At 58.5% G+C, this 55,607-nt stretch carries 58 protein-coding genes, 3 tRNA genes and 2 pseudogenes (1 of these 63 running past the window's edge); 31 read left to right on the top strand and 32 right to left on the bottom strand.

The window, feature by feature from the left end; genetic code table 11:
• From MHY22_RS09140 to erm, 4 genes are all read left to right on the top strand, one after another.
• The coding region (locus MHY22_RS09140; RefSeq protein ID WP_370658850.1) for a DDE-type integrase/transposase/recombinase at window positions 1-172 on the top strand (172 nt) is incomplete at its 5' end.
• 27 nt (window positions 173-199) lie between these two features.
• A complete protein-coding gene (locus tag MHY22_RS09145) occupies window positions 200-910 on the top strand; it encodes an IS6-like element IS1628 family transposase (protein ID WP_011069225.1) in 711 nt (236 codons plus the stop codon).
• A 593-nt stretch (window positions 911-1,503) separates the two neighbouring features.
• Window positions 1,504-1,737: a recombinase family protein gene (locus MHY22_RS09150; RefSeq protein WP_224784272.1), complete on the top strand. Its 234-nt coding sequence runs from the start codon at window positions 1,504-1,506 to the stop codon at window positions 1,735-1,737.
• Window positions 1,738-2,086: 349 nt separating this feature from the next.
• Entirely contained in the window at window positions 2,087-2,941 is an 855-nt protein-coding gene (erm, locus tag MHY22_RS09155; protein WP_049172293.1) for a 23S ribosomal RNA methyltransferase Erm, read from the top strand.
• A gap of 70 nt (window positions 2,942-3,011) precedes the next feature.
• Here erm and MHY22_RS11655 read toward each other — a convergent pair whose 3' ends face one another.
• The 5 genes from MHY22_RS11655 to MHY22_RS09175 all read right to left on the bottom strand — a co-directional run bounded on the left by MHY22_RS11655 (window position 3,012) and on the right by MHY22_RS09175 (window position 5,501).
• The gene (locus MHY22_RS11655; protein ID WP_347951470.1) at window positions 3,012-3,365 is read right to left on the bottom strand and encodes a type IIL restriction-modification enzyme MmeI; all 354 of its coding nucleotides are present in this window, start codon (window positions 3,363-3,365) and stop codon (window positions 3,012-3,014) included.
• Between the two features lie 494 nt (window positions 3,366-3,859).
• The gene (locus MHY22_RS09160) at window positions 3,860-4,174 is read right to left on the bottom strand and encodes an NIPSNAP family protein (RefSeq protein WP_174232238.1); all 315 of its coding nucleotides are present in this window, start codon (window positions 4,172-4,174) and stop codon (window positions 3,860-3,862) included.
• A gap of 99 nt (window positions 4,175-4,273) precedes the next feature.
• Window positions 4,274-4,603, bottom strand: coding sequence for a multidrug efflux SMR transporter (locus MHY22_RS09165; protein WP_003849969.1), 330 nt, complete (start codon window positions 4,601-4,603; stop codon window positions 4,274-4,276).
• The gene (locus MHY22_RS09170; protein ID WP_048733039.1) at window positions 4,600-4,959 is read right to left on the bottom strand and encodes a multidrug efflux SMR transporter; all 360 of its coding nucleotides are present in this window, start codon (window positions 4,957-4,959) and stop codon (window positions 4,600-4,602) included. Before MHY22_RS09170 ends, MHY22_RS09165 begins: the two co-directional genes overlap by 4 nt.
• Window positions 4,956-5,501 (bottom strand): TetR/AcrR family transcriptional regulator, encoded by a 546-nt coding sequence (locus tag MHY22_RS09175; protein ID WP_034666346.1) that lies wholly within the window; start codon window positions 5,499-5,501, stop codon window positions 4,956-4,958. The genes MHY22_RS09170 and MHY22_RS09175 overlap by 4 nt, the downstream gene beginning before the upstream one ends.
• A 256-nt stretch (window positions 5,502-5,757) precedes the next feature.
• On the opposite strand from MHY22_RS09175, the pseudogene MHY22_RS09180 reads away from it, so the two are divergent.
• A pseudogene (locus tag MHY22_RS09180) lies at window positions 5,758-6,997 on the top strand (IS3 family transposase).
• A gap of 28 nt (window positions 6,998-7,025) precedes the next feature.
• Here the strand turns inward: MHY22_RS09180 and MHY22_RS09185 are convergent.
• The 4 genes from MHY22_RS09185 to MHY22_RS09200 all read right to left on the bottom strand — a co-directional run bounded on the left by MHY22_RS09185 (window position 7,026) and on the right by MHY22_RS09200 (window position 11,633).
• Window positions 7,026-7,841: an ABC transporter ATP-binding protein gene (locus MHY22_RS09185; RefSeq protein WP_049156256.1), complete on the bottom strand. Its 816-nt coding sequence runs from the start codon at window positions 7,839-7,841 to the stop codon at window positions 7,026-7,028.
• On the bottom strand, window positions 7,841-8,965 hold the full coding sequence (locus MHY22_RS09190) for an iron ABC transporter permease (protein WP_080975109.1): 1,125 nt from the start codon (window positions 8,963-8,965) through the stop codon (window positions 7,841-7,843). The genes MHY22_RS09185 and MHY22_RS09190 overlap by 1 nt, the downstream gene beginning before the upstream one ends.
• On the bottom strand, window positions 8,962-10,179 hold the full coding sequence (locus MHY22_RS09195; RefSeq protein ID WP_239279034.1) for an ABC transporter substrate-binding protein: 1,218 nt from the start codon (window positions 10,177-10,179) through the stop codon (window positions 8,962-8,964). Before MHY22_RS09195 ends, MHY22_RS09190 begins: the two co-directional genes overlap by 4 nt.
• A 92-nt stretch (window positions 10,180-10,271) precedes the next feature.
• Complete coding sequence (locus MHY22_RS09200; RefSeq protein WP_231732355.1) at window positions 10,272-11,633, bottom strand: MATE family efflux transporter; 1,362 nt, start codon at window positions 11,631-11,633, stop codon at window positions 10,272-10,274.
• A gap of 484 nt (window positions 11,634-12,117) precedes the next feature.
• Here MHY22_RS09200 and MHY22_RS09205 point away from each other — a divergent pair, with 484 nt between their 5' ends.
• The 3 genes from MHY22_RS09205 to MHY22_RS11660 all read left to right on the top strand — a co-directional run bounded on the left by MHY22_RS09205 (window position 12,118) and on the right by MHY22_RS11660 (window position 14,007).
• Window positions 12,118-12,828 (top strand): IS6 family transposase, encoded by a 711-nt coding sequence (locus MHY22_RS09205; protein ID WP_239279035.1) that lies wholly within the window; start codon window positions 12,118-12,120, stop codon window positions 12,826-12,828.
• A gap of 276 nt (window positions 12,829-13,104) precedes the next feature.
• Window positions 13,105-13,659: a hypothetical protein gene (locus MHY22_RS09210; RefSeq protein ID WP_239274536.1), complete on the top strand. Its 555-nt coding sequence runs from the start codon at window positions 13,105-13,107 to the stop codon at window positions 13,657-13,659.
• Window positions 13,660-13,728: 69 nt separating this feature from the next.
• Complete coding sequence (locus MHY22_RS11660; RefSeq protein WP_158093103.1) at window positions 13,729-14,007, top strand: pentapeptide repeat-containing protein; 279 nt, start codon at window positions 13,729-13,731, stop codon at window positions 14,005-14,007.
• A 979-nt stretch (window positions 14,008-14,986) separates the two neighbouring features.
• On the opposite strand, the pseudogene MHY22_RS09215 reads toward MHY22_RS11660, so the two are convergent.
• Window positions 14,987-16,207: pseudogene (locus tag MHY22_RS09215) on the bottom strand (IS3 family transposase).
• A 170-nt stretch (window positions 16,208-16,377) separates the two neighbouring features.
• On the opposite strand from MHY22_RS09215, the gene pepN reads away from it, so the two are divergent.
• From pepN to MHY22_RS09240, 5 genes are all read left to right on the top strand, one after another.
• The gene (pepN, locus tag MHY22_RS09220; protein ID WP_239279036.1) at window positions 16,378-18,903 is read left to right on the top strand and encodes an aminopeptidase N; all 2,526 of its coding nucleotides are present in this window, start codon (window positions 16,378-16,380) and stop codon (window positions 18,901-18,903) included.
• Between the two features lie 82 nt (window positions 18,904-18,985).
• Window positions 18,986-19,534: an RNA polymerase sigma factor gene (locus tag MHY22_RS09225; RefSeq protein ID WP_005326023.1), complete on the top strand. Its 549-nt coding sequence runs from the start codon at window positions 18,986-18,988 to the stop codon at window positions 19,532-19,534.
• Between the two features lie 84 nt (window positions 19,535-19,618).
• Window positions 19,619-20,545 carry a thioredoxin-disulfide reductase gene (trxB, locus tag MHY22_RS09230; RefSeq protein WP_239279037.1) on the top strand — a complete coding sequence of 309 codons (927 nt, stop codon included), beginning with the start codon at window positions 19,619-19,621 and terminating at the stop codon, window positions 20,543-20,545.
• Between the two features lie 6 nt (window positions 20,546-20,551).
• Window positions 20,552-20,875 carry a thioredoxin gene (trxA, locus tag MHY22_RS09235; protein WP_049359078.1) on the top strand — a complete coding sequence of 108 codons (324 nt, stop codon included), beginning with the start codon at window positions 20,552-20,554 and terminating at the stop codon, window positions 20,873-20,875.
• Window positions 20,876-20,962: 87 nt separating this feature from the next.
• The gene (locus tag MHY22_RS09240; RefSeq protein WP_239279038.1) at window positions 20,963-22,144 is read left to right on the top strand and encodes an N-acetylmuramoyl-L-alanine amidase; all 1,182 of its coding nucleotides are present in this window, start codon (window positions 20,963-20,965) and stop codon (window positions 22,142-22,144) included.
• Window positions 22,145-22,153: 9 nt separating this feature from the next.
• Here the strand turns inward: MHY22_RS09240 and MHY22_RS09245 are convergent, their stop codons facing one another.
• The 8 genes from MHY22_RS09245 to rpmH are packed head-to-tail and all read right to left on the bottom strand — an operon-like array spanning window position 22,154 to window position 27,039.
• Window positions 22,154-22,732, bottom strand: coding sequence for a hypothetical protein (locus MHY22_RS09245; RefSeq protein ID WP_239279039.1), 579 nt, complete (start codon window positions 22,730-22,732; stop codon window positions 22,154-22,156).
• Between the two features lie 8 nt (window positions 22,733-22,740).
• The gene (locus MHY22_RS09250; RefSeq protein ID WP_239279040.1) at window positions 22,741-23,781 is read right to left on the bottom strand and encodes a ParB/RepB/Spo0J family partition protein; all 1,041 of its coding nucleotides are present in this window, start codon (window positions 23,779-23,781) and stop codon (window positions 22,741-22,743) included.
• Window positions 23,782-23,787: 6 nt separating this feature from the next.
• Window positions 23,788-24,636 carry a ParA family protein gene (locus MHY22_RS09255; RefSeq protein WP_049359071.1) on the bottom strand — a complete coding sequence of 283 codons (849 nt, stop codon included), beginning with the start codon at window positions 24,634-24,636 and terminating at the stop codon, window positions 23,788-23,790.
• A 10-nt stretch (window positions 24,637-24,646) separates the two neighbouring features.
• Window positions 24,647-25,246 (bottom strand): 16S rRNA (guanine(527)-N(7))-methyltransferase RsmG, encoded by a 600-nt coding sequence (gene rsmG, locus MHY22_RS09260; protein ID WP_040425466.1) that lies wholly within the window; start codon window positions 25,244-25,246, stop codon window positions 24,647-24,649.
• A 29-nt stretch (window positions 25,247-25,275) separates the two neighbouring features.
• Window positions 25,276-26,253: a membrane protein insertase YidC gene (gene yidC, locus MHY22_RS09265; protein WP_239279041.1), complete on the bottom strand. Its 978-nt coding sequence runs from the start codon at window positions 26,251-26,253 to the stop codon at window positions 25,276-25,278.
• 13 nt (window positions 26,254-26,266) lie between these two features.
• Window positions 26,267-26,482 (bottom strand): membrane protein insertion efficiency factor YidD, encoded by a 216-nt coding sequence (gene yidD / locus MHY22_RS09270; RefSeq protein ID WP_005326014.1) that lies wholly within the window; start codon window positions 26,480-26,482, stop codon window positions 26,267-26,269.
• 47 nt (window positions 26,483-26,529) lie between these two features.
• On the bottom strand, window positions 26,530-26,892 hold the full coding sequence (gene rnpA, locus MHY22_RS09275) for a ribonuclease P protein component (protein WP_239279042.1): 363 nt from the start codon (window positions 26,890-26,892) through the stop codon (window positions 26,530-26,532).
• Between the two features lie 3 nt (window positions 26,893-26,895).
• Complete coding sequence (rpmH, locus tag MHY22_RS09280; protein WP_003847033.1) at window positions 26,896-27,039, bottom strand: 50S ribosomal protein L34; 144 nt, start codon at window positions 27,037-27,039, stop codon at window positions 26,896-26,898.
• A gap of 670 nt (window positions 27,040-27,709) precedes the next feature.
• Here rpmH and dnaA point away from each other — a divergent pair.
• The 5 genes from dnaA to gyrB all read left to right on the top strand — a co-directional run bounded on the left by dnaA (window position 27,710) and on the right by gyrB (window position 35,209).
• Entirely contained in the window at window positions 27,710-29,332 is a 1,623-nt protein-coding gene (gene dnaA / locus MHY22_RS09285; protein ID WP_239279043.1) for a chromosomal replication initiator protein DnaA, read from the top strand.
• Between the two features lie 731 nt (window positions 29,333-30,063).
• Window positions 30,064-31,245, top strand: a complete 1,182-nt coding sequence (dnaN, locus tag MHY22_RS09290) for a DNA polymerase III subunit beta (RefSeq protein WP_005325994.1) — start codon at window positions 30,064-30,066, stop codon at window positions 31,243-31,245.
• Window positions 31,245-32,420, top strand: a complete 1,176-nt coding sequence (recF, locus tag MHY22_RS09295) for a DNA replication/repair protein RecF (protein WP_239279045.1) — start codon at window positions 31,245-31,247, stop codon at window positions 32,418-32,420. The genes dnaN and recF overlap by 1 nt, the downstream gene beginning before the upstream one ends.
• Window positions 32,413-32,982, top strand: coding sequence for a DciA family protein (locus MHY22_RS09300; protein ID WP_239279046.1), 570 nt, complete (start codon window positions 32,413-32,415; stop codon window positions 32,980-32,982). Before recF ends, MHY22_RS09300 begins: the two co-directional genes overlap by 8 nt.
• 157 nt (window positions 32,983-33,139) lie before the next feature.
• A complete protein-coding gene (gene gyrB / locus MHY22_RS09305; RefSeq protein WP_239279047.1) occupies window positions 33,140-35,209 on the top strand; it encodes a DNA topoisomerase (ATP-hydrolyzing) subunit B in 2,070 nt (689 codons plus the stop codon).
• A 70-nt stretch (window positions 35,210-35,279) separates the two neighbouring features.
• Here gyrB and MHY22_RS09310 read toward each other — a convergent pair whose 3' ends face one another.
• From MHY22_RS09310 to MHY22_RS09330, 5 genes are read right to left on the bottom strand one after another with little or no spacing between them, the layout of a single operon-like run.
• A complete protein-coding gene (locus tag MHY22_RS09310; RefSeq protein ID WP_239279048.1) occupies window positions 35,280-36,755 on the bottom strand; it encodes an MFS transporter in 1,476 nt (491 codons plus the stop codon).
• Between the two features lie 42 nt (window positions 36,756-36,797).
• Entirely contained in the window at window positions 36,798-37,235 is a 438-nt protein-coding gene (locus tag MHY22_RS09315; protein WP_239279049.1) for a hypothetical protein, read from the bottom strand.
• Window positions 37,236-37,255: 20 nt separating this feature from the next.
• Window positions 37,256-37,612 (bottom strand): hypothetical protein, encoded by a 357-nt coding sequence (locus MHY22_RS09320; protein ID WP_239279050.1) that lies wholly within the window; start codon window positions 37,610-37,612, stop codon window positions 37,256-37,258.
• Between the two features lie 38 nt (window positions 37,613-37,650).
• On the bottom strand, window positions 37,651-37,911 hold the full coding sequence (locus MHY22_RS09325; RefSeq protein ID WP_225746211.1) for a cell filamentation protein Fic: 261 nt from the start codon (window positions 37,909-37,911) through the stop codon (window positions 37,651-37,653).
• Between the two features lie 6 nt (window positions 37,912-37,917).
• On the bottom strand, window positions 37,918-38,139 hold the full coding sequence (locus MHY22_RS09330) for a CopG family transcriptional regulator (RefSeq protein ID WP_239279051.1): 222 nt from the start codon (window positions 38,137-38,139) through the stop codon (window positions 37,918-37,920).
• A gap of 79 nt (window positions 38,140-38,218) precedes the next feature.
• Here MHY22_RS09330 and gyrA point away from each other — a divergent pair, with 79 nt between their 5' ends.
• From gyrA to MHY22_RS09355, 5 genes are all read left to right on the top strand, one after another.
• Window positions 38,219-40,771 carry a DNA gyrase subunit A gene (gene gyrA, locus MHY22_RS09335; protein ID WP_150850210.1) on the top strand — a complete coding sequence of 851 codons (2,553 nt, stop codon included), beginning with the start codon at window positions 38,219-38,221 and terminating at the stop codon, window positions 40,769-40,771.
• A 3-nt stretch (window positions 40,772-40,774) separates the two neighbouring features.
• A complete protein-coding gene (locus MHY22_RS09340) occupies window positions 40,775-41,113 on the top strand; it encodes a DUF3566 domain-containing protein (protein ID WP_049378050.1) in 339 nt (112 codons plus the stop codon).
• Window positions 41,114-41,275: 162 nt separating this feature from the next.
• Window positions 41,276-41,352 (top strand) — tRNA-Ile (locus tag MHY22_RS09345).
• Window positions 41,353-41,361: 9 nt separating this feature from the next.
• A tRNA-Ala gene (locus MHY22_RS09350) sits at window positions 41,362-41,434 on the top strand.
• Between the two features lie 213 nt (window positions 41,435-41,647).
• Window positions 41,648-42,007: an MmcQ/YjbR family DNA-binding protein gene (locus tag MHY22_RS09355; protein WP_239279052.1), complete on the top strand. Its 360-nt coding sequence runs from the start codon at window positions 41,648-41,650 to the stop codon at window positions 42,005-42,007.
• Between the two features lie 146 nt (window positions 42,008-42,153).
• Here MHY22_RS09355 and MHY22_RS09360 read toward each other — a convergent pair whose 3' ends face one another.
• Entirely contained in the window at window positions 42,154-42,894 is a 741-nt protein-coding gene (locus MHY22_RS09360) for a DUF4352 domain-containing protein (RefSeq protein ID WP_239279053.1), read from the bottom strand.
• A gap of 185 nt (window positions 42,895-43,079) precedes the next feature.
• On the opposite strand from MHY22_RS09360, the gene MHY22_RS09365 reads away from it, so the two are divergent.
• On the top strand, window positions 43,080-43,565 hold the full coding sequence (locus MHY22_RS09365; RefSeq protein WP_239279054.1) for a MarR family winged helix-turn-helix transcriptional regulator: 486 nt from the start codon (window positions 43,080-43,082) through the stop codon (window positions 43,563-43,565).
• Window positions 43,566-43,583: 18 nt separating this feature from the next.
• On the opposite strand, the gene MHY22_RS09370 is transcribed toward MHY22_RS09365, so the two are convergent.
• Both MHY22_RS09370 and MHY22_RS09375 read right to left on the bottom strand, forming a co-directional pair.
• Window positions 43,584-44,132 (bottom strand): DNA-3-methyladenine glycosylase, encoded by a 549-nt coding sequence (locus MHY22_RS09370; RefSeq protein WP_239279056.1) that lies wholly within the window; start codon window positions 44,130-44,132, stop codon window positions 43,584-43,586.
• On the bottom strand, window positions 44,132-44,995 hold the full coding sequence (locus MHY22_RS09375) for a polysaccharide deacetylase family protein (RefSeq protein ID WP_239279057.1): 864 nt from the start codon (window positions 44,993-44,995) through the stop codon (window positions 44,132-44,134). The genes MHY22_RS09370 and MHY22_RS09375 overlap by 1 nt, the downstream gene beginning before the upstream one ends.
• A 157-nt stretch (window positions 44,996-45,152) precedes the next feature.
• Here MHY22_RS09375 and MHY22_RS09380 point away from each other — a divergent pair.
• Both MHY22_RS09380 and MHY22_RS09385 read left to right on the top strand, forming a co-directional pair.
• A tRNA-Ala gene (locus MHY22_RS09380) sits at window positions 45,153-45,225 on the top strand.
• 248 nt (window positions 45,226-45,473) lie between these two features.
• Window positions 45,474-45,716, top strand: coding sequence for a hypothetical protein (locus tag MHY22_RS09385; protein WP_239279058.1), 243 nt, complete (start codon window positions 45,474-45,476; stop codon window positions 45,714-45,716).
• 2 nt (window positions 45,717-45,718) lie between these two features.
• Here the strand turns inward: MHY22_RS09385 and MHY22_RS09390 are convergent, their stop codons facing one another.
• The 3 genes from MHY22_RS09390 to MHY22_RS09400 all read right to left on the bottom strand — a co-directional run bounded on the left by MHY22_RS09390 (window position 45,719) and on the right by MHY22_RS09400 (window position 47,367).
• Window positions 45,719-46,189 (bottom strand): GNAT family N-acetyltransferase, encoded by a 471-nt coding sequence (locus MHY22_RS09390; protein ID WP_238801888.1) that lies wholly within the window; start codon window positions 46,187-46,189, stop codon window positions 45,719-45,721.
• 100 nt (window positions 46,190-46,289) lie between these two features.
• Window positions 46,290-46,493 (bottom strand): hypothetical protein, encoded by a 204-nt coding sequence (locus MHY22_RS09395; protein WP_005326240.1) that lies wholly within the window; start codon window positions 46,491-46,493, stop codon window positions 46,290-46,292.
• Window positions 46,494-46,626: 133 nt separating this feature from the next.
• Entirely contained in the window at window positions 46,627-47,367 is a 741-nt protein-coding gene (locus MHY22_RS09400; RefSeq protein ID WP_239279059.1) for a hypothetical protein, read from the bottom strand.
• A gap of 282 nt (window positions 47,368-47,649) precedes the next feature.
• Between MHY22_RS09400 and MHY22_RS09405 the strand changes: the two genes are divergently transcribed.
• Window positions 47,650-48,582, top strand: a complete 933-nt coding sequence (locus MHY22_RS09405; protein WP_239279060.1) for a methylenetetrahydrofolate reductase — start codon at window positions 47,650-47,652, stop codon at window positions 48,580-48,582.
• Entirely contained in the window at window positions 48,569-50,839 is a 2,271-nt protein-coding gene (gene metE, locus MHY22_RS09410) for a 5-methyltetrahydropteroyltriglutamate--homocysteine S-methyltransferase (RefSeq protein WP_239279061.1), read from the top strand. The genes MHY22_RS09405 and metE overlap by 14 nt, the downstream gene beginning before the upstream one ends.
• A 49-nt stretch (window positions 50,840-50,888) precedes the next feature.
• Here the strand turns inward: metE and MHY22_RS09415 are convergent, their stop codons facing one another.
• Together MHY22_RS09415 and MHY22_RS09420 are read right to left on the bottom strand one after the other, a co-directional pair.
• Window positions 50,889-51,527, bottom strand: a complete 639-nt coding sequence (locus MHY22_RS09415; protein WP_239279062.1) for a DedA family protein — start codon at window positions 51,525-51,527, stop codon at window positions 50,889-50,891.
• Window positions 51,528-51,707: 180 nt separating this feature from the next.
• Window positions 51,708-52,367: an HAD family hydrolase gene (locus MHY22_RS09420; protein ID WP_239279063.1), complete on the bottom strand. Its 660-nt coding sequence runs from the start codon at window positions 52,365-52,367 to the stop codon at window positions 51,708-51,710.
• A 69-nt stretch (window positions 52,368-52,436) separates the two neighbouring features.
• Here MHY22_RS09420 and MHY22_RS09425 point away from each other — a divergent pair, with 69 nt between their 5' ends.
• The 3 genes from MHY22_RS09425 to MHY22_RS09435 all read left to right on the top strand — a co-directional run bounded on the left by MHY22_RS09425 (window position 52,437) and on the right by MHY22_RS09435 (window position 55,473).
• Window positions 52,437-52,967, top strand: coding sequence for a peptidylprolyl isomerase (locus MHY22_RS09425; protein ID WP_005326254.1), 531 nt, complete (start codon window positions 52,437-52,439; stop codon window positions 52,965-52,967).
• Window positions 52,968-53,076: 109 nt separating this feature from the next.
• Window positions 53,077-53,730: a rhomboid family intramembrane serine protease gene (locus tag MHY22_RS09430; RefSeq protein WP_200436175.1), complete on the top strand. Its 654-nt coding sequence runs from the start codon at window positions 53,077-53,079 to the stop codon at window positions 53,728-53,730.
• A 306-nt stretch (window positions 53,731-54,036) separates the two neighbouring features.
• Entirely contained in the window at window positions 54,037-55,473 is a 1,437-nt protein-coding gene (locus MHY22_RS09435; protein ID WP_239279064.1) for an NAD(P)/FAD-dependent oxidoreductase, read from the top strand.
• Here MHY22_RS09435 and MHY22_RS09440 read toward each other — a convergent pair.
• On the bottom strand, window positions 55,442-55,607 hold the end of the coding sequence (locus tag MHY22_RS09440) for a hypothetical protein (protein WP_239279066.1). 401 nt of this gene lie beyond the right edge of the window; the window shows 166 of its 567 coding nt (coding positions 402-567); its start codon lies beyond the right edge, outside the window; the stop codon is at window positions 55,442-55,444. The genes MHY22_RS09435 and MHY22_RS09440 overlap by 32 nt on opposite strands.

Here is a 55,607-nt window from a genome sequence, read left to right on the forward strand (position 1 = left end):
GAATACGACAGCCGGGTCCCCGCGGGTCATCAACACCGACAAGGCACCAGCTCTGGCCAAGGCAATATCCGAGCTGAAGGCGGAGGGAATCTGCCCTCAGACGGTGGAGCACCGGCAGGTGAAATACCTGAACAACGTTCTCGAGGGTGCTGTTGCAAAGTTGGGGCAGTAGGAAGACCGGCGTGGAATAATCAGGTCCATGGGCATCTTCTCCGGTCGGCAGTTCCCTCGTGAAATCATCCTGTGGGCGGTGCGGTGGTACTGCCGCTACGGCGTGAGCTATCGCGACCTCGAAGAGATGATGACCGAGCGGGGAGTGCCGGTCGATCACACCACGATCTACCGCTGGGTCCAGAAATATGCTCCTGAGCTGGATAAGAAGACCCGGTGGTATCGGCAAGTTCCTGACTGGCAGGCCAGGTCCTGGCGGGTGGATGAGACCTATATCCGGGTCGGGGGAAAGTGGTGCTACCTCTATCGGGCAATCACCGCAGGTGGCCAGACCCTGGACTTCTACCTCTCACCAAAACGCAACGTCGCGGCAGCGAAGCGTTTCCTGGCCAAGACGCTGCGGTCGAATAAATCGGCAGGCTATCCGCGGGTGATCAGCACCGACAAGGCCCCCTCACTCGCCAGGGCAATCTCTGAGCTGAAGGCGGAAGGCGTCTGTCCATCGACGGTCGAGCATCGTCGGGTGAAATACCTCAACAACGTCATTGAAGGCGATCATGGCCGGTTAAAGCGGATCCTGGGGCCGAAAGGAGCATTCAAAAACCAAACGTCTGCCTACCGGACGTTGAAAGGGATGGAAGCGATGCACTCATTGCGGAAGGGGCAGGGCACGATGTTTGCCTATGGTCACCCGAATCCGGATGCAGTGATTGTTAGCCGGGTATTCGAGACGGCCTGACAACACAGGCACATAGCGTTGATCACACAATAAAAACGGAGCTTTCTTGGCTCCCGCCCCAAGTTGCAACAGCACCATAATTTGACCAGTAGGTCCGTATACGGCGACTACTGCTTGGATTGGGTCCTCTGGATAACTAGCAGCATGGTTGGCTAAAGCCGAGATCTCCCCGCAAGGACCACCGAGGAAATGGTGCGCGTTCAAACCGAGTACGTGTTTTCCTGATTTGGTAAGGAGCGCTGCGGCTACAGTGTGGTCTTCTCCGTCCTGAAAACGCTGTGCATGGGTGGTTGCTTTGGCCAGTAAATTTCGAAGTTCGTTGGTAATCACTCTTTAAGGGTAATAATTGCCAACGCGCTTTATCTATGTGAAGACAGAGATCGTGAACACCGGGGTTTCTGAGATGTACCAATCGCTTACAAAGCAAGACAGGACCATACGAGGACGTTGAGTGGATAGAGCGTCGAGTTTTAAGTTCAATGTTAGCTAAGGGCCTTATTAAAAGCGTTTGGCAACACGCGCTCCTATTTACCTTCGTATCTCGCGAGACGCTGACGTGGATGGCCTCACCATCGACCGGCAGCGTCAGGACTGTGAAGCCATTGCAAAGCAGCGTGGCTTGGACGTTGGACATAGGACATAACTACGTCGATCAGTCCATTTCCGCGTCAAAGAAGAATGTGGCTCGCCCCGACTACGACGCCATGGTGGCATCCTTTGAACGCGGCGAAATCGACGCGATCATCTGCTGGGACCTCGAACTACCCGCCCCACGTCGGTGGGTAGTCCGATCAGTCGGACAAAACTACTCCCGCACCACAGCGTAATAAGGGGTGCACCTTAAAAACATCCGGAGGTGGGGGTAACTCCCCCTCGTTGCCCAGAGACAAAATACGCCAGTGGCGTCTGTACGACGAGCCGAAGGTAGGACAAATTCCAATCCAGAGAGGTCTTGCACTGTTGCGGTGCGGTTGTCTTCTTTCTCACCGTATTGGACCCTGCGAAATTAATTGGATACGATAGGCCCATGTTGATTTCAGGTTCCGTTTTCATGCGGCCGCTCACCAGCCGCTAAGGCGGTTTTCTCCCTCCCGCAGGTTAGAAACCGCTCCGGTCCTTTAGCCGGGCGGCCATTTGCCATGCCCGGCTCCGTTTCAACTCCACGGAGCACACCTGATGTCTACATACGGATACGGCCGTCACGAACATGGCCAAAATTTTCTCACAGACCACAAGATCATCAACTCCATCGTCGATCTTGTAAAACAAACCTCCGGCCCCATCATTGAGATCGGGCCAGGAAGCGGTGCCCTCACTCACCCGATATCCCACTTGGGGAGGGCAATAACGGCAGTTGAGGTAGACGCAAAACTAGCTGCCAAACTCACAAAAAAGACCGCCTCGGCGTCGGTCGAAGTGGTCCATGATGATTTCCTCAACTTCCCGTTACCCGCCACTCCCTGCGTCATTGTGGGAAACATTCCCTTTCACCTCACCACTGCCATTCTTCGAAAGCTGTTGCATGCGCCGGCATGGACTGACGCTGTACTCCTCATGCAGTGGGAAGTCGCTCGCCGCCGGGCCGGGGTAGGTGCAAGCACGATGATGACAGCTCAGTGGTCCCCATGGTTCACGTTTCACCTTGGTTCCCGAGTACCAAGGTTTGCTTTCCGGCCACAGCCAAACGTTGACGGGGGGATCTTAGTGATCCGCCGGGTGGGTGACCCGAAGATCCCGATAGAGCAACGCAAAGCCTTTCAGGCGATGGTGCACACCGTTTTCACCGCCCGGGGACGCGGGATAGGGGAAATTCTCCGAAGGGCAGGGTTGTTTTCATCACGTTCAGAGACACAATCATGGTTGCGCTCGCGAGGAATCGACCCCGCAACCCTACCTCCCAGATTGCACACCAGCGACTGGATCGATCTCTTCCAGGTGACTGGTTCCTCTTCACCGCGCCATCGGCCCATTTCACAATCGGGAAGTAGTCAACGCCCTCCTCAACGGAAAAATCGAGGCCGGCGGCGGTAATCCCCCCACCACCAAAACCGAAATCCACCAGTAGTAGTGAACGACCCATGTTCGTCTACCGTGAGCCGCGTTATGGCAGTGACGTGTTCTCGTCGGGCACAGTCATAGTTCCCGGCGTTGCCAGCGACAGGGTTCTACACCCAGCAGCGGGACCGATCAAAATCACCCGCACGGGGAACGACCCTGCTGGTGGTTTAGATTTTGATGAAAGCGAGGAGACATAGCCCCTCGCCAACTCCCCGTAGCTGGCGAACAGTAGCTCCTGGCGCTGGCGCTCGTTGGTGAGTTTGCGTGCCACATCGAAAGCCTTATCGACTTCCCGGTCCAAGTTGTTGTGAGCCTTGAGCAGAATTGGGTCCATCGATAACGGGTTGTAGTACTCCGCGAGTGACCGCTGGGGGTGCCGCTCGCGTGCCCGCAGCACCAACTGTCCAGCGTCGATGATTCGCTGCTGCGCCTTCTCATCTAGTTCACACAGAGCTGGTCCGCAGTTGTAGCTCCCGATGTACTCCGAAAAACGGAAAAAATAAATAGTGGGGATACATCAACCTTCCACTTTCCATTCTTCCGGCTCAGAGTATTGAGGGGTCTGGGACCGGGTCCGTAAACCCTTTATGTTTTTCGCGCACAGCGGTTTTTAGCGACGCACCCTATAGGTTTTCCGCAGAACTTATATGTGTTTCTGTGCACCCCATATGTTGTCTGTTTTAGCGGTATTTCGTTGTTAATTCCGCACGCGCGCATCAAATGGTTATTTATCGACGACACTCCGTGCCGCACCCCTATATTTAAGGATGTGGAATCGCCTACCCCTCCGGGTTAGAGCCCGCTAGATCCACTTCGCAATCGGGTACACCCATCTGTACGCGCTGACCTGCGGCGTTGTGGGTTGTGCCGAGCGTGCTGCCGGAGTCCCTTTCAGTGTCCCTGGGGTAGGAGCGGCCGCATGAAGGTGCGCTCGTACCGCAGGACGCACTCGGACTCGTCTCGAATCCGGTCAGCGGCGATGAAGTCCGAGTGGGTGCCGAACAAGGTGCGGTACTGCTCGTAGGCAGCCAGGCTGGGGAAGCTGAACAGGGATTCCGCACGGTCACTCACACCTTCCGCGGGTAGGTAGTACCCGTGGTGGGTGCCGCCGTGTTCGTCGACATGCCGCATCCAAGCGCGGGCGAACTGTTCAAAGGCTGCGATCTGGTCGGGGTCGATGGTGTAGTGGACGACACAGGTGATCACATCCACAACGCTAGGCCCACAGGCGCTCATTGGGGAGCCTTTGTCTGTGCGCCTCGTGGTGCAGCACACCAATCTGCCTGGTTTACCTGCGGAAATGCGTCAGTTCGCCAAGTTGGCGCCGAGTTCAACGGTGAGAACTCCGACGGCGATGAGGAGGATGCCGAGGGCCATGGTTCGGGTGAGGGGTTCGTGGAAGATGACCCGGGCGAGGATCGCGGTGAGAGCTACGCCGGATGCTGCCCAGATGCCGTAGGCGACGCCAAGGGCCATGCCGTCGGCCAAGGCGAGACTTAAGGCGACGAACGCCACGAGATACCCCGCGATGACGCCGATGAACCATTTCTTCACCCGGCCACCGTCGGAGGCTCGTAGCGACATGGTCGCGACGACTTCGGACAAGATGGCGCCTGCGAGGAAGATCCATCTCATGAGTTGACTCCTGCTTCCTGGGCTGCGGTTTGCTGAGCTTTCTGGGAGCCGAGTTCGACGGTGAGGACACCGCTGATGATCGCAACCATTCCAAGACCCATCACAGCGGTCAGAGGTTCACCGAAAATCGCGGCGGATAGCACGGCGGCGAGCACGACCCCGCTGGCTCCCCAGATGCCATAGGCGACGCCGATCTGCATTCCTTCGCGCAGGCAGAAGGTGAGGAAGACGAAAGTGCCGATGTATCCGGCAGCAACCACGATGTACCAGGATGGGTGATTGAGCGCCGCCTTGAGAGACAGCGTCGCCGCCACTTCGGTAGTGATGGCGCCAGCGAGCAGGAACCACTGCTTCATGGGGTTGTTCCTTCGATCAGGGAGCGAATGCTGGAGACGACGGCTTCGAGATCCGCGCCGTGGAGGGTGGACACACCTGTGGCCTGGGCGCCCCAGAGTCCGTCGGCGGCGAGTCGGGCGGTGGTCAGCCTGGCTCGGGTGGCGGCGTCGAGATCGTCCGGGAGTTCGAGCCAGCGGCCCATCCGCGTAGTCCACGGTTCGGTGAGTTCGGGCCGATACGTCGCTTGGCCCCAGATGATGAACTCGGCGCGCTTGGCGGCCCCGTGGGCGGCGACGTGAACGTAGCTCAGGAGCCGCTCGGTGGCGTTGGCGTTCTCGAGGGGCTTGCCAAGGGTGGCAGTCATGTCGTTCTCGACGTTGGCCGCAGCGTGGTCGACGATCGCGGCGAGCAGTACGTCGCGGTTGCGGAAGTGATATAGCAATCCCGGTTTGGTGAGCCCGGCCTCGTGGGCCACTGCGTCAAGGGTAATGTCGCCACCCTCCGCTGCGTTCATGACGCGGAGGGCAGCTTCCAGGATCTCGGAGCGCTGACTGGTTCGCATATAGCTAACTTTACCATTTGGTAGGTGAAGCCTTCAACTGCGGCCGCTGGTAGGGGCACCTGGGGTACACCCTATTGTTACGCTGGTTTGACGCGGAATGTTTCCTGTAAAATAGGGTGAATTCTGCCATTTCTTTACACCTGTATAATGGGGTTTAGACCTTACCTATACAGAAAGTGGTGATTGTAGTGTTGTCGTCGGATGGTTGAAGTGTCCCAGGTTTTGTTCCGTTTGAGTAGATGGGAAAATCTGGAACATGCCAAGAAAATTTGACCAGGATGCAAAGGACCGTGTGGTCCGTCTCGTGGAGGACCGCATCTTGGCGGAAAGCATGTCGATGCATCCCGCGTGCTAGGCAGTAGCTTCAAAGTTGGGGGTTTCATGGCACACGGCTCGTCTATGGACTTAAGCCTGCTCGTCGTGCGGGAAACATCCCAGAACCTGTTCCTGAAGATTTGGCTACCGAAAATGCCAGGCTACGCCGCGAAAATCAAGAGCTTCGAGATACCAACGAGTTGCTGAAGGCTGCGTCAGCTTTTTCGCCTCACGACCAGGCCCCAAACGTTAAGAAATGATCCGGTTCATCGATAAATACCGGAATCATTTCTCTGTCGAGTTCATCTGCACCGGAGTTGAAGATTAACCGGGCTGGTGGGTTTATCACCTCGCGTGGTTATCGCCAGTCCAAAGCCCGTGGGCTTAAGTGCTCGTCGCCTTCGTGACGCTGTGCTGATTGAACGCATTGGTGCCATTCATCGGGATAATTACGGTGTCTACGGCGTGCGGACAATGTGGCATGCGCTTGACCGTGACGGAATCGACATCGGTCGTGAGCAAACCGCCCGGCTGATGCGCCTAGCTGGTGTTTCTGGCACAGGCACAGGCGGATCACCAATCACAACCCGTACACCTCAACAGGCCGGATCTGCGCCCGGATTTGGTCGAGCGTGAGTTCAAATCCCAAGGCCTTAAACAAGCTGTGGGTGGCCGACATTACCTACGTGCGTACGAAGAAGGGTTTTGTGTACACCGCGTTTGTCACTGACGTTTACTCCCGGCGGATCGTCGGATGGGCATTATCGGACTCGATGCGCACCGAGGTATTACCGCTGCAAGCACTCAACCAAGCGATTGTGAGCGCGAAGGAAACAACAGGCCTTATTCACCATTCGGATCACGGCTTATAGTACGTCAGCGTTGTCTACAACCAGCGTCTCGCCCAGCACGGGATTGCCGCTTCCACTGGGACCGTCGGTGACTGAAATGACAATGCTCTAGCTGAAAACGTTAACGGCTCTTACAAGAATGAGCTCATCCATACTCGCAGGTGGAATGATGTTGTCGAGGTAGAAATCGCGACGTTCGAGTGGGTGTCATGGTGGAACGAGGTAAGGCTCCACCAAAGCCTGGGATATCGAACCCCAGCCGAGGTGGAAACCGAATTGTGGAAGAAGAACCCGCAACAGGGAATAATAGAAATCAAGGAACATGCCTAGGAACAAAACTCGGGGCACTTCAAGCCCCTTATATGGCTCTGGATGTGGTGATTGCTGCAGAACCGTCATCAGTAAGGGTGACTTTTCCATCTACGCGGTAGACTTCACGCAACATTTTTGCGGTTAACACGTCCTTAGCTGCTCCGTGTGCGTATACAGTGCCCGCGTGGAGTACCGCAATGCGGTGAGCGAAGCGCGCTGCTTGTGAAAGATCGTGCATCGAAACCACGACCGCCGCGGGTGCTTCAGCTGCATAGGCGCGAATATGCTCCATGAGGATGAGCTGATTTCTTAGGTCAAGAGCGCTGGTTGGCTCGTCCAGTAGTAATGCCTGCGGCCGGCATACGATGGCCTGGGCGAAGCTTACTAATTGACGCTGGCCGCCGGAGAGCTGGGACATTGTTCGGGATTCTAGGTCTTCTAGCCCCAGCCGCGTGAGGACCGAGCTGACTCGGTCCTGTGTGGATGTGGCTACCCGTAGTCCGCTGAATCCCGTCCGGGAATGCTGGAGTGCCAGAAGTACCGATTCGAATACGGTAAGGGTGCTTTCCGGCGGGGGATCCTGTGGCAAATATACTGCCTCGGGCCCAGTGACGTCGCCGCTGAATCGGCATAGGTTAGCCATGCAGCGCAGCAAAGTCGACTTACCAGCGCCATTAGGGCCGACGAGGGCGGTGACGGTTCCAGCTTCGATCTTTGGGAGACATACGTCATTCAGTATCTGTTCGTCTCCATGGGAAAAGCACAGGTTATCTACCCGGAGTGTGGGTTCTGGCGGAACCGTGGGCGGTTGTTCCACGAGGGGGTCCTTTCTGGGGCAGGAAGTACTGGGAGAGGCGATCATTAGGTTGAGGAGACAGTTCGGGGGCGGCGTCGCAAAACAATGAGGACGACGAACACGGGAACGCCCACAATCGCGGTGATGATGCCGACAGGCAGAATCGCCCCAGGCTGGATCAGCTTGGATACCACTGAGGCTGAGGTCAGCAAAAGCGCACCTGAGATGATGGACGTGGTGAGGAAGAAGCGTTGGTCCTCACCAACGAGCATCCTGGCGATATGTGGGCCGACGAGTCCGATGAAACCAATTGTCCCGGCCATCGAAACGGCAGTTGCCGCCATAAGGGAGACTCCCACCAGCGTGTACGTGCGCAGCTTTGGGATATTGATACCCATGGACCTAGCGCGGTCGTCGCCCATTCGAAACGCGGTCAGCGTCCACGCATTGCGGTAGAAGTAAGCAATTCCGATTAGTGAGATGACCGCGAGAAGGCCGATCTGAGGCCACGTAGCGCGCGTAAGGCTGCCCAAGGTCCAGAAAACCACCTGCTCTAATTGGGTCTGCGAGGCGAGGTACTGCATTAGCGCTAGTAGAGCATCGAAGAGGAACACGATGGCTATGCCCAGCAGAATCATTCCCTCGGTACCAGAGCTCTTTGACCGAGAGAATAGGACGATCACCGCACAGGCCGCGAGGGCGAAGACCCAAGCACTGCCCGCCATTCCCAGCGCTGCCCCGATTCCCGCCGCGGTGAATCCTGAGACGGTGGCAAAGGCTGCGCCAAAGCTCGCAGCGGCGGAAATGCCCAGCGTATAGGGCTCTGCCAAGGGGTTATCCAAGATGGTTTGCATCTCTGCGCCGGCAGCAGCGAGGGTGCCACCGATGAGCACCGCTGTGACGGTCATAGGCAGACGTATATCAAAGATGATCTGCCAGTCAATTGGGCGGGAATCGCTGGGGTGAAAGAGCACGTAGAGCGCCTCATTTGCGTTCAAACTGCTGCCGATGAGGAAATCTATGGCAATGGTGACGCATAGCAGGGCCGTAAGCCCTGCGATGATCGCTACCTTTCGCCTGCTAGCTGTTCGGTACCAGTTTGACCGGGGGCGTTGCCGTTGCGGGGTAGAGTTTTGGTCGTCCACCTCGCTTCCGGTGGCAATTGATTGCGCTCGTGCTCCGTGGCTCATGGCAAACCAGTCCAGAAGGTGCCGCTAGCCTCCACAGGGAGGAATTTTTCATGTAGTTCTTCCAAATCGGCCTGCGGGTCGACATCGGAAAACAGGTCGGGGTGCATGGCTTTGGCAAACCACTCGATGGCTAGGTAGTTGTATGGGGAGTCGTAGAAGTGATGCCACGCAGCGTAGGCCCGCTTGTTCTTGACCGTCCGCATTTCCTTAAGGACAGGTTGCCCGTCAACAACGCGTTGGAAGTCTTTGGCTGCCTGTTCGGTGGACTCGTCGTAGCCCAGGGGTACAAAGCCATTCTTCTTTGGCTGCTGCTTGGCGCCGGTCCAGTCTGCGCCGGTGGCGATGATGACGTCTGGGTCTTTTTCAGCTAGCGCCTCGGGAGAGACTTGCCCCTGCTTGGCGTCGATCATATCGTCGCCCACGTTTTCGCCACCCGCTGCGTTAACAATTTGGGCTAGGTTGGACTTAGCGAAGGTAGAGCAGCAGTCGAAGTAGCCGGGAGCTCGCCAGAGGAAGGTCGGTGTGGGGGTGGCCTTGGCTTTTTCTAGGCGCTCCTGAACCATGTTCACCTTGGACTCATAGAACTCGGCATACTCTTCCGCTTCCTTCTCGTGGCCGAGTACCTTGCCGAGCAAGCGCACGCTCGGTGCGGTGTTCTTCACCGGGTCGGTAAAGTAATCGACGGTAACCGTGGGGATTCCGGCCTTTTCTAGACCGTCTACGATGCCAGCATCCTGGGCGGCTTCGAAGCTGCTTGCGGAGACAATGAAGACATCTGGACGGGAATTCAAAGCTTGCTCAACGGACATCGAGCCGTCGTAAACTTCACCAGTTTGCTCAATATCTTCGATCTCTGAGAATTTCTGTTCGTACTTCTTGTACGTGCCAGGGTCGTTCTGCTCCAGGTCATCTGGCCAGGCAACGATGCCCTGGAGCGGGTTTTCTTTGTTGAGGATGGATGTCGTGTAAAGCATCCGTTGCCCGCCCATGAGGACCCGATCGACGTTCTTCGGGACCTCGACTTCGCGCCCGAGAATGTCGGTGATCTGTTGCTTTTCTCCGTCATCTGCGGTCTGTTGTTCATCGTTAGTGCTGCAGGCAGCGGTCATAAGGAGGGCAGTGGCGGTGACGGCTGAGGCGACTACGCGGGCCATTCGGTGGTGAGGGGCGCGTGGGGTTTTAAAACCGCGAGCCCTAGTTGTCGTGAGGGACAAGGCAATCCTTTCTTCCAAGTGGATCTATTAGGTTAGCCATACCTTTGTTTATCTACAATGGGTGATGAAACTTTTACCCCCCAACATTCCCGTTAAGTCAGTTCATTCAGTCGGCGGGAATATGTGCGTAGCAGCAGTACCGCCGTGGTTGCGAAACCCATGATGAGTCCTAACCAGACGCCATATCCTTCCCATCCGAGGAGCTTTCCAAATATCAGAATCCCGGGGACGCCAACCAGCCAGTACCCGACGAGGGTGCAGCGTAGCCCTGAGGTGGTGTCTTTCAGGCCTCTCAGTAGGCCCACTGCCACGTTTTGGATTCCTTTGGCGAACTGTTGCAGTACCGCGAGACATAGGAGCAGGACGGCAATGTGAAAGGTGGTGGGATCTGCCTCTTTTAAGAAAGGATGCAGTACCCACCTGCCCAACAGAAGCCACAGCGCGCCCATTATTCCCAGATACGTGACCACGACGAACAATATGCGTCGGGTAATCTCGCGCACTGAGTCGGCACTCTCGGCCCGAGCCCTTGTGATCAGCACCGAGCCGCCGTGAGAAAAGCCGATGCACACTTGGTAAACGATGTACGCCAGTTGGTTCACAATATTGTGCGCCGCTAGCATCTGTGGGCTAAAGGTCCCCATCACTAAACCGGCGATGGTTGTTATTGCAGCCTCCGAGCCATAGGTCAGACTGACTGGTACCCCGAGGCGGACGAGGCGGCAGATAGTCTCCCCATCTCCTTTACACGGAAGGATGTGGAAATAGGGCTGTAGCTCGGGAATGCGCAGTACCACAATCCGGAAGGCCAGGAAGGTAAGCAGTTGGATGACAGTTGTAGAAAGCCCGATGCCCGCTACCTTCCAGTGATCCGAGGCTGCCCATGTCATAAATAACCAGTTCAATGCGATATTTATAAATATCGATATCAGCGTGATGGTTAACAGGGAGCCGGGTTTTCGCATGCCCACGGCGAATTGGCGCAGGACGTTGAGCCACATCATCGGGACTAACCCGGGTGCGAGCGCAAGGGTCATGGCGAAGGTGAGTTGGGCAACGTGCTTGTCGATGGGCAGAACAAGGACCAATCCGCCTAGGGCGATGACCAGTAACGCGCCGAGAATTGCAGTGCCAGTGGCCACCGCGAAGGAGGAGCGCACAGCCCGCCGGATCTGTTCTGCTCCCGCCTCGCAATTTTGACAAGAGGTTTTCTCTTTTTCCATTTTTGCTGCTGCTTCAGCCACAAGATTTGCCCCGGCCGTCACCATGCCCACGCACATCGTGCGGATCTGGTTGTAAAGCTGCATCGCTAGGCCGCCGCCGGCTATCGCCAGTACGCCCACGGACTGCAGCATCAATACGTCCGTGGTGGTCAATGCAACTCCGGCGAGTTGTACTCCAGCGATGGGAAGGGAAATTCCCAGAACTTCGCGATATTTCCGGATGGATTTCAACCTCGCAGCCACCTTCAACTTCGGACTAACATTCGTCTCGGCCCTCGCTTCTCATCTTCTAAACCTCGCCCATTTTGGCGGCTGGTCTCCAATGTGCTGCGGTTTCTAGCGGTAGATACGCAGCACATCCGATTCATTTGCGGCCTCCAGGCCGTTGAAGCGAATGGCGCTGCGATACATCTGCACCAAAGTTGCAATCGGACGCTGCCGTCTGCACCATGGAAATTAGTGGTTCGCCCCTGCGGATTCAGCTGGTGCTGGCCGATGCCCCAGCGGTACCACCGTTGGTTGAGACCGAATCCCGTTCAGGGCTGGTGTTTGCAGCGGCAGAGACTCCCTTCGGAAAGTATAAAGATTATACCTAGTTTAGGTAAGGCTACCATAATTGAAGATTTCCACTTCAAACACTTCAGGTGGAAGGAGTGTGAAGGGTGCTGTTGCAAAGTTGGGGCAGTAGAAAGACCGGCGTGAAATAATCAGAGCCATGGGCATCTTCTCCGGTCGGCATTTCCCCCGTGACATCATCCTGTGGGCGGTGCGGTGGTACTGCCGCTACGGCGTGAGCTACCGCGACCTCGAAGAAATGATGACCGAGCGGGGTGCGCCAGTCGATCACACCACGATCTACCGCTGGGTGCAGAAATACGCCCCTGAGCTGGATAAGCACACTCGCTGGTACCGGCAGGTACCCGACTGGCAGGCCCAGTCCTGGCGGGTGGATGAGACCTATATCCGGGTCGGCGGCACGTGGTGCTATCTCTACCGGGCTATTACCGCCGGTGGGCAGACCTTAGACTTCTACCTCTCACCAAAACGGAATGTGGCTGCGGCCAAGCGTTTCCTGGCCAAGACGCTGCGATCGAATACGACAGCCGGGTCCCCGCGGGTCATCAACACCGACAAGGCACCAGCTCTGGCCAAGGCAATATCCGAGCTGAAGGCGGAGGGAATCTGCCCTCAGACGGTGGAGCACCGGCAGGTGAAATACCTGAACAACGTTCTCGAGGGAGATCATGGCCGACTTAAAAGAATCCTGGGACCGAAGGGGGCGTTCAAAAACCGAATTTCCGCCTACCGGACGTTGAAAGGGATGGAAGCGATGCATTCATTACGGAAAGGTCAGGGCACGATGTTTGCTTATGGGCACCCCAATCCGGACGCGGTGATCGTCAACCGGGTCTTCGAGACGGCCTGAGAACGCCGGCACGCAGCGGCCATCAGGAAATGAGAAACTGGGTCGTCTCGGCTCTCCGCCCAACTTTGCAACAGCACCTTCTCCTGTTATGAAACCCTCGCAATACAGATCGGCCACTCATCCAGTTTGTATTTCATATCATGCATATGAGCATTCCCTTCGTTAATTAGAGAAGGTACTTTTAGGATAAGTACTTTTCTACAAGTGGGAGACTCTATCGTGCGGAAATACTGGACCAAAAACGCACTAGGCAAGACAATGGCTGCTCTACTTCTAATGGCTAATTTGTCTCAACCAGCTGCCAATGCATCTACCTCTGCCCCTACAGAAGATTTCGGGGTAATCCCAGGAACAGTGGAAAGCTATGACTCTACAGCGGAGGAAATCTTGACAGAAGCTGCCGCTTCGAAGAACCTCGACACTTCTGTCGACTCGGAATTATCTTTCTTTGGAAATAAAGGCCCTTACACTATCGTGTCGCAGTGGACGGATAAAAATGGAAAGCTGGTTTACCTTCGGGAAAAGGCTCGGGCGAAAAACCAGAACAAACACGGTCTATCCATTCGTGCTTCACAAGCTTCAACAAAATATGCGCCAAAAATTAAGCGCTCCGGCGACCGCTATGAATATCGCCTGCCCATGGATCATATTTCCTGCTCAGGTTGGGGACCTTTTAAGAAGTGCCGGAAAGTTGAAACCACAGACATATTAACGGTGGTTGGCTTCAACAAGATAAGGGACGGCAAACCTTACGGAGTTGTAACCACCCACTGTCTTGGCTACCAAGGCCGTTGCCCGCAATGGATTATCAATTCACCGCAGATTAAATAGCAAATGTACAAAACGATGCCTCAATCGTGGGCCACGGAGCTCGCTGGGAAAGACATTTCCGGGAAAGATATGTCCAACTATGACCTGACGGATATCAATCTCGAAGGAAGCATATGCAAAGGATGCTCGTTTCGCGGCTCCATGGTGGCATGGGCTAACTTGAAATCGGCAGATTTCACCGACGCAGATTTTACGAACGCAATTCTTAGCGAGTCAGACCTTCGTGGAGCGACATTAACGCGCGCGAATTTTACGAACGCATATCTGGTACCTGTTACCGCCAGTCCAAGGCAATTCTCTGAATGTACAGGTTTGGATGCAAGTAATGCGATACTTTATAGCCCCTGATTGCGCCTACATGAATTCCGTTCAAGCCCTACGGTGTATCGGGCGTTGAAAAACGCATAGCTACCGCGATGGGGCGGGTGAATATACGCCCCACAGTACATGCCGTATGTTTAGGCACATGGCACGGCATACGCTTTAGCATATGTCCACCCATATGTAGTCCTACCTGCGGGTTCGTATGCTTATTCTCAACCCGTAGGCGAGGAAATCAGCAGACTTGAGGGCGGCTACGAGTGTCTCTGTGCATGTTTTCCCTCGTGCATAACTTTATAAAGGCGGAGGTGGAATCATGCTTCTAGGTCTCGTCAGGGGTGGCTGCTAGCGTTAGTGCTGGTTCACAATCACACCCCGCTACTTGTGGTGGGGTGTGGGCGTGACTTCCTCGTCGGTGCGCGGTAAGGCCCGCGCGTGACGTGGGCTGTCTCGCGCGCCGTTTTTCAGGCGAGCGGACAACCCTACGACGTAAAAGGGAGGTAGACAATGGGTAAGCACTCATTGGATACACCCGGTCGCAAAAGAAAAGACCTTGACGCCACGAAGCTTAGCCGGCTCGATGTGGCAATCAAGGTGATAACACTTGCGACCGTAACAGTGAAGCTCATTGCAGTGACGCTTCACGTGGGTCTTTAGGCCCGAGGGTCTCAACGAGTGGCCGCTCGTTGGGGCCCTTTTTATTGTGCAGCCGCAATTCAGGGATGAACTGTGCTGTCACTTTTAGGCTAATGCGCGCGCGAAGGTTTCGCAATACTCCCACACCGAGGCCGTAGCTACCTTTTCTCTACTGCGGGTAGAAATCTGCGTAGTCGTTCGCCCCACCTCTGTACGCCCGCGAGGCCCACCTTATGGCAGAACATATGTTATAGCGTATGTTCCGCCATATGCTAAAGCATATGTGTGCTAATTAATGGATCTACCTGCCCATTCGTTCAGATAGCTGGGCGGAAAACATTGAAACGTCCTGGGTTTGGTTCCGCTTCTTTTACGGCCCTGTGTTGATGGGCTCGGTGAGATAGTACTCGGTTTCTACTTCTTGTGGGGTGGCGTAGTCCAACGCCTCGTGAAGACGTTTGGTGTTCCACCAGTGCACCCACCGCAGGGTGGCTAGCTCGACTTCTCCTACTGATGTCCACGGGCCTTGAGGATGGATAAGTTCAGCCTTGTAGAGACCGTTAACTGTCTCGGCCAGCGCGTTGTCATAGGAATCTCCGACTGTGCCGACACTCGGCCGGATCTCGGCTTCGGCCAGTGCGGTGGAGTATTTCAGTGACACGTACTGACTTCCCCGGTCACTGTGGTGTATCAGCTGGTCGCCGTGGATTCGCCCTGCAGTCGTTAACGCATGTTCCAGTGCCTCCATCGGCAGCGCATCAGTGCGCATCGTAAATCGGGTGGCAACACCGACTATTTTGCGGCTGTAGACGTCAATGACAAACGCGGTGTAGGCGAATCCTGACAGGGTGCGAACATAGGTAATGTCGGCGACCCAAAGTCGCCCAGGTGCTGTGGCCCGGAAGTTTCGCTGCACAAGATCCGGACGATGATCCGGCACCTTAGGGCTGATCGTGGTCACCGGGGTGCGTCCACGTCGTCGACCAGACACACCTGCAAGTTTCATCAGACGTGCGGTCTTGTCGCGGCCGATATGAAAGCCCTCACGGTTCATGGCGTGCCACATCTTGCGGATGCCGTAGACCGAGAAGTTTTCCGCATGGACGCGCTGAATCTCTGGGATAAGCAGTCTATCGCTTAAGGCCCTCGCACTCGGGGCGCGGGTGGTGGCTTTACGGTAGCCGCGGGAGGTGATGAATCCACGGTCTGCTTGTTTCAGAACACGGCAGATGGCCTCGACCCCAAATTGTTCCTTGTACTCGTCGATGTAGGAGATCATCTGGTCGTGGGTCGGTCGAGTTCCGCCGCGAAAAAGCCGAGGCAGTCTTGAGGATTCCGTTGGCTCGTTTCAGCTCGCGGTTTTCCCGGCGTAGCCGTTTGAGCTCTTCTTCCATGGTTTCGCTACCTGTTGGTGCCGTCTGCTCATGGGCGACGCTGTCACGGTACCAGGCGCGTAACGTGTGGTGGGACACGCCAAGGAGCTCTCCGACTTCCTCGTACGCGCGTTGCCGTGAGCAGGACTCCGACGGACCATCTCTAGGACTTGATGGATCGCCTTCTCCTTGAATTCGGCGGAATACTTTCTGGGCATAGTGCCAATCCTTCCTTAGCAGAGGTAGGAACTAACCCCAGGACGCTTCAAATCCAACTGGTCCACAGCGAGGTCCCAATACCCGCTGGGTAGTTTGCCTCTAAAGGGCAGCGGAGCTTAGGACCCCAACCCCGCACCCTACGTGACGGCGGTAACTATAGTTCGTAGACATGACCGCACCACAAAATAAGACGCAGCACGAGTTGCTCCAAGAACGCGCGGCGGCGGTGGACCTGCGCGCCTATCACCTCCACCTCGATCTTTCGGAGGTACTCGATAGCCCCACCTACCGCGTGACTACCCGCCTCGAACTCAGCAGCAGCGAATCCGAGCTTTTTCTGGATTACCTGGGCGAATCCGTCGCGGAGGTCAAGGTCAATGGCACCCCGCAGGAGGTGGACTTTGATGGCAGCATCATCCGGCTGCACGGCCTGCCGGTAGGCGAGGAGCTCGCCATCGAAGTCACCGGCCACTCGCGCTATTCGCGCACCGGCCAGGGTCTGCATCGGATGCACGATCAGGCCGATGACGCGACCTACCTGTATTCACACCTCGAGCCTTCCGACGCCCGCCGCATCTTCCCCTGCCTGGAGCAGCCGGATCTCAAGGCCGTCTTCCACGTGCGCATGACCGCACCGAAGCAGTGGCAGATCCTTTCCAACCAACCGGAAGTCGAACGCAGCGAGGAGGGGGAGCTAGCCACCGTTACTTTTGCGCCGACCCCGCCGCTGTCGACGTACCTGACTTCTTTCGCCGCCGGCCCCTACCAGTACCAAGAGCGCACCTGGACCGCCCCGGATGGCAGCCACTCGGCACAGCTGCGCGCCTTTGCGCGTGCGTCCATGTTTGAGCACCTGGACGAGGAAATCCTAGAACTTACCGCCCAAGGCATGGACTTTTTCCACCAGAACTTTGGCTATCCCTATCCGTGGGGCAAGTACGATTCCATCTTTGTACCCGAATACAACCTGGGTGCCATGGAAAACCCCGGCCTGGTGACGTTTACGGAGAACTACATTTTCCGCTCCCGCGCTACCCGCGCGCAGCATGCCGGCCGTGCAAATACCATCCTGCACGAGATGTCTCATATGTGGTTCGGTGATCTGGTCACTCCGCAGTGGTGGGATGACCTGTGGCTCAAGGAGTCCTTCGCGGAATTTATGGGCGCGGATTCTTCCGTCCACGGCACCGACTACACCGAGGCCTGGGCAAACTTTGCCGGCGCCCGTAAAAATTGGGCCTACCTGCAGGATCAGCTGCCCACCACGCACCCCATCAAGGCGGAGATCCCGGACGTGGATGCCGCGCGCCAAAATTTCGACGGCATCACCTATGCCAAGGGCGCGGCGGTACTCAAACAGCTGGTGCACTACGTCGGTCGCGATAATTTCTACGCCGGTGCGCGCGACTACTTCCAGGAACACGCCTTTGCCGCCGCCACCTTTGATGACCTCCTGCAGGCGCTCAAGAAGCACACGGACCGCGATCTTGATGCCTGGTCCCAAGCCTGGTTGCGCACCTGGGGCCCGGATACCCTCACCCCGGAGTTGCACACCGAAGGCGAGAAGATTGCGGAGCTGGCCATCCTCGCAGAAGCCGAGGACGTCACCCGACCGCACCGCCTGACCGCTTCGCTTTTTGATGCGTCCCTGCACAAGTACCGCGAGTTCGACATCGATCTCCCGGCCGGTGATGACACCACCCGCACCATCATCGATGAGGCTGCCGGCCTTCCGGCCCCGGCATTGCTGCTGCTTAACGACGCCGACCATACCTACGCCAAGATCCGCTTCGACGAGACCTCCCTAGACACAGCGAGCGAGCGCTTGACCGAGATCGAGGATGAACTGACCCGCGCGGTAATCTGGACCGCCCTGTGGAACCTCACCCGCGATGGGGAAATGTCGGCGATTGACTATGTGGGGGTCGTCGTCAAGCACGAGGCCTACGAGACCAATACCACGCTGCTGGCTGCTGCCTGCGTCAATGCCAACTTTGCCATTGCGCATTATGTTGCAGACGCCGACCGCGAGCAGGTCCGCACCGACTATGCCGAGGCAATCTGGGGCCACCTAGATGAGGCCGAACCAGCCTCGGATGCGCAGCTTGTGCTCGCTCGCGCCGCCATCCGCGCCCTCGCCGCAACGCCGGAGGAATCCGGCACCGAGCGCCTTAAGGCCCTGCTTTCCGGTGACATTGCCGGCCTTCGCTTGGACCCCGAAATCCGCTGGTCGATCTTGCGCGCCCTCGCTGCCCGCGACGCCGTAACCGCGTCCGAGCTCGAAGAGGAAAAGCAGCGCGATAATACGCTGACCGGCGCTACCGAATTCCTCGGTGCCAGCCACGCCTTCCCCACGCCGGAGACCAAGCGCTCCGCGTTCGATAAGGCCCTCACGCCCGGCGCATATTCCAATGCCGAGGTCGACGCACTGGTCGCCGGTTTCAACGCCCCGCGCTCAGCTAGCCTGCAGGAGGCCTTTGCGGAGGAGTTCTTCTCCCGCGTGGAAGACATCTGGGCCGCGCACCCGATTGAGATTGCTAACCGCCTCATCCGCGGCTTCTACCCAGAGTTGCCGATGGCCGATGCCGCCACCACGCGCCTGCTGCACCGAGAGCTGCCAGGAGCGCTGCGCCGCGTACTGCTGGAATGCCGCGATAACCTGCGGCGCACCCTGCGCGTGCGGGCTGGTCAATAGACTGTACCGCCTAGCGCTCGCGCCCTAATTCCCCTCGGGTCACACTGTGTATAACAGTTGTTGATCCGGGGGGAATCTACATATGACGCTCAGTCATGACCGCAGTGACGAAGAACTAGTTGATGCATTTATTGAGGGGGACAATAAGGCCTTTTCCACCATCGTGGAACGCCACCGCACGCGGCTGACCACGGTGGCGCGGCGCTACACCAGAAACGATCACGACGCTCAAGATGTGGTCCAGGAAGCCTTCCTGCGCGCCAGCTGCAACCTGCACTCCTATCGCCGCGAGTCCGCGCTTTCGACCTGGCTGCACCGGCTGGTGAAAAATTCTGGCTATGACTACCTCAACCACCGCTCTAACAGGGAAAATGCTTCTTTAGATGCGGAGGACTTCGACGACGATCGCAACCCGCTGCTCGCGCATAACCCTTCCGAAAACCTAGCGGAGCAGCTAGTGGTACGAGAAGCCATGCAGCTGCTGCGGGAGGATCAGCGCGAGGCGCTGGTGCTTACCGACGTCGCCGGGTTCCGCGTCGGCGAAGTTGCCACCGCCCAAGGGGTAAAGCCCGGCACCATCAAATCCCGCCGCGCCCGAGCGAGGGAAGTCCTACGCGCCGCCATGGGGTGAGTTTGCTAATACCGACGTTTGTCAGCGCGGCGGGTAGACTCAGGGCGTTACGCGAAACCACACTCTGATTTAAGGGAGTTAGCAATGACCGTCCACGATGTTGCCATCGTAGGTTCCGGCCCTGCCGGTTACACCGCCGCGCTGTACGCGGCACGCGCCGAGCTCAACCCGATCGTCTTCGAGGGCTTCGAGTACGGCGGCGAGCTTATGAATACCACCGAGGTAGAAAACTACCCCGGCTTCCAAAAGGGCATCATGGGCCCAGAGCTCATGGAAGAAATGCGCGCCCAGGCCATCCGCTTTGGTGCGGATCTCCGCATGGAGGTCGTTGACTCCGTTGAACTGGAAGACGATATTAAAAAGCTGCACGTGGGTGACGAGCTCTTTGAGGCCCGCGCCGTCATCCTCGCCACCGGTGCCGCCCCGCGCCACCTCGGCGTACCAGGTGAGGAAGAACTTACCGGCCGCGGCGTTTCTACCTGCGCTACGTGCGATGGCTTCTTCTTCAAGGACCACAATATCGCTGTTATCGGCGGCGGCGACTCTGCCATGGAGGAGGCTACCTTCCTCACCAAGTTCGCGGACTCTGTCACCATTGTGAACCGCTCCGAGAACTTCCGCGCCTCCAAGATCATGCTGGAGCGCGCCCAGGCCAACGAAAAGATCAAGTGGGAGACCAATAAGGTCGTCGAAGAAGTTATTGAAGCCGATGGCAAGGTCGGCGGACTCAAGCTCAAGGACGTCACCAACGGCGAGACTTCCACCTTGGACGTCACTGCCATGTTCGTAGCAATTGGTCATGATCCGCGCTCTTCCTTCCTCAATGATCAGGTCAAGCTCAATGACAACGGCTATGTTGTAGTTGAACAACCCACCACCAAGACCTCCCTGCCAGGCGTTTTCGCCTGCGGTGACTTGGTGGATGACCACTACCAGCAAGCAATTACCGCGGCCGGCTCCGGTTGCCGTGCGGCAATTGATGCGGAACATTTCCTCGCAGAAAGCCGTTAATTCAGTATGAGCAACGTCAAGAAAGTAACCACCGATACGTTCCGTAAGGACGTCATCGAGTCCGATAAGCCCGTCGTCGTCGACTTCTGGGCCGAGTGGTGTGGCCCCTGCAAGAAGCTTTCCCCCATCCTGGAAGAGGTAGCGGAGGAGCTGGACGGCCAGGTCACCATCGCCAAGGTCAACGTCGATGAAGAGCGCAACCTAGGCGCCATGTTCCAGATCATGTCCATCCCAAATGTGCTGATTTTCAACCACGGCGAGAAGGTAGACGAATTTGTAGGTCTGCGTTCTAAAGATGACATCGTGGCGCAAGTGAAAAAGCAGCTTTAACTGTTAATCTAATTCCTATTAGATTAAGCGTGTAGAAATTCTGGAATGCGGCCCTAACTAAAGCGGGCTGTGAAAGGGGTATAAGGCGTGAATCGCGTTCTTCGAGTCGGCGATACAAGCGTGCGTGTAGCTGAGGCTCGCGCTACCTTGGCCCGTCTCGGCCTCTTGTCAGATTTCAAAGGGGAACTTTCTGCTTGGAAGAAGCAGAAGTACTCCGAGAGCGACAAGAGCTTTGATGCCAATTTGTCTGAGGTCCTCAAGGCCTTCCAGCAATCCCGCGGTATCGTGCCGACGGGCGAGATCGACGATCTCACCCTGCGCGAACTGCGCCAAGCCTCGTACACGCTCGGCAGCCGCGTCCTTAGCTACGAGCCTGCGAATGAGCTGGTAGGTGACGATATCTCGCAGCTCCAGCAACAACTGCAGGAGCTCGGCTTCTACCAGCAGCGGGTAGACGGCCACTTCGGTACTAATACCCACGCGGCGCTGAAGGAATATCAACACAACTGCGGCCTGCAAGAAGATGGTGTGTGCGGCCCCGCCACTATCCGCGCCCTTGGACTGCTCGGCCGCCGCATCACCGGCGGTTCCGCGCACAATATCCAAGAGCGTGAGCGCGTCCGCAACGCCGGCCCAAAGCTGGCGGGCAAGCGCGTTGTCATCGATCCCGCCTTGAGCGGCGGCGACGCCGGCCAGCTGGTCAAGGGTCGCTTCGGTGATATTTCCGAGCAGGAAATCCTGTGGGACCTCACCCAGCGCATCGAGGGACGCATGATTGCCGCGGGCATGGAGACCATCATCTCCCGTCCTCGGACCTCCGATGCGGACGTGAAATCCCGCGCCGAGCTGGCTAACGCCTTCGATGCGGACATGGTCATTTCCCTAGCCTGCGATTCTTACCCCAATGAGAAGGCCAATGGTGTTGCCACCTTCTACTTTGGTTCTGAGTTGGGCAATTCCTCGCTCATTGGTGAGACCCTTTCCGGTTTCATCCAGCGCGAGATTGTCGCGCGCACCGAGCTGCTGGACTGCGGCAACCACGGCCGCACTTGGGACCTGCTGCGCCTGACCCAGATGCCGGTCATCCAGATCGTACTGGGCTACCTGACCAACCCAGAGGACATAAAGATCCTCACCAATCCGTCCTGCCGCGATGACATTGCTGAGGCGATTGTGATTGCCGTAAAGCGCATGTACCTCATGGAGCAGGACACCGCCGTAACCGGCGCCTATAAGTTCTCCGAGCTGCTCCAGGCCGAACAGTCCTAGGCCTAGAATCTAGGCCAAAGCGCGGGCCAGGAGATCTTCGGCAGCTGCCGCACTGAGCATATCGTGCTCGGGCGGCAGCTCGAGCCGCAAGCGGGGGAGTACTGGGTGATCTGCGGCTACCTCAAAGCCGGCGGAGCGCAAAGTGTCATAAGACATCAGCCCAATATAGGCCGGTTTGTGGCCCAAGAAATCCGCCGCTGCCGCAGGATCGCCGTAATAGCCAAAGGCCTCCACGGCGGCGCTGCCGCGGTTGGTGAGGTGCATAATGGCGGCGTCGACAAGCACTGCTTCAATGCCACGCCCCATTAAATGTGCTTTGACGAAGAGCGAGGTAATGATCTCCGCATCGTCTGAAATGGGGGCGGTGGGAAGCTTGGCGGCGCCGGCCGCATCCTCGCGGGAGCAAAAGAGAATCGTGGCGTCCTCGCCCACGGTAAAGCCGCACTGACCAAAGGAGAGCAGGGTAGTAGCCAGCCACGCTTCCTTTTCAAAGGCGGGATCGACCACGGAGGCCTCCAGCTCACAAAAGGTGCTGCGCGCGGCCTGGCGGTGAATGCGCGCGCCCTCGCGTACCGGCTCGAGGATCATCGCCCCAGTTAGTGCTGGCCCTCAATGAGCGTCATGATGCGCTCGAAATCTTCTTGGTCACCAAACTCCACGACCATCTTGCCCTTGCGCTTGCCCATGGTCACGGTGACCTTGGTATCGAAGCGATCAGACAGGCGCTCAGCGGAATCGGTAAAGTACTGCGGCTGCGGTGCCGGCTGCTTCTTCTTGGATTCGGCCGGCTTACCATCGCGCTTGTAGAGGGTGACTGCCTCCTCGGTGGCGCGTACGGACAGGCCCTCCGCGATGATGCGGTTGGCAATGTATTCCATGGCCTCGGTGTCATCCAAGGACAATAGGGCACGCGCGTGGCCGGCAGATAAGGTACCAGCAGCTACGCGCTTTTGTACCTCTACCGGCAGCTTGAGCAGGCGCAGCATATTGGTCACCTGTGGGCGCGAACGGCCAATGCGGTCCGCCAGCTCGTTCTGGGTAACGCCGAACTCTTCCAGCAGCTGCTGGTAGGCATGTGCTTCTTCCAAGGGGTTGAGCTGTACGCGGTGGATGTTCTCCAGAAGGGCATCGCGCAGCAGGTTGTCATCCTTGGTATCGCGCACGATGGCCGGAATCGTGGCCAAGCCCGCCTTGGAGGAAGCGCGCCAGCGCCGCTCACCCATGATGAGCTCAAAGCCACCTTCCTCGGAAGGACGGACGACCACAGGCTGCAACAGGCCGAACTCGCGGATCGAGTGGACGAGCTCGCCCAGTTCATCCTCGTCGAAGACGGTGCGCGGCTGCTTTGGGTTAGGGATGATATCCCCAATAGAAATCTCGCGGTAGGTCGCACCGATAGCAGCCGGGGTGGCCTGGCGCTTCTTGGAGGACTTAGAGCCAGAACCCTGCTGAATGGTGGGAGCACCCTTTACGCGCTTGCCTTCACCACCCTTCCGGCCCGGCTGCGGGGTGGAATTACCCAAAATAATATCCGCGGCGGAATCGCCCAAGCGCGGCTTGCGGGTAGGAGCATCAGGACCAGACGGGATGAGTGCGGCTAGGCCCTTGCCAAGGCCACCTTGCTTCTGTTCTGCCATGAGTTCCTATCCTTCCAATTCCGCGTAAATCTCTGGGCTCACACCAATCGCCCCGGTGGTCGGGTGCGGGCGATAATCGCCACGCCGGTCAAGCTCGCGCGCGGCCGCAAGGTAGGCGCGGGCACCGGTGGACGAGGGAGCGTAATCAATAACCGTAGTACCGTACCCCGGTGCCTCGGAAACGCGCACGGAGCGCGGGATAACATTGGCCAGCACCACGGCGCCAAACTGTTCGCGGACGTTATCTGCCACATCCTCGGCCAAGCGCGTGCGGGCGTCATACATGGTCAGCAACACGGCGGAAATATGCAGATCCTCGTTGAGATGCTCGCGAATCATGGAGATATTGCCCAGCAGCTGGCCCACGCCCTCCAGGGCGTAATACTCGCATTGAATCGGGATGATGACCTCCTCAGCGCAGGTCATCGCGTTAATGGTGAGCAAACCCAGCGATGGCGGGCAATCAATGAAGACATATTCGAAGCCATGCTCTTCAAGGAAGCCATTATGCAGGGCGTCATAGAGCCGAAATTCGCGACGCACCAAGGAGACCATTTCAATCTCTGCGCCAGCCAGATCAATGGTGGCGGGGATGCAGAAGAGGTTCTCGTTGTGCGAGGAAGCCTGCATGGCCTTCTCGGCGGTGCAGTCCCCAAGGAGCACCTCATAGCTGGAATCGGTGCCGGAATTATGTTCCGCGCCCATGGCCGTGGAGGCGTTTCCCTGCGGGTCAAGATCGATCACCAGCACTTTTTTGCCCTCTGTGGCTAGCGCTGCGGCCAAGTTGGCGGCGGAGGTGGTTTTGCCTACGCCGCCTTTCTGGTTAGCAATGGTGATAAGGCGCGGATTAGTCATGCCGTCTACTTTAGTTCACGCGCGGGACACGAATGATCGTGGTTCCCTCGATGGTGCTGACCTCGGCCTTTCCACCGCCGGCCTTCTTAATGTCGGCGGCATCGCGTTCCAGTTCCTCGTGTACCGAAGAACCCTTCAGCGCGATCATCTCGCCACCCTTGCGCACGAGCGGCAGCGACCATTTCGCCAGCTTGCCCAGCGGTGCGACGGCGCGGGAGGTGACCACGTCTGCTCCCGCCACGGCCTTTTTAATCGGGCCTTCCTCGGCACGGCCGCGCAGCACCGTCACGTTGTCTAGGCCCAGCTCTTCTACGACCTCGTTGAGGTAGTTATAGCGCTTGAGCAGCGGCTCGATCAGGGTGATCTGCAGGTCCGGGCGCGCGATGGCCAGCGGAATGCCGGGCAGCCCGGCACCCGAGCCGACGTCGATAACCGTGGCGCCCTCCGGGATTGCCTGCTTGACGACGGCGCAGTTAATAATGTGCCTGTCCCACAGGCGTGGCACCTCGCGGGGGCCTATAAAACCACGAGTGGACCCGTCTGTAGCGAGCGAATCATGGTAAGCCTGCGCGAGGGGCAAGCGGGAGCCGAATACTACTGACGGGTCCATCTCGGACACGATGGGGTTCTCCTCCGTGTTTATTTGTTTTTGCGCTGTTTCTTGGTGCGGTTGTCCTTCTTGCGGGCACCCGGCTTAGGCGCGGAAGTGCGCTTGGCCTCTACCTTAGCGGCTTCCTCTTCTTCTTCCTCGCGGTCCATCTTGGCATAGACGATGCGGGTTTGGAAGAAGGTCCAGACCGTATTGGCCATCATGTAGAACAGCAAGCCAATCGGCCAGATGAAGCCGGAGAAGACCAGCATGGCCGGCATGACCCACAGCATCATCTTGGACATCATGGCCATTTGCTGCTGCATCATTTCCGCATTTTGCCCCTGCGGCGCTTGGGTCTTGCCAGCAGCACGGCGCTTTTCCTGGCGGTTTAGGCTCATGCGGGCGTTGAAGTGCGTCATAACCGCAATGACGGCGATCATCGGAACGATGATGACGGCTGCCTGGGTAGTGGTTACGCCCTCCACAATCGGCGAGTTCAAGCGCAGGTTGGTCACCAGCGGAACATCAAAGATCTTGGCATCCAAGAACTGCTGGACCAGGTCCGGCTTAAAGATGTAGTTCGCGGTGTTGGCGTTATCCTCAACGGACATAGGGTCACCACTGGGATGTCCAATGCCACCGGCTACCGCAACGGTGCGGTCGAAGGAGCGCAGCACGTGGAACAAACCAACGAACATTGGAATCTGCACGAAGACCGGCAGGCAGCCGGCCATCGGGCGAACGCCGGACTCCTTGTAGACCTTCTGCATTTCCTGCGCGGCCTTGGTTTGGTCATTGCCGTACTTCGCGCGGATTTCCTGCACCTTAGGCTGGATTTCCTGCATCTTGCGCGAGGAACGAATCTGGCTGATGGTCGGCTTGACCATTAGTGCCTTTAGCGTCCAGGTCAGCAGCACAATGGCCAGAATCCAGGTAATGCCCCAGGTAGGGTCCATTACGAGGGACAGCAGCCAGTGCCAGAACCACAAAACGGCCGAAATTGGCCAGTAAATGATATTAAGCACGAGTGTTTAATCCTCAATTGTTGTTGGTACCCGGGACCGGATCGAATCCGCCCGGATGCCAGGGGCCGCATTTGCAGACCCTGGCTATTGCCATCGCCGTACCCTTGATTGCGCCGTGTTGAGAAAGCGCCTCTAGGGCGTAAGCACTGCATGTCGGCTCGAACCGACAGGTCGATACCATCTTAAGGCCAGAGACATGTTTTTGGTAGAAACGAACCACTTTGACCATTGGTTTGGCCAATCCTCTGGCTGGGGGAATTTCCTCCCCGCGGGAATTTAGATATCCCATTGCTTGCGCAGTGCTTTGGCAAGATCTTTTTCTAATTGCTCACTGCTAACAGTGGCGCTGGCGGGCAAGGCACGGATAACAACGTCCACGCTGGCGGGCAGCTTGGGAATGAATGTCATACACACATGGCGAAGCCGCCGGGAGGTGCGGTGGCGAACCACTGCATTCCCGACGGCTTTAGAAACAATCAGCCCAAATCGCGGCCCGGTGGCGACGATATCGGCTGCCTTGTCCGTACCTGCGTTGTCGCGCGCATGCACGACGACCGTACGAGTGCCCGCCCGGCGACTGCCCTTCATCGTGCGCCGAAATTGCGTCGGCGACGTGAGCTTGTGCTGGGCTGGAAGCATAACTTATGCAGTCAGCTTTGCGCGGCCCTTCTTGCGACGAGCTGCAACAATGGCGCGACCTGCACGGGTGCTCATGCGGGTGCGGAAGCCGTGCTTACGAGCACGACGACGGTTGTTCGGCTGGAACGTGCGCTTACCCTTTGCCACGTTAATTCTCCTTGAAGTTGTGCGTAGGCACACCACCGCAGTGCAGCGGCACGCCCACTGATGAATAGATTCCATGAACCTGACGCATCACAGTCTCTCCGGTGCACGGCTAGCCGACGGGCCCAGCCGGTGCGAGGTGACGCTGTCACTTTCACGCGCAACTCTTTGTTGCAATAGACCATGCCAGATTACGTGATTTCTGTCGCTGGGAACAAATCGACACCCGGGTACACCCGAAATTACATAAATGTTTTTTCCTGCAGCTAGAGGGCCAGATTCTGCGCTCTTACTGCACCTAATCCATCACGCAGTAAGACCCACCCCAACCCACACCCGGGTGGTGAATTTTTCTCGCTAGACACACCCGCCGTTTCGGCGGTAGAACAGAAGAATCAAATTCCACAGCCCAACCGGTCATGTGGATAACTCTAAATCAACGCTTGAGACTTTTGCAGTTTCCGCAGCGTACGGCCATAAACTGGCCAATGAAGAGTTATCCACAGTCATGAACTAAGCTGTGAATAACTATTTCATCCACACCTGTGGATAACTCTGTGGAGATCGAGGTGACTCGATAAAAACCGATGTGAAAACCACGGTGGAATCCACAGTGAAAATTGTTATTCAATGTCCACCCGTCCCCGACTAAATTCCACAAAGGTAGCCTGTTGTGACTGACCCACAAGCGAACCTGCATGCCGTTTGGCGCGCGGTCGTTGATGACCTGCTCGCACAATCCGAGCAACCCAATTCCGAGGTCCCTAGTTTTTCGCACTCACAGCGCCTTTACCTCCAACTGGTTCGCCCCATCATGATGGTTGAGGGCTACACCCTCGTTGCCGCTGAGAACCTGGATGCCAAAAATGTGGTCGAAAATGAGTTGGGCGAGCACATTGCCAAGGCATTAACCCGCCATCTAGGCCGGCCGTGTTCCTTTGCGGTTACCCTTGCCACCCCGCAAGAGCCACAGCCGCCGGCCGCGGACCCTGCACCACAGCCAGCACCCCCTCAACAACAGCAACCGCCGCAGAACACGGAATCTACCCAGAACTACATTCCGCGCCCGCAGCAAACGGATGCCGCTGCACAGCAGGCCCCTTCCCAGAACAATTGGCAGTCGAGTCACGCCCCTGCAAGCCTAGATGAGCTGGCCCAGCACTATAACCAACAGCAGGCAGAATCCGCGGGAAATTTCTCCGGTGCTGCCACCAATTCTGCCCGCATCCCGCGCGAGGCCCCGGCGCACGATCCCAACCGTGAAACTTCCCTCAATCCAAAGCACACCTTCGATAGCTTCGTGATCGGTTCTTCGAATCGTTTTGCCAATGGTGCCGCCGTGGCTGTGGCCGAGAATCCCGCCCGTGCATACAACCCACTATTTATCTGGGGTGGCTCTGGTCTGGGTAAAACGCACCTTTTGCATGCCGCCGGCAATTACGCCCAGGTACTACATCCGGGTCTGCGCGTGAAGTATGTGTCTTCGGAAGAATTCACGAATGACTATATTAATTCCCTGCGCGATGACCGTCAGGAATCATTCAAGCGGCGCTACCGCAATCTCGACATTTTGATGGTCGATGACATCCAGTTCTTGGAAGGCAAAGAATCCACCCAGGAAGAGTTCTTCCATACTTTCAATGCGCTGCACCAAGCCAATAAGCAGATCATTTTGTCCTCGGACCGCCCACCGAAGCAACTAACCACGCTGGAAGATCGCCTCCGCACCCGCTTTGAAGGCGGTCTTATCACCGATATTCAGCCGCCAGATCTAGAAACGCGTATCGCGATTTTGATGAAGAAGGCGGCCAATGACGGCACCGAAGTGGATCGCTCCGTGCTTGAGCTCATTGCCTCTCGTTTTGAGTCATCTATTCGTGAGCTCGAGGGCGCACTGATTCGCGTTTCGGCCTATTCCTCCTTGGTGAATGAGCCAATCAACGTGGAGATGGCAGAAATCGCGCTGCGCGATTTGGCCCCAGATTCCGCCGATAGGCAAATCACCGCTACCTCGATCATGGAGGTCACGGCAGAATTCTTCGATATTGATGTAGAAACTCTGCGCGGCGCTGGCAAAAAGCGTGCGGTGGCGCATGCACGCCAGTTGGCTATGTATCTGTGCCGCGAACTTACCGAACTATCCCTTCCCAAGATCGGTGAACAGTTCGGCGGCAAGGACCACACCACCGTCATTTACGCGGATCGCAAGATCCGCAAAGAGATGACTGAAAAGCGCAATACCTACGACGAGATCCAGGCGCTTACCCAGCGCATCAAGAACCGCGGTCGCGCCTAGATCTCTCTACCACTGCCGCAGCGCCTTCCTTATATAAAGGAGGGCGCTTTTGTTTTTCCTCTGGCACTTCGCGGATTCTGCTCGCTCTACGTGAAGGTGGAACGAAACTACAAGATCCGAGATCCTTAGCCGAGTCACCGAAACCTGGAACAAAACCGTCCGCCTGCCGCCCACACACACTTGTAATTCCACAGAGGGCCCGGAAGGTCCGCTGAAAGTAGTGGATTAGCTGGGAAAAGAGTTATCCACAGCGTTATTCACACTTGTGTAATTTCATCTTTGTAATTCGTAGATCTTACTCACAGTTTTAAATTCCACAGGCCCTACGCTGGGAGAACCGCCCTGTGATCAGCGCTGTGTGTAGATCGGTGATCAAATGACAAAACCTGTGGATAAAACGGCGATCCCACTAGTTGTCCACAATTCGCCCCGATTGATCACAGCAAGATCACAAGAATTGGCACACCCCGGATCTGTGTCCTGAACTTGTCGTTTACCTAGTTACCCACAGATCCCACAGCGCTTATTACTACTACTAAATTATTTCTCTGATCTGTATAGAAGAAAGAGGGTGTGTGGAATTCGGCCCGGCCTGCTTTCGGCCAGGCTCGCATCGGGCAGGCAAAGATGGAATTACACGTTGTGGCGCACCGCGCCCGATGCGGTAAGTTGGAAGCCAGTCTTTTGTAAGTAACAAATTTCCTACTTGCCCCAGAGGAGCAATTCGCACCATGGATGAAGCCGTGTCATTTCGCGTGGCCAAAGATGACCTTGCCAACGCCGTAGCGTGGGTTGCTCGTAGCCTGCCGTCTAAGGTCACCCAGCCTGTGCTCCGCGCGATGCTGATCACCGCGGATGACAATGGTCTTGAGTTCACTGGCTTCGATTACGAGGTGTCCACCCGCGTTCGCATCGCCGGCATGGTGGATGAACCCGGACAGATCGCGGTAGCCGGCAAGCTCCTATCTGACATCGTCGCTTCCCTACCGAACAAGGAAGTGGAGATCTCCCAGGTAGATTCCAAGGCACTGGTTACTTGTGGTTCTTCCCGCTTTGAGCTGCCACTGATCCCCCTGGATGATTACCCGCAGCTTCCGGTCCTGCCGGAGGTTACCGGCACCATCCAGCCGCAGCTATTCGTCGAGGCCATCCACCAGGTCGCCGCCGCGGCCGGCAAGGATGACACCCTGCCCATGCTCACCGGTGTGCACATGGATATCCGTGGCAAGGACATTGAGATGACGGCAACGGACCGCTTCCGCCTGGCCATGCGCACCTTGGAATGGGAACCGAAGTCGCCGGATGTAGAAGCGAAACTCTTGGTGCCGGCGAAGACCCTGCAGGAAACCGGTCGTTCCTTGGATCCGCACCTGAATATCCCAGTGGAAATCGCTGTGGGCACCGATGACAATATTGGTGCAGATGGCCTCTTTGGCCTGCACGCGGATAATCGCGAGACCACCACGCGCATGCTGGATGCGGACTTCCCTAATGTGCAGCCGCTGCTGCCGAAGAACCACACCAATATTGCCTCCATTGAGGTCGCTCCGCTTCAAGAAGCAATTCGCCGCGTGTCTTTGCTGACGGATCGCAACGCGCAAATTCGGATGGAATTCGCCGATGGCCAGGTGACCCTTTCCGCCGGTGCGGATGCCGGTAACGCCACCGAGACCCTGCCGTGTGCATTCCATGGCCGCGATGAATTCCTCATCGCCTTCAATCCGGGCTACCTCAAGGATGGCTTGGGGGTCATCAATACCGACCGCGTGGTCTTCGGCTTTACCGAGCCTTCGCGCCCAGCCATCATGATCCCAGAACCGGAAGAGCTGCCTGAGGCCGATGAAGATGGCAACTTCCCCACACCGGAGACCAACTTCACCTACCTGCTCATGCCGGTTCGCCTGCCGGGCTAATGTACGTCAGGGATCTCGATGTTCGGGATTTTCGCTCGTGGCCCGAACTTAATGTGCAGCTAGGGCCGGGGATCACCCTTTTTGTCGGTCGCAATGGCTTTGGCAAGACCAATATCGTTGAGGCCATTGGCTATACCGCCCACCTTTCCTCCCACCGCGTTTCCCACGATGCACCACTGGTGCGCCAGGGCGCGGATAGCGCGCGGGTATCCATTACCGCGGTGAACCAAGGCCGCGAGCTTACTACCCATTTGCTGATTAAGCCCCACGCGGCCAACCAGGCGCAGATTAATCGCACCCGCCTGCGCAGCCCCCGTGAGCTGCTGGGCGTGGTAAAAACTGTGCTCTTCTCCCCGGAGGACTTGGCCTTGGTGCGCGGGGAGCCGGCTGGGCGCCGCGCCTACCTCGATAGCATCATTGCCTCGCGGACTCCGCGCTTAGCGGGTGTGAAGGCCGACTACGACAAGGTGCTCAAGCAACGCAATGCCCTGCTGAAATCGGCCTCCGCCAGCCTGCGCCGCGGCTATTCCGATAGCGATGGCGCCGCTGCGTTGGCCACCTTGGATACCTGGGATGCGCAGCTTGCCCGGCTTGGCGCCCAGGTGATCGCCGCACGCCTCGCGCTTGTCGACGCCCTCTTGGACCACATCCCCGCCGCCTATTCCGGCCTGGCGCCAGAATCGCGACCGGCGCACGTGGAGTATAAGTCCACGATCGATACCTCCGATCGCGAGGTACTAGAGGCCGTGCTGCTCACCGAGTTGGCCGCCGCCCGGCAGCGCGAGATCGAACGCGGCATTTCCCTGGTGGGCCCTCACCGCGATGATCTGGTGCTCAACCTGGGCGATCAGCCGGCCAAGGGCTTTGCCAGCCACGGTGAGACGTGGTCCTATGCCATCGCGCTGCGCCTGGCGGAATTCAACCTCCTGCGCCAGGAGGGAGGATCGGATCCGGTGCTTATCTTGGACGATGTCTTTGCCGAGCTCGACGCTAAGCGCCGCAAGCAGCTAGTCCACTTGGCCGCCGAGGCCGAACAGGTGCTCATCACCGCGGCCGTGGACGAGGATTTGCCCGGAAATTTGGAACCCATCGTGCGCTACCGCGTGAGCGTAGAAGATACCGAGACCGGTCGCATCTCCAAGCTCAGCGCCGAGGAAGGTGAAGGGAATGAGTGAGGATCAAGGGGGCGTCGGCAAGCAGCGCATCGATCCCGTCACCCAGTACTTCAAGCTGGTTCGGTCCACCTCCAAAAACCCGCCGAAGCTGACCCGTCCGGTGCCGAAGATGCCGGTGCCTTCGCTGGAGAAAGCGCAAAAGAAGGGGTATATGGGCTATCAACGGGGCATACCCACTGGCCCGGATGGCAGGAAAAGGCGGCGCACCCTGGCCGTGCCGAGCCTGGGATCCCAAATTAACCGCGAGGTGGTCAACCGTGGGTGGGAGCATGACCTGGCCAATGGTTGGGTGATGGGCAATTGGGAGCATCTGGTGGGCGAGCGCATTGCCGCGCATACGCAGCCGCAGCGGATTAAGGACAAGATTGTCTACGTATCCTGCGATAACTCCACGTGGGCAACGGAGCTGCGCTACCTGCAACGGCAAATCCTGCGGAAAATTTCTGATCGCCTAGGCCCCGATGTCATTGTGGAACTGCGGATTCACGGTCCGAAGCAAAGGCGTAATTATGAGGGGCGGCAGTGGGTCAAACCGCAAGGATCACAAGATACCTACGGCTAATAGGCTGAGGTTTACTCAGACCTGCACAATGTAAATAACCTCAGAGCGCGCCAGATTCCTATCTCTCACGGGTGTGGGGTGTCTTTCAGTAGGGGGTATCCGTGTAGAATAGTCAAGGTCTTAGAATTAGCTATAGCCAAAAGGAGAGCACGAATCCGTGGCTGAAGAACACGCATATGATGCCGGGTCAATTACGATCCTGGAGGGCCTCGAGGCTGTCCGTAAGCGCCCCGGCATGTACATTGGTTCGACCGGTTCGCGCGGCCTGCACCACCTCATTTGGGAGATTGTTGATAACTCCGTCGATGAGGCCATGGCCGGCTACGCCGATAAGGTTACCGTCAAGCTGCTGGAAGATGGCGGCGTAGAGGTCATCGATAATGGCCGTGGCATTCCGGTAGAAATGCACGCCTCTGGTGCACCTACCGTCCAGGTGGTCATGACCCAGCTGCACGCCGGCGGTAAGTTCGACTCCGACTCCTACGCCGTTTCCGGCGGCCTGCATGGTGTCGGTATTTCCGTGGTCAACGCGCTTTCTACCCGCGTGGAGGCGGAGATTAAGCGCGACGGCAAGCACTGGTACCAAAACTTCCAGAACGCCATCCCGGATGATCTGGTTGAGGGCGGCAATGCCCGCGGCACGGGTACCAAGATCCGTTTCTGGGCGGACCCGGAAGTTTTTGAAACTACCGAGTACGATTACGACACCATTTCGCGCCGCCTGCAGGAAATGGCCTTCCTGAATAAGGGCCTGAGCATTGAGCTCATTGACGAGCGCGTCACCGAAGAGCAGATCGAGCTGGAAGAGATCGCTGATGCAGAATCCGGTGAGACCAGCGCGGATGAGACTTCTTTCGATGATGCCCCGGACGCCGGCGATACCTTCAACGAAGAATCCGGCGAGGCGAAGGACGCTGCGGCAGATAAGAAGCGCCGCAAGAAGGTAACCTTCCACTACCCGGAAGGCTTGACCGACTACGTCAAGTACCTCAATAAGTCCAAGACCGCGATCCACCCGACCATCGTTTCCTTCGATGCGAAGGGCGAGGATCACGAGGTCGAGGTAGCGCTGCAGTGGAATCAGGGCTATAAGCAGTCCGTTCACACCTTTGCTAATACCATCAACACCCACGAGGGCGGCACGCACGAAGAGGGCTTCCGTGCGGCCCTGACTTCTCTGATGAACCGCTACGCCAAGGAGCATAAGCTCCTCAAGGAAAAGGACGGCAACCTTTCCGGCGATGACTGCCGCGAAGGCTTGGCGGCCGTCATTTCCGTCAAGGTGGGCGACCCGCAGTTCGAGGGCCAGACTAAGACCAAGCTGGGCAATTCCGAGATCAAGGGTTTTGTCCAGCGCGCGGTCAACGAGCACGTCAATGACTGGTTCGATGCCAACCCGGCAGAGGCCAAGGCCATTATCAATAAGGCTGTTTCCTCCGCGCATGCTCGCATGGCTGCCCGCAAGGCTCGCGAGATGGTGCGCCGCAAGTCCGCCACCGACCTCGGCGGCCTGCCAGGCAAGCTTGCAGATTGTCGCTCGAAGGATCCGAAGATTTCTGAGCTCTACATCGTGGAGGGTGACTCCGCAGGTGGCTCCGCTAAGGGTGGCCGCGATTCCATGTTCCAGGCCATCTTGCCGCTGCGCGGCAAGATCCTGAACGTGGAGAAGGCCCGCATGGATAAGGTCCTCAAGAATGCCGAGGTCCAGGCGATTATTACCGCGCTGGGTACCGGCATCCACGAGGAATTTGATATCAAGAAGCTGCGCTACGACAAGATCGTGCTCATGGCCGATGCCGACGTTGACGGTCAGCACATCGCTACGCTGCTTCTGACCTTGCTCTTCCGCTTCATGCCGCAGCTGGTTGAGGATGGCCACGTGTTCTTGGCTAACCCGCCGCTGTACAAGCTCAAGTGGTCTAAGGGTACTCCGGGCTATGCTTTTTCCGACGCCGAGCGCGATAAGCTGCTGGCCGAGGGCTTGGAGCAAAACCGCAAGATCAACAAGGATGACGGCATCCAGCGCTACAAGGGTCTGGGCGAGATGAACGCCGCCGAGCTGTGGGAGACCACGCTTGACCCGAGCACCCGCATCCTGCGCCGCGTGGATCTGGAAGACGCGCAGCGCGCCGATGAGCTCTTCTCCATCCTCATGGGTGATGACGTCTCGGCTCGCCGCTCCTTCATTACCCGCCGCGCGAAGGACGTCCGCTTCCTGGATATCTAATAGCGCAGCACAAAGCCCACCGTGGAATTACCGCGGTGGGCTTTAATTGTGGCGTCGGAAAGCGCCGGGCCTAGGCCTGGGAGCTGCGCTGATCCGCTATGGCGAATCCCAGGGAAGCGAGGCACATGGCGAGGATGACGCCGAAGCCAGCAATGATGGACAGCGGCCAGTCCGCGCTTGTGCCGTGCAAGGTGGCAAAAACGATGGCCGTAATAACGGCAAGCCCAATGGCCGTACCAATGCGCTGGCCGGTTTGGAGGACGGCGCCGGACGATCCGGCGTAGGCCTGTGGAACGTGCGCCAAGGTGAGCGTTTGGTTGGGGGAGATGACCGAGCCTTGGCCACCGCCAACAAAGGCCAGCGAAAGGACCATCCACCATTCGCTGGCTCCCCACTGCTCGGTGGCCCAGATAAGCGCAATTGTGGCCACCAGACCGAAGATGGTCACCAGCATGCCAAGTACCACGACCTTGCGCCCATAAACAGAAACGGATCGACCGGCCAGTGTGGCAGATATGGAGCTCAACAAGGCAGCCGGAATGCCTACGGATCCGGCAGCCAGGGCGGAGTGTCCGAGTCCGCTTTGGAAGTAGAGTGCCACGAGCACCCAAATGCTGGTAATACCCATAAACCACAAGGTGGCGATGATGGTGCCATTGCGAAAACTCGGGGTGGCGAAGATAGTGAGATCCACCATTGGCGGATGGCCGGTGGCCTTGTGGCGGCGCTCCCATAGCACCCATCCCACAAGGAGGACGGCGCCCAGCAGTAGGAGCCACCACACGGCCGGGGAAGCGGACGATTCCATGAAGGGGAAGAGGATGGCCCACACTGCAGCACCGAGGATCACCGCACCGATGGGATCCAGGGTGGCAAGGGCCTTGAAGGTGCCCAGTTTATTGCCATTTTCATCGCGCACGCGGGAAAACAGCGGCCGCGGAAACCACAGTAATCCTAAGATGATGGCAATAAGGCCGACGGGGAAATTGACCAGCATGGTCAGCCGCCAACCTAGGTCCGCGCCGCCGAGGCGAATGAGCAGGCCGCCCAGTACCGGTCCGATAGCCACAGCGATGCCTACCGTGGAGCCAAAGTAGCCGAAGGCGCGGGCGCGTTCCGGACCGCGGAAGTACTGCTGGATCATTCCCACGCCCTGCGGATTGAGCAGCCCAGCGCCTATGCCTTGGATAAAGCGGGCGGCGTTGAGTGCCTCCGCGTTGGGGGCAAAGCCGGCGACGGCGGCGCTGAGGGAATAGATAGCAATGCCTGCTAGGAAGATGCCGCCGCGGCCGAAGAGATCTCCGGCACGGCCGGACGCCACAAGGATGACACCAAAGGTGAGCGCATAGCCGGAGAGCACCCATTGCACATCAGACTCAGAGGCTCCCAGGCCCGATTGAATCGAGGGCAGGGCTACGTTCACGATCGACACGCTCAGCAGGGACATGAACAGCGCCGTGAGCAAAACGATAAGTACCCGCCAGCGGGCGGGATCTTGGCCGGCGGGGTACTCGGTCTGGTTAGCTGCGGAAGTAGTCACTTCCACACTTATACTCTGCGGTTTGTTCTAGGTTCAACCGCGCGGAAACTACATGTGCTTCTGCAGCACGCGGCCGAAATCCGGCACCGCAGGGGTGAGGAATTTCGAGGCCTTGCCGCGCAAGGAGTTATAAGGCTTAGACAGCGCGGGGGAGTTAATCTGCTCGGCGTGCTTATCGGCCACCGACATGATGGAATCGCTCACCTGGGCGCTGCGCGGCTCCAGGAAGGAACCGAAATCCTGCTCGGAGGTTTCCGAAAATTCCTGCCAGTGCGGATCCAAGGCATCGAGGATATCCGGCAGCACGCGGCCTAGGGCCTTGGTGATGATGGCGGAGTCTACCTTCTTCGCGGCGGCGACGGCGCCCTTGAGCGCCATGCCGGTAATGCCCGATTGCTTGGCGACGACCCCCTCAACCAGCTCGCCGCAATCGTTAATCACCGCAGTGCGCTGCGGACCCGACATAAGTTCAGAAAGATGTGCCATGCTGCACCACCTTACGCGAGTTAGGCGGGCTGGCCCGGCAGGCCAGGGAGGGTGGCCTGAATGGCAGCAATCTGATCGGCGATCTGGTTCAAGCCAGCATCGCGCGCCGCCTTCTCCAAATCGACATTAGGGGAGTAGAGGGCTACTGCGCTGGCCAGTGCGGTGACGCCAGCGGCCGCGGCGGTGATAATCAAGGTGAGATCCAGCTGGGAAGAACCGGTAGAGGAACCACCGGTCTCGCCCGGCTGAAAGTCCGGATTTACCGTTTCTTTCCAGGAATCGGCATCAGCGGCGGTGGCGGTAGGAGCAGTGACGGCGGTGGCAGCTAGCGCTACGGCGGTCAGGCTCGAGGCGGCAATCTTCTTGAAGCGGGACATGGTGGTAGTTCCTTTCTTGGGTCACTATCCCCAGTAACTTAGGTAACTTCTTTAACACTAAGGTAGACGCGCGCGCTGAACTTTGCGAACTCTGCGTTATACCCGTTAAGCGCTGGCACGCGGGCTAATACCTCCGCCATGGCGCGGGCGGCATCGCGGTGGTTGTCATGAATGGCTATTCCTTCCACCTTGGCGGTGCTCGCAGCCGCCGCGGCCGCCAGGGCGGCGAAGTTGGTGATGCGGACGTTAAAACGAGCGCAAAATTCGCGGGCTAAGAGGTAGAGCTGTTCAGTAGTCATGCTTGCCTAGGACTGTGCGGGCCGGGCACGGCGGATTTCCGCCTCCAGCTCAGTGCGGCCGGGGAGGAGGGTGCGGGCGGTGGACTGCACGTGGGCGTCGGCAAGCGTGCGGGCTGCGGCCGCAACGATGGCGCGCACCACCGCCTCGTGCTTGGAGGTGCCCTGCGCGGAGGCCAGTAGCGTCAGTGCGTGATCCTGTTCGTCCGTAAGTCGCAATGTCATCGCCATGCCTCAAGTGATACCACGGTGATACTACCCGTGCGGCAATTCGAGTCCTGAAAGGCGCTAGAGGGTAGAATTTGGGGTTATGAGTGACAATAACGACGATCTTTTTGATCGCATATTTCCCATTGACATTAATGAGGAGATGGAGTCGAGCTACATCGACTACGCCATGTCCGTCATCGTCGGCCGCGCCCTGCCGGAGGTGCGCGATGGCCTGAAGCCGGTGCACCGCCGTATCCTCTACGCGATGTTCGATTCCGGTTACCGCCCGGAGCGCGGCTACGTGAAGTCCGCCCGTCCGGTCTCGGACACCATGGGTCAGTTCCACCCGCACGGTGACTCCGCCATTTATGACACCTTGGTGCGTCTGGCTCAGTCCTGGAACATGCGCTATCCGCTGGTGGATGGTCAGGGTAACTTCGGCTCCCGCGGTAACGATGGCCCAGCAGCAATGCGTTATACGGAGTGTAAGCTCACCCCGTTGGCTATGGAGATGGTGCGCGATATCCGCGAGAACACCGTGGACTTCTCGCCCAACTACGATGGCAAGACCAGCGAGCCGGACGTCCTGCCATCCCGCGTTCCGAACCTGCTCATGAACGGTTCTGGCGGCATTGCCGTGGGTATGGCCACCAATATCCCGCCGCATAACCTCAACGAGCTGGCCGAGGCCATCTACTGGATGCTGGATAACCCAGACGCAGACGAAGAGACTGCGCTGGAAGCCTGCATGGAACGCGTCAAGGGCCCGGATTTCCCCACCGCCGGCCTCATTGTGGGCGATCAGGGCATTAAGGATGCCTACACCACCGGCCGCGGCTCCATCCGCATGCGCGGTGTGACCTCCATCGAGGAGTCTGGCTCCCGTCAGACCATCGTGATTACCGAGCTGCCGTTCCAGGTCAACCCGGATAACCTCATCTCCAATATCGCGGAGTCCGTGGCCAGCGGCAAGATTGCGGGCATTTCCAAGATTGAGGATGAGTCCTCTGACCGCGTGGGCATGCGCATCGTGGTCACCCTCAAGCGCGACGCTGTGGCTCGCGTGGTGCTCAATAACCTCTACAAGCACTCCCAGCTGCAGACCTCCTTCGGTGCCAACATGCTTTCCATTGTTGACGGCGTGCCGCGCACCCTCCGCCTGGATCAGATGCTGCGCTACTACGTGGAGCACCAGATCGAGGTCATCGTTCGCCGTACCCAGTACCGCTTGAACGAGGCCGAGAAGCGCGCCCACATCTTGCGCGGTTTGGTCAAGGCACTAGACATGCTGGATGAGGTCATCGCCCTTATCCGCCGTTCGCCCACCGTGGACGAGGCTCGCGAAGGCTTGAAGGAGCTTCTCGACGTCGACGATATCCAGGCCGATGCCATCCTGGCCATGCAGCTGCGCAAGCTGGCTGCCCTGGAGCGCCAGAAGATCATCGACGAGTTGGCCGAGATCGAGCGCGAGATCGCCGACCTGAAGGACATCCTCGCCCGCGAGGAGCGCCAGCGCCAGATTGTCCACGATGAGCTGGCAGAGATCGTCGATAAGTATGGTGATGAACGCCGCACCGAGATCATCCCGGCCACCGGCGATGTCACCGATGAGGACCTCATTGCCCGCGAGAACGTCGTGGTCACCATTACCTCTACCGGCTACGCTAAGCGCACCAAGGTGGATTCCTATAAGGCGCAAAAGCGCGGTGGCAAGGGCGTGCGCGGCGCTGAGCTCAAGCAGGACGATATTGTGAAGAACTTCTTCGTCTGCTCCACGCACGACTGGATCTTGTTCTTTACCAACTTTGGCCGCGTCTACCGCCTCAAGGCCTATGAGCTGCCCGAGGGCGGTCGCGCCGCACGCGGCCAGCACGTGGCTAACCTGCTGGAATTCCAGCCGGAAGAAAAGATCGCGCAGGTCATCCAGATTCAGTCCTACGAGGACGCTCCTTACCTGGTTCTCGCCACCCAGCAGGGCCGCGTGAAGAAGTCCCGCCTGACCGATTACGAGTCCGCGCGTTCCGCTGGCCTTATCGCCATCAACCTCAATGAGGGCGATGCGCTCATCGGCGCACAGCTCGTCTCCGAGGGCGATGACATCCTGCTTACCTCCGAGCAGGGCCAGGCTATCCGCTTTACTGCCGACGATGACCAGCTGCGCCCCATGGGCCGCGCTACCGCCGGTGTGAAGGGCATGCGCTTCCGCGGCGATGACCAGCTGCTGTCCATGTCCGTGGTCCACGATGGCGAGTTCCTTCTGGTCGCCACCTCTGGCGGCTATGGCAAGCGCACCGCCATTGAGGAATACACCCCGCAGGGCCGCGGTGGCTTGGGTGTTATGACCTTCAAGTACACCCCGAAGCGCGGCAAGCTCATCGGCGCCATCTCCGTCGATGAGGATGACGAGATCTTCGCCATCACCTCCGCCGGCGGCGTCATCCGCACCGAGGTGGATCAGATTCGTCCGTCCTCCCGTGCGACCATGGGCGTGCGCTTGGTGAACCTAGCTGATGACGTCGAACTGCTTGCCATCGACCGCAACGTCGAAGAAGATGGTGAGGAAGACGCTCAGGCTGTAGCCAAGGGCGAAAAGACCGTGGATGAGGTCCAGCAGGAGCACAAGGCTGGCGATGCTTCCAAGGATGAGGAGTAATTAATGGCACGACGAGACGTAACGATTACGCGAATCTCGCCCACCTCCGCTTTCCGCGTTGGTCTGGCTTTGTCACTCGTCGGACTCATCGCCTGGATGCTGGCCGTATGCCTGCTCTACATCGGTCTGAACCAGGTGGGCATTTGGGAATCGCTCAATAGCCTCGTCGGCGGCGTGGGTGGCGGATTCGAGGTCACCTTCGGTGTCATCATCTCCGCCTCCGCGCTTATCGGCGTTATTTTCGCCGTTCTTCTTACGTTGCTGGCACCACTGATGGCGGTTATTTACAACGCCATCGTGGACGTCTTTGGCGGCCTGCGGGTCGACCTAGATAACCGCTAGCGCCTCTCTTGCGTTTGAAGATGCCGGTACCTTCGGGTACCGGTATTTTTCTTTCTTTCGTGCGAATCTTCCCCTTCTTGTCACCGGCTAGAAATATCTGTTGAGCAGGCGATTTGTGTAAATCCGGGGATAGTATGTAGAGTTAATTCTCGTTCCGCACAAGGGCCTATAGCTCAGTCGGTTAGAGCGCATCGCTGATAACGATGAGGTCGCTGGTTCGATTCCAGCTAGGCCCACCACGGAACAATGGGGCATTAGCTCAATTGGTAGAGCATCTGCTTTGCAAGCAGAAGGTCAGGAGTTCGATTCTCCTATGCTCCACAGCATGAAGTCCGGCTTCCTCTTCGGAGGAGCCGGACTTTTTCATTTCCGCGCTCGTGCCTAAGCGTCCTGAGAAGTGCCACAATGGTGGGGGAATCGGCTGGGATTACTACTTTCGTCCATACAAACCGCAGTTTTCGTCGACGGTTTTGCCGGTTTATATGGACGTAAATGGTGAAAGCAGCGCCAGCCTAGTCTCAGAGAAGGGAGCCGATGATGGATGGCAGTGGTATCTACGCGGTTGCCCGCCAACGCGCCGGAGAGATGCTCGGCTCGCAGGCGCAGCGTCCTTTTGGTCCCGACTGGGAAGTATTCAAAGTCCGCGGCAAGGTTTTCTTGTTGTTGACCGCGGTGACCGGCCAAGAGCAAATGATTGTTAAGGCCGACCCGGAAGACGGACAGGCTCTACGGCAGCAATACCCGTTCATTGCGCCGGGGTATCACATGAATAAGAAGCACTGGGTTTCTGTCTATCCGCACGCAGAGTTGCACCAACAGCTGATAGAGGAGCTGGTGACGGATTCCTACCGTTTGGTGGTGGAAAAGCTGCCGAGAGCGCAGCGGCCGATTTAGGCGAAAGGAACTTGCGGCCGCAAAGTATCTTTGGGGAGAGTTCTCAGGGGGTTGGATTTGAGGTTCAAATTCAGTACCAGATGAATTTATAAGTAGTAAAAACGAAAATAGCCCCAGAGGAAATCTGGGGCTTTAATTGGGATGGGTTAGATAGTAGAAACCCAAGTTGCAGTATCGGAGCTGAAAGAGAAAGTGGGCTTCCAAATTAGACGGTATTCACCTGGGTCCGCGCCTTCAAAGTAAAGGCTTCCAGTAACGGTGCCACCTGGGGTTAGTTTGCCCGAATCTAGCTGGTCATCAAATCCATTGATAGCGTAATCGGAGACTACACCGGCCGGAGTCTGAACGCTCCAGTCGAAAGGATTAAAGTCCTTCTCCTTATCGCTGTTGTTCACGTAAGTGACTTCAGCTCCAAGATAGGTGTCGCCGAAAACATCGGTGGAAGGCTGAGCATTGTTGATTGTAATTTCTAGCCCGTCCTTGGTGGTGTAGGTTTCACCCAGTGCGAATTCAGTGGACTCATCCTTGGCGGGCGCTTCATTTCCCTCGTCATTGTTAGACGCATTGTTGGAAGACTCAGAGCCCTGAGAGCCAGAATTAGAGGAGGAATCGTTCGAATCCCCTCCTCCTGCAATCGCGCTGATAATTCCGATGACAACGATGATTCCGAGAATGATAAGACCCCACTTCATGCAGCCGCCTTTCTTCTTTTGGGGCTGCTGAGGGGTCGCGAAGCCCGGCTGCTGAGGAACGCCGTAACCCTGCTGTGGGTTTGGCTGCTGGGCACCATAGGGCTGCTGGGGATTTGGCTGTTGAGCACCATAGGGCTGCTGCCCGTATGGGCTATCGTCTTGGTTATTGGGGTCGGGAAATTGAGGTGTAGACAAAGGGGTACTCCTTCAGAGAGAGATGATGGTGCGAACTTCTTCGCATCGTTAAAATTTTAATGTTGCTAGGTCAACAAGAACAAATAATGGTGTTATAAACTGGGGTAAAGACTTGGGCTGTGAATTGGCGTTCGGGGAGTGGCGAGTCACTTTAGATTTAAAGCCTTGTTGTTAAGATAAATCTCATGACCGAGCGCGATGACTTCTGGCTAAATGATGAAGAACTGGCATCATTTATGTCCCTAATGAGCGTAAATATTCGCTTGACCAATATTTTGGATGCTCAGTTGCGTGATGACGCAGGTCTGAGCTTTTTTGAGTACACGGTGCTCTCGCGGCTTTCTGAAGCAGAGAATCGCGAAATGCGCATGCGTGACCTTGCATTGACTGCGAACGGATCTCTGTCTCGTTTGAGCCAGGTCGTTACGCGCTTAGAAAAGCAGGGGTGGGTTGTGCGCCAGCCGTGCCCGACTGATGGGCGCACCACCATGGCACAGCTGACGGATAGCGGCTGGGACAAGGTAGTTGAGACTGCGCCAGGGCACGCTAAGCAGGCGCGGAAGTCCGTCATGGATAGCCTCACCCGTACGCAGATTCGCCAGATGCTGCAAATTAATCAGCGGATCATTAAGGCCATCGAGAATGATGAGCGCTACGGCGGGCGCTATTAAGTAGCGAAACGAGCAGGGCTATTTCTTGGGATAGCCGCGGCGGCCCGAGACGGTTTTATCGAAGGGGATCCAAAACCGTAGGGCCGCTTCCTTGTTTTTGGAGATACCGATACGCGGTCCGCGCACCCATTCTGGCTCGGTGGTTCGCTCGACAAGCTGTATTGGTTGGTGGTTGTCTTCGAGCGTGAAGCCGAGGGCCTTGCCAAGGTTTCCCGGTCCGCGGGCGAGGTTATGAAAATCAGAGGTGCCGCGGCGGGCGAAGGCGATGTCGGCGCCCTCGATGATTTCACCGCCACGCAGCAGACAGCCCTGGCCAGTGCCTTCAGGGGCACAGACGATATTGACGTTGCGGTGGATGCCGTAAGAAATATAGACGTAAAACCTGCCCGGCGGACCGAACATGGCCGCATTACGCGGGGTCTTGCCATTGAAGGTGTGTGCCGCGGAGTCCTCGGCGCCTAGGTAAGCCTCGACCTCAGTGAGGCGGATGCTCACCCCGGCATGGGTGAGGGTGCAGCCGAGGAGTTGGGGAGCGACGGCGTCGGCAGTCAGGGCAAAATCAATCATTAACCACGAGCGTAGTAGCGCTTACCTGCCACAGGGGTGCGCAGGAGGCGATCCAGGCTCACAGGTTCGAGGCCCTTGGCGCGTAGGCCATCGATGACGCAATCGGCAGCGTCCACGGTGGTGGGGTGGATATCATGCATCAAGACGATGGAGCCGGCGCGGGCACCCTGCACGGCCGAGGAACAGACGTGCTCAGAGTTGCGATCTTTCCAATCCACGGTGTCGACGTCCCATAGCGCCTGGGAGACGCCCTTATCGCGGGCTACCTGATCCACGGTGGCGTTGGTAGCGCCGTAGGGCGGGCGTACCCAGCGCGTGCCCTGGCCGGTGGCCTTCTTAATAGCGGCGTTGCCGGCGTCGATTTCCTGGGATACCTGCTCAGGGGACAGCGTGTTGAGTTGGCGGTGGCTCTTGGTGTGGTTGCCGATGGTGTGGCCCTCGGCCTTCATGCGTTTGAGGAGCTCAGGGTGCTGCTCAGCACTAGGGGCGAGAACCATGAAGCTTGCGTGCGCGTTCTTTGCTTTGAGCTTGTCCAGCAGGCGGCTGGTTTCGGCGCCTGGGCCGTCGTCGTAGGTGATAGCTACGCAGTTGGCACAGTCGACGCCACCACTATTGCGCGCCTCTGTTTGCTTCTCCTTGGCCGGGGTGGGCGCCTTCTGCTTAGGAGTCTTGTGGGGGAAGGCCTTGGAGGAGATGTCCTCGACCTGTGCGCGGGCGTCATCGATGCGGTGGTTGATTTCGTCTTGGATGTTTGAGCTGGAGGACGCAGGCAGCTGTGGAATCTGCGGCAACTGTGCGTTAGCGGCCGCCGGAACGGCAGCGGCGACGAGCACGGTGAGGGCGGAGGTGAGAATGCGGCGCATAGTCTTCCTAAGGATGAGGGAAAGTGGACACGATGTGCCCATGACCCTAGCGCCTGCCTGTAACTGAAGTGATAGGACATGCCTAAAGTGGCCAAAGTGATTTGAGTGGTTCAGGTTTGGAGTTACTTCGCCTGCGGTAGTAAAGTACTTAGGCACTGGGGCATTAGCTCAATTGGTAGAGCATCTGCTTTGCAAGCAGAAGGTCAGGAGTTCGATTCTCCTATGCTCCACAGTATGAAGTCCGGTTTCCTCTTCGGAGGGGCCGGACTTTTTCTATGTGGAGGGGTTCAGGGGGTTGATTTAGCGATTTTCGTCCATACAAACCGTGGTTTTCGTCGACGGTTTTGCCGGTTTATATGGACGAAAATCGTGAACAGTGAAAGAAGAGGGCGGAAGTGTGCAAGGTCGCGGGGGAGAAACTTTCAGTACAGTGAACGGGGAATCATTACTGTCCCGCGATACCACTAGGAGACCAACCATGACTGCCAATGTTCGCTACAGTGATCCCTTTACCTCCGCAGACAAGGAAGTTGCGGCGCCGGAGGGCGCGGAATTCGTTGTAGTGCGCAAGCGCGGCGAAGCCGCGGTGGATGGTGAGGTTGTGAGCTTTCACAGCACCCGCGAAGAGGCGCGTGAGGCAGTTATGGCTGGCCTGACCGAAGAATTTAAGACGGCCGTGGATAACGAGCCGATCTACGTCACCCACGCCCGCCTGCGTTAGATTTAGAAGCGCTTGACCATCACAAAGTGATCCTTGTGGCTGCCCACGTGCTCGAAGCCGAGGTGCTCGTAGAGGCCCTTGGCGCGGGGATTATCGGGGTGGACGGCTAGCGAGATGCCGGGGGCGCGCAGGGTCTGGGCGAGGGAAATGGCGGCGTCGATAAGCGCGGTGGCAATGCCCTGGCCCTTATAGCGGGCCTCGACCGCGATGGCGAGCTCCGGAATGGCGGGTTCGACAAAGCCAAAGCCGTGATTGTCCTCCGTACCCCAGTTGAGCCACACGCCGCCAGCCGGGACGAGCTCCTGCCAGGCGATGAAACCGCCCTGGTTGGGATCCCAATTTTCCACGTAGAAGGCGAAATCATCGGCGAAGTCGGGGGAGAGCTCGCCGTGCTCGTCACCGAAAGTATCGGTAAGAAAGTTGAGGCGGGCGAGGTAGGTGCGGTCAGATTCCTGCGTTGCGCGAAGTTCCATAAGATCCACGATAGACGGCGAGGCAGCAGCGTGGGGGTGGGCATGCGAAAATCCCCTCCGCACAGGTTGGTGACCTGCGGGGAAGGGATTGTGCTAACGCTTAGGCTAGGTGGTAATTGCGGACGTCGTGACCGTTGAACTCGCGCTCGATGCCGGCCTCATCCACGGAGTGGAAGGTGGTTCCGTTATCGATGGCGAAGCGCAGGTTGTCCACGCGAGAGGAAGGGTCTTTGGACACCGCGCCCGCCGGGAAGTAGTACGTTGAGCCGTCTTTGAGCTTGACGGTGAGGGACTCAAAGCTCATTGTTCATCTCCTTGTAGAAAGATCCCTAATGTGGGAATTCAATCAAGAGACTTTTGTTTAGGCAAAGCAATGAGATCTAGACAACGCTACACGTACCCCCACGGCGGGGTGGTAAGCGTATTTATTCCTCGGTTTACAGGCGGTGCTTGCCCTCGTTTTGGTGGTCATCGGTAACGCGGGTGGTATCGGCCGGCTGAGCTGCTTCTTCCTCTCGGTGCTTGGCCAGCTGCTCATCGATGGAACCGAGGAGCTCCTCATCGCGTACGGCACCTTCTTCAACGAGGTCAGACTGGGTGTCATTCTCGCTGGTGGAGGTGTAGACCAAGGTGGACTCCGGAGCGGTGTGGGAATCGGACTGGAAGTCATCCACGCGCGGCGGGGTCTGGGACGGCTTGTCGTTGGAGCGCAGCCAGTAATAGGCGGCACCGGCCGCAGCGGACAGCAGGGCGATGATGCCGGCGAAGATCCAACCCTTAGAGGACTTCTTATTCTTCTTCTGCTTCTTGGCTACCTTGGCGGACTTCTTCTTGAAGTTCTTCTGGGCCTTCTGAGAATCCTTCTTGGCCTGCTTGCGGGCCTTCTTAGCCTTCTTGGTGGCCTCTTCCTTGGCGTCGTTCAGGCGCTCGGTGGCGTCTTCGCGGTAGTCGTTGAACTCCTCCAGGGCGCGCTCGAGGCGAGAGTGTGCGGCGCGGGTAACGGCGCCTGCTTGGCGGCGCGGCTCGGCGAAGGTGCCGTTATCGCGCTCGTCCATCTTCTGCGCGGCCTCTTCCAGGGCGGTGTAGGCCTCGCGGGACTTTTCTTCGCGGTAGTTATTGAACTGGCTCCACAGGTTCGATGCGGTCTTAAAGGCCACGTTCAGCGTGGTGGGGTTCATGGGGTGGAACACTCCTTAACTCAGATTTATCAATTCGCTTTCACCCAGCATAGTGACGTGGTGGTTGGTGTACCACCGTTGGCGTCGTGGCGTGCAGGGGGAACGCGCTAGAAATAGACCGCTTGGTTCAGAATTAACGATTATTATTCACCCGATTTTTCGTCAACCTCGCAGTTTGTGGGCTTGCAAAGGTATCACCATTGAAAAATCGCTACCGTGCAAACTGAACAGCTTGGTACGTTTTTCTCAACACACCAACGACGACCAGCAAAGGAGGTGACCATGAGCCCGCGACTTTCGGCTTCTGCGCCCTTGGACTATGAAAGTGAAGAGGAAGCACCTGCGCCCGAACGCCTGGCCCTTTCCTTTGAGGTAATCCCGCCACGCCACGATGCCGATGCCGCCAAAATCGACCGCTTACTAGAAGTCCTGGAAAGCTATCACCCTGATTACATCGCGGTGACCAGTTCCCAGCGCTCCGGTTGGTTGGAGGGAACCGCGGCCTTCATTGAGAAGATCTCGCAGAACACCTCTATGCGCCCCCTGGCGCACCTGGCCTGCACGGCCGGGACGCGCGACGAGCTCATCGGGTGGATTAATCGCTTGGTGGATGCCGGCGTGCGCGGCCTGCTGGCCCTGCGCGGTGACCTCCCCGAAGGGGGCATGCCTGAGCACTACCTGCAGCATGCCGATGAGCTGGTCCGCCTCATCCGCCAGCTGGAAAGCCACCAGGCTGCCCGCTTCGCCGCCGGCCGCCTCGCGGTGAGCGTGGCGTGCTACCCCAGCGGCCATGCCGAATCCAAGAACGAAGACGAAGACTTCGACGTCCTGCTCAATAAGCAGCGTCTCGGCGCGGACTTCGCCATCACCCAGCTTTTCTTCGACGCGGAGGACTTCCTCCGCTTCGCCCAAAGGGCGAAATTGGCCGGGGTGAAGATCCCCCTCATTCCGGGGATTATGCCCATGACCAGCCTGCGCCGGTTGGAGCGAATGGGGCAGCTGTCCGGGTTGACCGTACCCGAGAGGGTGCGCACTCAGCTCGCGGCAGCGACAACCCCAGAAGAGGAATACGAAATCGGCATGGAGCTTACCGCCCAATTGGCCCGCACCATCGTGGCCGGCGGCGCGGACGGTCTCCATATCTATACCCACAACAACCCGGACATTACGCAAGACCTGTTATCTCGAATCGGAGTAGACAATGACGAACACTAATTTCCCCAAGGCGACGATTGAGGGCTACCCTCGCGTCGGCGCTAACCGCGAACTCAAGCGTGCGCTGGAATCCTACTGGGCAGGCCGCATCGATGCGGAAACCTTCGAGTCCGCCGCACATTCCCTGCGGCTGGATACCTATAACCGCCTGCGCGACCTGGGCCTTACTGAGGACTACGCCATTCCTGCCGACGTCGCCTACTACGACCAGGTGCTCGAGACCGCACTGACCGTTGGCGCCGTGGCCGGCGAGACCCTGGATGATGAGTTCACCTTGGCCCGCGGCAATAAGGACACCGCGCCGCTGGAGATGACCAAATGGTTCGATACCAACTACCACTACATCGTCCCGGAAATCGCCGATGACCAGGACTTCAAGGCGCACCCGCAGCGCGTTATCAAGCTGGTGGAAGAGGCCCGCGCGGCAGGCCACACCGTGCGCCCGTACCTCGTCGGCCCGGTTACTCTGCTGGCCCTGTCTAAGCAGGCAGAGGGTGCTACCAAGTCTCCGCTCGACCGCTTGGATGATGCCGTCAAGGCCTACCAGGAGGTATTGGCCGAGCTGGATAAGTCCGGCGTGAAGTGGGTACAGCTGGCCGAGCCTGCGCTGGTAGCGGACCTGACCATTGCCAATGATGAGGAACTAGCCGCCCACACCAAGCGCGCCTATGAGGCAATTTTGGGTGCGGACAATCGTCCGCAGGTTTACCTCACCACCCCGTATGGCTCTGCGCGCAAGGGCCTCGAGGTTCTGGCCGAGCTCAAGCCGGAGGCCGTCCAAGTGGACCTTTCCGTAGGAACCCTGGCACTGGATGAGGGCTACCTCGATCGCGTGAAGAACCTGAAGTCCCACGTGGTTGCCGGCCTTATCGACGGCCGCAATGTCTGGGCCGCCAACCTGCGCGACCTGCGCTCCAAGTACGAGAACCTAGAGAGCAGCCTCGATTCCCTTTCTGTATCCACCTCCGTATCCTTGCAGCACGTGCCGCACACCGTGGAGGCAGAAACCAAGCTGCCGGCCGACGTCGCTACCTGGTTCTCCTTCGCCAACGAGAAGGTCAAGGAAGTCGTCGCCCTCTCCCAGGGCCCGCTGGAGGCACCGGAAGCGTATAGCATCAGCGACCGCGCAGTGCGCACCCGTGCCGAATCCGAGCGCATCCACAACGCGGCGGTGAAGGCGCGCATCGAGAAGCTGCCGGCCGGCGAGGTCAAGCGCGAGCCTGCCTTTGCTGAGCGCAACGAGGCGCAGAAGGAACTCGGCCTGCCGCAGCTGCCAACCACCACTATCGGCTCCTTCCCCCAGACCAAGGAGATCCGCCAGGCGCGTGCGGCGCACCGCAAGGGCGAGCTTTCCGACGCCGACTACAACGCCGCCCTCAAGGACGAAGTCAAGTCCGTCATTGAGCTGCAGGAGCGCCTCGGCCTCGACGTCCTCGTTCACGGCGAGCCGGAGCGCAACGACATGGTTCAGTACTTTGCCGAGCTGCTCGATGGCTTCGTCACCACCGAAAACGGCTGGGTCCAGTCTTATGGCTCCCGCTGCACCCGTCCGCCAATCGTTGTGGGTGACATCTCCCGCCCGGCTGCGATGACCACCGAGTGGTCCAAGTTCGCGCAGTCGCTCTCGGAGCACCACGTCAAGGGCATGCTCACCGGCCCGGTGACCATCCTGGCCTGGTCCTTCGTGCGAGATGACGTACACCAGTCCGTCTCCGCGGACCAGCTCGGCGTCGCGCTGGCGGATGAGGTGCACGACCTGGAAGAGGCCGGCATTGACATCATCCAGATCGACGAGCCCGCCCTGCGCGAGCTCCTGCCGCTGCGCGAGGAAGACCGCAAGGCCTACCTGGACTGGGCCGTGCGTTCCTTCCGCTTGGTAGCGCTCGAGGCCAAGCCGACCACCCAGATCCACACCCACCTGTGCTACTCCGAGTTCGGCCAGATCATCGATGCCGTTGCCGGCCTGGATGCCGATGTCACCTCTATCGAGGCGGCCCGCTCCCGCATGGAGCTGCTGGAGGATATCGACGAGACCTTCCACTCCGAGATTGGCCCTGGCATCTACGATATTCACTCCCCGCGCGTGCCTTCCGTAGCGGAGATGGCCGAGCTCATCCGCGCCGCGCTCAAGCACGTGCCGGTCGAGCGCCTGTGGGTCAACCCGGACTGCGGCCTGAAGACCCGCGGCTACGAGGAGACCGAGGCCTCCCTGCGCAATATGGTGCTGGCTCGCGATGAGGTGCGCGAGTCCCTCTAAATCCTCCCTAATCACACCGCAATCCCGGCCGGGTAAAGAATTAAAGTTCTTACGTGGCCGGGATTTCGCGCTGTGCCTTGCGGCGTCTATTGATCCAGCCGATGATCATCGGCAGCACGGAAATTGCCACCACGATCAGCATGATGATGTCGATGGAGTGAGCAATCCCCGGAATACCGCCCAGCAGTACGCCGACGAGCAGCATGGAGCCTACCCAGCCCACGCCGCCGAGGATATTCCAGCGCAGGAACGAGGAGTAGCCCATTTCTGCGGTGCCCGCGGCGAAGGGGACGAAGGTGCGCACAATCGGCACGAAGCGGCCCAATACCAGGGCCACCGGGCCGTGGCGCTGGAAGAAGTCTTCCGCGCTATCGAGGTGTTCGGTGCGCAGGACGCGGGCATCGTCCTTGAAGAGCTTGCGGCCAAAGCGGCGGCCTAAATAGAAGCCCACCTGGTCGCCGGCAAAGGCGGCCACCGCGGCCACGACAAAGAGCAGCCAGGCGTTGATATCGAGTTCGTGGCGCAGGATGGCCGCGGTTACGAGCAGTGAATCACCCGGCAGGAATGGGAAAAGCACGCCGGACTCGATGAAGATGACGACGGCGACGCCGAGCAGGATATAAGGTCCGAAACTCTGGAGCAGCGAGCCTGCGTCCATGAGGTTGTGAAGGGAGGACAAGAAATCCATGAGTGGATCCTTTCTTAGCAGTTCTTTTAGTATCCTCCGCAAACTGCAAAGTAGCTGCGAATCCGCTGGGTGTCCGAATGGAACCGGTATGTTTCTTTTCTAGTTCTAACCTTTGGGTTAAAAACATCACTAGCGAGAAAGATCCGCAAACTGGGTGCGCAAGCCTCGGCACCAGCGTAGTCAGCTGGCTTTTCGGGGGAGAACCTCTATCAACGCGCTAAGCGAGCTCAGATCCCCATACCCCGCACGGTCGAGGTGAAGCGCGTGTAGTCCTGCCGTGCGCGCGCCCTGCACATCGTTGGTGAGGGAATCGCCCACCATGAGCGTGTCTGCGGGGGCCGTACCCAGCTGATCGCAGGCGGCAAGGTAGGCCGCGCGCTGCGGTTTGGGGCAGCCGAGGTCGACGGTGGGGATGAGGAGGACGTCGGCAAGCGCAAGGCCTGTCGCCTCCAGCTTGGCTTGCTGCATCTCGCGCTCGCCGTTGGTGAGCACGCCCACCTGGAAGCCGGATTCGAGGGCCCAGGTGAGGGTGGGCAGGGCGTCGGCAAAAGCGCGCCACTGCTCCCGGTAGGCGGAAAGATAGCCGTCATAGGTGGCCAGCGCCTCGGCATCGCTCATGTCCCGGCCGAGGAATTCGCGGCAGCGCGCTGCCCGCTGACCCTGGTGGGTGACCTCGCCGCGCTCGTAGGCGCTGAACCAGGTGCGCTCGATGGCCGCAAAGCGCGCATGCTGGCCCTCGGGCAGGCCTAGCTCACGGCACCACTGATCCACTGCGTCCCAGGCCGCGCCGGTGTGGTCGAGCAAGGTGTCATCCAGATCAAAAAGTAGCGCGCGAATCATGCCTTCAGGCTAGCGCGATCGCTGACAGCGTTATGTCATGCGCGGCAGGCGCGCGTTAAATTCTTTACAATGGCTGGCATGACTCAGAAGACCGCAACTGCAACGATGCATACCAACTACGGTGACATTGTTATCGATCTCTTCGGTAACCACGCACCGGTAACCGTTGAAAACTTCATCGGCCTGGCCAAGGGCGAGAAGGACTACTCCACCCAGAACGCAAAGGGCGAGCAGTCCGGCCCGTTCTATGACGGCGCAATCTTCCACCGCATCATCGATAACTTCATGATCCAGGGCGGCGACCCTACCGGCACCGGCCGCGGTGGCCCGGGCTACCAGTTCCAGGATGAGTTCCACCCGGAGCTGCAGTTTGACCGCCCATTCCTGCTGGCCATGGCCAATGCCGGCCCAGGCACCAACGGCTCCCAGTTCTTCATCACCGTGGCGCCGACCCCGCACCTGAACAACCACCACACCATCTTTGGTGAGGTTACCGATGCTGCCTCCCAGGAGGTTGTGTCCAAGATCGCCAAGGTTGATACCGACCGCATGGACCGTCCGCACGAGGACGTTGTTATCGAGTCCATCGATATCGCGTAATCGCCTTTTCCCTCGGGCCCGTCACCGCATTATCCATGCGGCGGCGGGCTCGTTGCAGTTTTACCCCGAGCTATCTACCACTAGACCCGCCCCAAGGACTGACAACTTCATGACCATGGTGAGAAACTATGTCCGCACCACCCCGGCGACCGCGCTCATCGCCGCCGTCTGCATCATTGCTTGGCTTATTACCGCGGTGCAGGCCCGCACGCTAGGAACCACCTTCTATGATTCCCCGCTCGCAGCGGATTGGGGCCTGTGGGGACCGGATTATCCCTTCCGCCCTCAGGCTGCGCTGTCTTCGGAGTTTATGCACCTAGACGCGGGCCACTTGGCGGTGAATATGGTCATGCTCTTGCTCATAGGCAGGGAAGTGGAGCGGGCGCTTGGCACTGCGCTGTACCTCGCCGCCTACCTCATTTCTTGCCTCGGCGCGTCCGCCATGATCCTGACATTCGACTTTGAGACCCCCACCGTCGGCGCCTCGGGTGCGCTCTTCGCGCTCATGGCCATGCTGGTGGGTGCTTACCGCCAGCGCGGGCTCGATCTCCGCGCGCCCATTGCCCTCGTTCTGGCGAATGTGGCCTATACCTTTCTAGCCGATGGCGTATCCCTGTGGGGACATCTTGGCGGGTTGTGCACAGGCATCGTGTTGAGCCTTTTCCTCTATCGAAAAAGCCCCGCCCTCCGCTGGGGCGGCGTTGCTGCGGTGGCCGCGGTAGTCCTCGCACTATTAGCCCATCAAGCTGGGCTTTGGGGATAACTGTGGAATTTGATCACCGGAAAGCGTGTGCGAAAGAATTCCACAATGGTTATCCACACTGTGGATAACTACATTTTTGTAATTTACCGAACGTCTTTCCGGAGTTTTTCCTGATCACGCTGGTCTGGGCCGTGTGAAAGCGCGAAAATCAGCTTGTGGAAGCCCGTGAAAACAGTTATCCACAGGGTGTTAATAATTGTGTGAAATTCACATTTCACAGGTTTTCTCCACAGCCTGTGGATAACTTTCTACCCATTGTGTTAACAAGACTGATAAATTTGGGCATTGACCTGCATAAGGAGCATTGTGGATTATCAACCTCGCGCTGTGATCGTCGGCGCAGGCCCGAATGGGCTCACGGCCGCGGCTCGGCTGGCTATGGCCGGATGGCGGGTGGATATCTACGAGCGCGCCGGCCGGGCCGGTGGTGCGGCGGCATCCTCCGCGGAGATTTTCCCGGGCACGATTGTGGATCTCGGCGCGGCCGGGCACCCCTTTGGCGTAGCGAGCCCGGCCTTTCGCGCCCTCGACCTGGAAGCCCACGGTCTGCGGTGGCGCACTGCGCCTTATCCCATGGCCCATCCGCTAGAAGGCGCGCCGGCCGGGATCTTGCACGGTTCCTTGGCGGACACGGCGGCGGAGTTGGGAGCCGATGCCCAGGCGTGGAGGCGGCTGCACGGGCACATCGTCCGCCACATCGATGAGCATGTGGACAACGCGCTTACCCCGCTGGTGCGCTGGCCCCATCGCCCTGTGCGTCTGGCACAGTTTGGCGCGGCCGGGGCGTTGCCCGCCAGCAGCTTGGCGCGGGCGGCCTTCCGCACGCCCCAGGCTCGCGCCCTGTTTGCGGGCAGCGCGGTACACGCGATCACCTCGCCGACCACGCCCTTTACCTCGGCGTTCGGCCTGCTCTTTGGCGGGCTAGGGATGACCCGCGGCTGGCCCGTGGTGGAGGGTGGCACCGGTGCTCTTATCGACGCCCTCCTTAACCTCCTCCGTTCCCACCATGCCCGCCTCCACACCGGATGCGAAGTCACCGACCTGCGGGAGCTGCCTCCGGCCGATGCGATCATTGTGAACCTCACCCCGCGCCAGATTCTGAGCCTGAGCGGGCTGGAACTGCGGGACGGCACTCGGCGGAGCCTCGCGCGCTGGTGCTATGGCAGCGCCGTATTCAAAGTTGACTTCCACCTCAGCGAACCCGTGCCATGGACCGATCCCCGCGTGGGCCAGGCCGGCACCGTGCATGTGGGAGGCACCATGGAGGAAATCTGTGGGGCTGAGGGGGACGTCGGCAAGCGGCGCATGCCTAAGCGCCCCTTAGTATTGGCATGCCAGCAATACGTGGCAGACCCATCCCGAGGGCACACCCTGTGGACGTATGCGCACGTCCCGCACGGCTATGTGGAGCGCTATCCGGGTGAGGTCACCGAGCTGATTGCTGCCCAGATTGAGCGCTTTGCCCCCGGATTTCGCGATACCATCCTGGCCACCCGTGCTACGAGCCCGGCCGATCTGGAACGATGGAATCCTAATTTGGTGGGCGGCGATATTGCTGGCGGCGCCATGACCGGGCTGCAAACCCTCCTGCGACCACGCCTGTCGGCCCATCCGCACCGCCTCGCCCCGGGAGTATTTATGGCCTCTAGCTCCGCCGCTCCCGGCGCTGGCGTGCACGGTATGCCGGGGTGGTGGGCCGCCGAAGAAGCGCTTAGCGCGTGGAACGGCGGCGCTGCCAAATAAGGAAGCCGGCGCCGATGAGCCACAGAGTCGCGGCGGCGCAGTACCCAGGGATGGTCGTGGTGCGGGGCAGGTAGGAACTGCCTGGGATGAGTCCGGCAACCACGGGCTCGAGGAGAAAACCAAGGACGGCGAGG

It is taken from the genome of Corynebacterium sp. ACRPO (assembly GCF_022347205.1).
In the GTDB taxonomy this organism is placed as follows: domain Bacteria; phylum Actinomycetota; class Actinomycetes; order Mycobacteriales; family Mycobacteriaceae; genus Corynebacterium.

What these genes read in the sequence shown, in the direction of transcription:
- MHY22_RS09145 (WP_011069225.1), top strand. Translation starts at nt 200, where the DNA reads ATGGGCATCTTCTCCGGTCGGCAGTTCCCTCGTGAAATCATCCTGTGG.
- erm (WP_049172293.1), top strand. Translation starts at nt 2,087, where the DNA reads ATGTCTACATACGGATACGGCCGTCACGAACATGGCCAAAATTTTCTC.
- MHY22_RS09165 (WP_003849969.1), bottom strand. Translation starts at nt 4,603, where the DNA reads ATGAGATGGATCTTCCTCGCAGGCGCCATCTTGTCCGAAGTCGTCGCG.
- MHY22_RS09170 (WP_048733039.1), bottom strand. Translation starts at nt 4,959, where the DNA reads ATGAAGCAGTGGTTCCTGCTCGCTGGCGCCATCACTACCGAAGTGGCG.
- MHY22_RS09175 (WP_034666346.1), bottom strand. Translation starts at nt 5,501, where the DNA reads ATGCGAACCAGTCAGCGCTCCGAGATCCTGGAAGCTGCCCTCCGCGTC.
- MHY22_RS09185 (WP_049156256.1), bottom strand. Translation starts at nt 7,841, where the DNA reads ATGATCGCCTCTCCCAGTACTTCCTGCCCCAGAAAGGACCCCCTCGTG.
- MHY22_RS09190 (WP_080975109.1), bottom strand. Translation starts at nt 8,965, where the DNA reads ATGAGCCACGGAGCACGAGCGCAATCAATTGCCACCGGAAGCGAGGTG.
- MHY22_RS09205 (WP_239279035.1), top strand. Translation starts at nt 12,118, where the DNA reads ATGGGCATCTTCTCCGGTCGGCATTTCCCCCGTGACATCATCCTGTGG.
- MHY22_RS09210 (WP_239274536.1), top strand. Translation starts at nt 13,105, where the DNA reads ATGGCTAATTTGTCTCAACCAGCTGCCAATGCATCTACCTCTGCCCCT.
- MHY22_RS11660 (WP_158093103.1), top strand. Translation starts at nt 13,729, where the DNA reads ATGTCCAACTATGACCTGACGGATATCAATCTCGAAGGAAGCATATGC.
- pepN (WP_239279036.1), top strand. Translation starts at nt 16,378, where the DNA reads ATGACCGCACCACAAAATAAGACGCAGCACGAGTTGCTCCAAGAACGC.
- MHY22_RS09225 (WP_005326023.1), top strand. Translation starts at nt 18,986, where the DNA reads ATGACGCTCAGTCATGACCGCAGTGACGAAGAACTAGTTGATGCATTT.
- trxB (WP_239279037.1), top strand. Translation starts at nt 19,619, where the DNA reads ATGACCGTCCACGATGTTGCCATCGTAGGTTCCGGCCCTGCCGGTTAC.
- trxA (WP_049359078.1), top strand. Translation starts at nt 20,552, where the DNA reads ATGAGCAACGTCAAGAAAGTAACCACCGATACGTTCCGTAAGGACGTC.
- MHY22_RS09245 (WP_239279039.1), bottom strand. Translation starts at nt 22,732, where the DNA reads ATGATCCTCGAGCCGGTACGCGAGGGCGCGCGCATTCACCGCCAGGCC.
- MHY22_RS09250 (WP_239279040.1), bottom strand. Translation starts at nt 23,781, where the DNA reads ATGGCAGAACAGAAGCAAGGTGGCCTTGGCAAGGGCCTAGCCGCACTC.
- MHY22_RS09255 (WP_049359071.1), bottom strand. Translation starts at nt 24,636, where the DNA reads ATGACTAATCCGCGCCTTATCACCATTGCTAACCAGAAAGGCGGCGTA.
- rsmG (WP_040425466.1), bottom strand. Translation starts at nt 25,246, where the DNA reads ATGGACCCGTCAGTAGTATTCGGCTCCCGCTTGCCCCTCGCGCAGGCT.
- yidD (WP_005326014.1), bottom strand. Translation starts at nt 26,482, where the DNA reads ATGGTCAAAGTGGTTCGTTTCTACCAAAAACATGTCTCTGGCCTTAAG.
- rnpA (WP_239279042.1), bottom strand. Translation starts at nt 26,892, where the DNA reads ATGCTTCCAGCCCAGCACAAGCTCACGTCGCCGACGCAATTTCGGCGC.
- dnaN (WP_005325994.1), top strand. Translation starts at nt 30,064, where the DNA reads ATGGATGAAGCCGTGTCATTTCGCGTGGCCAAAGATGACCTTGCCAAC.
- recF (WP_239279045.1), top strand. Translation starts at nt 31,245, where the DNA reads ATGTACGTCAGGGATCTCGATGTTCGGGATTTTCGCTCGTGGCCCGAA.
- MHY22_RS09300 (WP_239279046.1), top strand. Translation starts at nt 32,413, where the DNA reads ATGAGTGAGGATCAAGGGGGCGTCGGCAAGCAGCGCATCGATCCCGTC.
- MHY22_RS09315 (WP_239279049.1), bottom strand. Translation starts at nt 37,235, where the DNA reads ATGGCACATCTTTCTGAACTTATGTCGGGTCCGCAGCGCACTGCGGTG.
- MHY22_RS09320 (WP_239279050.1), bottom strand. Translation starts at nt 37,612, where the DNA reads ATGTCCCGCTTCAAGAAGATTGCCGCCTCGAGCCTGACCGCCGTAGCG.
- MHY22_RS09325 (WP_225746211.1), bottom strand. Translation starts at nt 37,911, where the DNA reads ATGACTACTGAACAGCTCTACCTCTTAGCCCGCGAATTTTGCGCTCGT.
- MHY22_RS09330 (WP_239279051.1), bottom strand. Translation starts at nt 38,139, where the DNA reads ATGGCGATGACATTGCGACTTACGGACGAACAGGATCACGCACTGACG.
- gyrA (WP_150850210.1), top strand. Translation starts at nt 38,219, where the DNA reads ATGAGTGACAATAACGACGATCTTTTTGATCGCATATTTCCCATTGAC.
- MHY22_RS09340 (WP_049378050.1), top strand. Translation starts at nt 40,775, where the DNA reads ATGGCACGACGAGACGTAACGATTACGCGAATCTCGCCCACCTCCGCT.
- MHY22_RS09355 (WP_239279052.1), top strand. Translation starts at nt 41,648, where the DNA reads ATGATGGATGGCAGTGGTATCTACGCGGTTGCCCGCCAACGCGCCGGA.
- MHY22_RS09365 (WP_239279054.1), top strand. Translation starts at nt 43,080, where the DNA reads ATGACCGAGCGCGATGACTTCTGGCTAAATGATGAAGAACTGGCATCA.
- MHY22_RS09370 (WP_239279056.1), bottom strand. Translation starts at nt 44,132, where the DNA reads ATGATTGATTTTGCCCTGACTGCCGACGCCGTCGCTCCCCAACTCCTC.
- MHY22_RS09375 (WP_239279057.1), bottom strand. Translation starts at nt 44,995, where the DNA reads ATGCGCCGCATTCTCACCTCCGCCCTCACCGTGCTCGTCGCCGCTGCC.
- MHY22_RS09385 (WP_239279058.1), top strand. Translation starts at nt 45,474, where the DNA reads ATGACTGCCAATGTTCGCTACAGTGATCCCTTTACCTCCGCAGACAAG.
- MHY22_RS09390 (WP_238801888.1), bottom strand. Translation starts at nt 46,189, where the DNA reads ATGGAACTTCGCGCAACGCAGGAATCTGACCGCACCTACCTCGCCCGC.
- MHY22_RS09395 (WP_005326240.1), bottom strand. Translation starts at nt 46,493, where the DNA reads ATGAGCTTTGAGTCCCTCACCGTCAAGCTCAAAGACGGCTCAACGTAC.
- MHY22_RS09400 (WP_239279059.1), bottom strand. Translation starts at nt 47,367, where the DNA reads ATGAACCCCACCACGCTGAACGTGGCCTTTAAGACCGCATCGAACCTG.
- MHY22_RS09405 (WP_239279060.1), top strand. Translation starts at nt 47,650, where the DNA reads ATGAGCCCGCGACTTTCGGCTTCTGCGCCCTTGGACTATGAAAGTGAA.
- metE (WP_239279061.1), top strand. Translation starts at nt 48,569, where the DNA reads ATGACGAACACTAATTTCCCCAAGGCGACGATTGAGGGCTACCCTCGC.
- MHY22_RS09415 (WP_239279062.1), bottom strand. Translation starts at nt 51,527, where the DNA reads ATGGATTTCTTGTCCTCCCTTCACAACCTCATGGACGCAGGCTCGCTG.
- MHY22_RS09420 (WP_239279063.1), bottom strand. Translation starts at nt 52,367, where the DNA reads ATGATTCGCGCGCTACTTTTTGATCTGGATGACACCTTGCTCGACCAC.
- MHY22_RS09425 (WP_005326254.1), top strand. Translation starts at nt 52,437, where the DNA reads ATGGCTGGCATGACTCAGAAGACCGCAACTGCAACGATGCATACCAAC.
- MHY22_RS09430 (WP_200436175.1), top strand. Translation starts at nt 53,077, where the DNA reads ATGACCATGGTGAGAAACTATGTCCGCACCACCCCGGCGACCGCGCTC.